Annotated in this window: 52 protein-coding genes (2 of these 52 only partly in view); 34 read left to right on the top strand and 18 right to left on the bottom strand. The window is 70.9% G+C overall.

Annotated elements, in window-relative coordinates; translation table 11 throughout:
• The 3 genes in view from RIC31_RS03865 to RIC31_RS03855 are tightly spaced (each overlapping or abutting the next) and all read left to right on the top strand, a layout consistent with a single transcriptional unit that may run on beyond the window.
• On the top strand, positions 1–443 hold the 3' portion of the coding sequence (locus tag RIC31_RS03865) for a dTDP-4-dehydrorhamnose 3,5-epimerase family protein (protein ID WP_350103259.1). It extends 88 nt beyond the left edge of the window; 443 of the gene's 531 nt are visible here — the last part of the coding sequence; its start codon lies beyond the left edge, outside the window; its stop codon occupies positions 441–443.
• A complete protein-coding gene (locus RIC31_RS03860) occupies positions 440–1,384 on the top strand; it encodes an NAD-dependent epimerase/dehydratase family protein (protein ID WP_350103258.1) in 945 nt (314 codons plus the stop codon). The genes RIC31_RS03865 and RIC31_RS03860 overlap by 4 nt, the downstream gene beginning before the upstream one ends.
• Positions 1,381–2,391: an FkbM family methyltransferase gene (locus tag RIC31_RS03855; protein WP_350103257.1), complete on the top strand. Its 1,011-nt coding sequence runs from the start codon at positions 1,381–1,383 to the stop codon at positions 2,389–2,391. Before RIC31_RS03860 ends, RIC31_RS03855 begins: the two co-directional genes overlap by 4 nt.
• On the opposite strand, the gene RIC31_RS03850 is transcribed toward RIC31_RS03855, so the two are convergent.
• Complete coding sequence (locus RIC31_RS03850; protein ID WP_350103256.1) at positions 2,385–3,119, bottom strand: hypothetical protein; 735 nt, start codon at positions 3,117–3,119, stop codon at positions 2,385–2,387. The two genes, RIC31_RS03855 and RIC31_RS03850, sit on opposite strands and share 7 nt — an antisense overlap.
• A 256-nt stretch (positions 3,120–3,375) precedes the next feature.
• On the opposite strand from RIC31_RS03850, the gene RIC31_RS03845 reads away from it, so the two are divergent.
• Genes RIC31_RS03845 through RIC31_RS03835 form a run of 3 tightly spaced genes read left to right on the top strand, consistent with a single transcriptional unit; the run spans position 3,376 to position 7,815 of the window.
• The gene (locus RIC31_RS03845) at positions 3,376–5,058 is read left to right on the top strand and encodes a type I secretion system permease/ATPase (protein WP_350103255.1); all 1,683 of its coding nucleotides are present in this window, start codon (positions 3,376–3,378) and stop codon (positions 5,056–5,058) included.
• Entirely contained in the window at positions 5,048–6,397 is a 1,350-nt protein-coding gene (locus tag RIC31_RS03840; RefSeq protein ID WP_350103254.1) for an HlyD family type I secretion periplasmic adaptor subunit, read from the top strand. The genes RIC31_RS03845 and RIC31_RS03840 overlap by 11 nt, the downstream gene beginning before the upstream one ends.
• A 35-nt stretch (positions 6,398–6,432) precedes the next feature.
• Positions 6,433–7,815: a glycosyltransferase family 4 protein gene (locus RIC31_RS03835; RefSeq protein WP_350103253.1), complete on the top strand. Its 1,383-nt coding sequence runs from the start codon at positions 6,433–6,435 to the stop codon at positions 7,813–7,815.
• A 37-nt stretch (positions 7,816–7,852) separates the two neighbouring features.
• Here RIC31_RS03835 and RIC31_RS03830 read toward each other — a convergent pair whose 3' ends face one another.
• Entirely contained in the window at positions 7,853–8,869 is a 1,017-nt protein-coding gene (locus tag RIC31_RS03830) for a hypothetical protein (RefSeq protein ID WP_350103252.1), read from the bottom strand.
• On the bottom strand, positions 8,866–10,581 hold the full coding sequence (locus RIC31_RS03825) for a capsule biosynthesis protein (RefSeq protein WP_350103251.1): 1,716 nt from the start codon (positions 10,579–10,581) through the stop codon (positions 8,866–8,868). Before RIC31_RS03825 ends, RIC31_RS03830 begins: the two co-directional genes overlap by 4 nt.
• A gap of 129 nt (positions 10,582–10,710) precedes the next feature.
• Between RIC31_RS03825 and RIC31_RS03820 the strand changes: the two genes are divergently transcribed.
• The 5 genes from RIC31_RS03820 (at position 10,711) to RIC31_RS03800 (ending at position 17,315) form a co-directional block, all read left to right on the top strand.
• Positions 10,711–11,799 (top strand): N-acetylneuraminate synthase family protein, encoded by a 1,089-nt coding sequence (locus tag RIC31_RS03820; protein WP_350103250.1) that lies wholly within the window; start codon positions 10,711–10,713, stop codon positions 11,797–11,799.
• Positions 11,796–12,656, top strand: coding sequence for an SDR family oxidoreductase (locus tag RIC31_RS03815; RefSeq protein WP_350103249.1), 861 nt, complete (start codon positions 11,796–11,798; stop codon positions 12,654–12,656). Before RIC31_RS03820 ends, RIC31_RS03815 begins: the two co-directional genes overlap by 4 nt.
• A 75-nt stretch (positions 12,657–12,731) precedes the next feature.
• Positions 12,732–13,502: an acylneuraminate cytidylyltransferase family protein gene (locus RIC31_RS03810; protein ID WP_350103248.1), complete on the top strand. Its 771-nt coding sequence runs from the start codon at positions 12,732–12,734 to the stop codon at positions 13,500–13,502.
• Positions 13,503–13,527: 25 nt separating this feature from the next.
• The gene (locus RIC31_RS03805) at positions 13,528–15,465 is read left to right on the top strand and encodes a thiamine pyrophosphate-binding protein (protein WP_350103247.1); all 1,938 of its coding nucleotides are present in this window, start codon (positions 13,528–13,530) and stop codon (positions 15,463–15,465) included.
• Positions 15,466–15,482: 17 nt separating this feature from the next.
• Positions 15,483–17,315, top strand: coding sequence for a hypothetical protein (locus RIC31_RS03800; protein ID WP_350103246.1), 1,833 nt, complete (start codon positions 15,483–15,485; stop codon positions 17,313–17,315).
• Here the strand turns inward: RIC31_RS03800 and RIC31_RS03795 are convergent.
• From RIC31_RS03795 to RIC31_RS03780, 4 genes are all read right to left on the bottom strand, one after another.
• Positions 17,264–19,264 carry a glycosyltransferase gene (locus RIC31_RS03795; protein WP_350103245.1) on the bottom strand — a complete coding sequence of 667 codons (2,001 nt, stop codon included), beginning with the start codon at positions 19,262–19,264 and terminating at the stop codon, positions 17,264–17,266. The two genes, RIC31_RS03800 and RIC31_RS03795, sit on opposite strands and share 52 nt — an antisense overlap.
• On the bottom strand, positions 19,261–21,453 hold the full coding sequence (locus RIC31_RS03790; RefSeq protein ID WP_350103244.1) for a glycosyltransferase family 2 protein: 2,193 nt from the start codon (positions 21,451–21,453) through the stop codon (positions 19,261–19,263). The genes RIC31_RS03795 and RIC31_RS03790 overlap by 4 nt, the downstream gene beginning before the upstream one ends.
• Before the next feature lie 137 nt (positions 21,454–21,590).
• Positions 21,591–22,352, bottom strand: a complete 762-nt coding sequence (locus RIC31_RS03785) for a calcium-binding protein (RefSeq protein WP_350103243.1) — start codon at positions 22,350–22,352, stop codon at positions 21,591–21,593.
• Between the two features lie 598 nt (positions 22,353–22,950).
• The gene (locus tag RIC31_RS03780) at positions 22,951–24,399 is read right to left on the bottom strand and encodes an amidohydrolase family protein (protein WP_350103242.1); all 1,449 of its coding nucleotides are present in this window, start codon (positions 24,397–24,399) and stop codon (positions 22,951–22,953) included.
• Positions 24,400–24,547: 148 nt separating this feature from the next.
• Between RIC31_RS03780 and RIC31_RS03775 the strand changes: the two genes are divergently transcribed.
• Positions 24,548–25,873 (top strand): NAD(P)/FAD-dependent oxidoreductase, encoded by a 1,326-nt coding sequence (locus RIC31_RS03775; protein ID WP_350103241.1) that lies wholly within the window; start codon positions 24,548–24,550, stop codon positions 25,871–25,873.
• Between the two features lie 12 nt (positions 25,874–25,885).
• Here RIC31_RS03775 and RIC31_RS03770 read toward each other — a convergent pair whose 3' ends face one another.
• Entirely contained in the window at positions 25,886–26,386 is a 501-nt protein-coding gene (locus RIC31_RS03770) for a CreA family protein (protein ID WP_502989920.1), read from the bottom strand.
• A gap of 155 nt (positions 26,387–26,541) precedes the next feature.
• Here RIC31_RS03770 and RIC31_RS03765 point away from each other — a divergent pair, with 155 nt between their 5' ends.
• The 11 genes from RIC31_RS03765 (at position 26,542) to RIC31_RS03715 (ending at position 37,537) form a co-directional block, all read left to right on the top strand.
• Positions 26,542–27,708, top strand: a complete 1,167-nt coding sequence (locus RIC31_RS03765; RefSeq protein ID WP_350103240.1) for an NAD(P)/FAD-dependent oxidoreductase — start codon at positions 26,542–26,544, stop codon at positions 27,706–27,708.
• Between the two features lie 10 nt (positions 27,709–27,718).
• Entirely contained in the window at positions 27,719–28,021 is a 303-nt protein-coding gene (locus RIC31_RS03760; protein ID WP_350103239.1) for a (2Fe-2S)-binding protein, read from the top strand.
• Positions 28,011–29,420, top strand: a complete 1,410-nt coding sequence (locus tag RIC31_RS03755; RefSeq protein WP_350103238.1) for an FAD/NAD(P)-dependent oxidoreductase — start codon at positions 28,011–28,013, stop codon at positions 29,418–29,420. The genes RIC31_RS03760 and RIC31_RS03755 overlap by 11 nt, the downstream gene beginning before the upstream one ends.
• A complete protein-coding gene (locus RIC31_RS03750; RefSeq protein WP_350103237.1) occupies positions 29,420–30,544 on the top strand; it encodes an NAD(P)/FAD-dependent oxidoreductase in 1,125 nt (374 codons plus the stop codon). Before RIC31_RS03755 ends, RIC31_RS03750 begins: the two co-directional genes overlap by 1 nt.
• 175 nt (positions 30,545–30,719) lie before the next feature.
• Positions 30,720–31,022, top strand: a complete 303-nt coding sequence (locus RIC31_RS03745) for a GIY-YIG nuclease family protein (protein WP_350103236.1) — start codon at positions 30,720–30,722, stop codon at positions 31,020–31,022.
• A 210-nt stretch (positions 31,023–31,232) separates the two neighbouring features.
• Positions 31,233–32,771, top strand: coding sequence for an ABC transporter substrate-binding protein (locus RIC31_RS03740; RefSeq protein ID WP_350103235.1), 1,539 nt, complete (start codon positions 31,233–31,235; stop codon positions 32,769–32,771).
• A gap of 219 nt (positions 32,772–32,990) precedes the next feature.
• The gene (locus RIC31_RS03735) at positions 32,991–33,932 is read left to right on the top strand and encodes an ABC transporter permease (protein WP_350103234.1); all 942 of its coding nucleotides are present in this window, start codon (positions 32,991–32,993) and stop codon (positions 33,930–33,932) included.
• Complete coding sequence (locus tag RIC31_RS03730) at positions 33,929–34,852, top strand: ABC transporter permease (RefSeq protein ID WP_350103233.1); 924 nt, start codon at positions 33,929–33,931, stop codon at positions 34,850–34,852. Before RIC31_RS03735 ends, RIC31_RS03730 begins: the two co-directional genes overlap by 4 nt.
• On the top strand, positions 34,849–36,696 hold the full coding sequence (locus RIC31_RS03725; RefSeq protein ID WP_350103232.1) for an ABC transporter ATP-binding protein: 1,848 nt from the start codon (positions 34,849–34,851) through the stop codon (positions 36,694–36,696). The genes RIC31_RS03730 and RIC31_RS03725 overlap by 4 nt, the downstream gene beginning before the upstream one ends.
• A 167-nt stretch (positions 36,697–36,863) precedes the next feature.
• On the top strand, positions 36,864–37,118 hold the full coding sequence (locus tag RIC31_RS03720) for a FitA-like ribbon-helix-helix domain-containing protein (RefSeq protein WP_350103231.1): 255 nt from the start codon (positions 36,864–36,866) through the stop codon (positions 37,116–37,118).
• Complete coding sequence (locus RIC31_RS03715) at positions 37,115–37,537, top strand: type II toxin-antitoxin system VapC family toxin (RefSeq protein ID WP_350103230.1); 423 nt, start codon at positions 37,115–37,117, stop codon at positions 37,535–37,537. The genes RIC31_RS03720 and RIC31_RS03715 overlap by 4 nt, the downstream gene beginning before the upstream one ends.
• Positions 37,538–37,673: 136 nt before the next feature.
• Here the strand turns inward: RIC31_RS03715 and RIC31_RS03710 are convergent, their stop codons facing one another.
• Together RIC31_RS03710 and RIC31_RS03705 are read right to left on the bottom strand one after the other, a co-directional pair.
• On the bottom strand, positions 37,674–37,859 hold the full coding sequence (locus tag RIC31_RS03710; RefSeq protein WP_350103229.1) for a HepT-like ribonuclease domain-containing protein: 186 nt from the start codon (positions 37,857–37,859) through the stop codon (positions 37,674–37,676).
• A gap of 36 nt (positions 37,860–37,895) precedes the next feature.
• Positions 37,896–38,117, bottom strand: a complete 222-nt coding sequence (locus tag RIC31_RS03705) for a copper chaperone (RefSeq protein WP_350103326.1) — start codon at positions 38,115–38,117, stop codon at positions 37,896–37,898.
• A 182-nt stretch (positions 38,118–38,299) separates the two neighbouring features.
• Here RIC31_RS03705 and relB point away from each other — a divergent pair, with 182 nt between their 5' ends.
• The 3 genes from relB to RIC31_RS03690 all read left to right on the top strand — a co-directional run bounded on the left by relB (position 38,300) and on the right by RIC31_RS03690 (position 39,253).
• Complete coding sequence (relB, locus tag RIC31_RS03700) at positions 38,300–38,524, top strand: type II toxin-antitoxin system RelB family antitoxin (protein ID WP_350103228.1); 225 nt, start codon at positions 38,300–38,302, stop codon at positions 38,522–38,524.
• On the top strand, positions 38,508–38,777 hold the full coding sequence (locus RIC31_RS03695; RefSeq protein ID WP_350103227.1) for a type II toxin-antitoxin system RelE family toxin: 270 nt from the start codon (positions 38,508–38,510) through the stop codon (positions 38,775–38,777). Before relB ends, RIC31_RS03695 begins: the two co-directional genes overlap by 17 nt.
• An 86-nt stretch (positions 38,778–38,863) precedes the next feature.
• The gene (locus RIC31_RS03690; RefSeq protein ID WP_350103226.1) at positions 38,864–39,253 is read left to right on the top strand and encodes a DoxX family protein; all 390 of its coding nucleotides are present in this window, start codon (positions 38,864–38,866) and stop codon (positions 39,251–39,253) included.
• Between the two features lie 68 nt (positions 39,254–39,321).
• Here the strand turns inward: RIC31_RS03690 and RIC31_RS03685 are convergent, their stop codons facing one another.
• Entirely contained in the window at positions 39,322–40,116 is a 795-nt protein-coding gene (locus RIC31_RS03685) for a DUF2182 domain-containing protein (protein ID WP_350103225.1), read from the bottom strand.
• Complete coding sequence (locus RIC31_RS03680) at positions 40,117–40,740, bottom strand: DUF1326 domain-containing protein (RefSeq protein ID WP_350103224.1); 624 nt, start codon at positions 40,738–40,740, stop codon at positions 40,117–40,119.
• Positions 40,741–40,925: 185 nt separating this feature from the next.
• Between RIC31_RS03680 and RIC31_RS03675 the strand changes: the two genes are divergently transcribed.
• The 3 genes from RIC31_RS03675 to RIC31_RS03665 all read left to right on the top strand — a co-directional run bounded on the left by RIC31_RS03675 (position 40,926) and on the right by RIC31_RS03665 (position 43,696).
• The gene (locus tag RIC31_RS03675; RefSeq protein WP_350103223.1) at positions 40,926–41,132 is read left to right on the top strand and encodes a hypothetical protein; all 207 of its coding nucleotides are present in this window, start codon (positions 40,926–40,928) and stop codon (positions 41,130–41,132) included.
• Between the two features lie 130 nt (positions 41,133–41,262).
• The gene (locus RIC31_RS03670; protein WP_350103222.1) at positions 41,263–42,081 is read left to right on the top strand and encodes an aldo/keto reductase; all 819 of its coding nucleotides are present in this window, start codon (positions 41,263–41,265) and stop codon (positions 42,079–42,081) included.
• 88 nt (positions 42,082–42,169) lie between these two features.
• Entirely contained in the window at positions 42,170–43,696 is a 1,527-nt protein-coding gene (locus RIC31_RS03665) for an NAD(P)H-dependent oxidoreductase (protein WP_350103221.1), read from the top strand.
• Positions 43,697–43,704: 8 nt separating this feature from the next.
• Here the strand turns inward: RIC31_RS03665 and RIC31_RS03660 are convergent, their stop codons facing one another.
• Together RIC31_RS03660 and RIC31_RS03655 are read right to left on the bottom strand one after the other, a co-directional pair.
• Positions 43,705–44,451 carry a class I SAM-dependent methyltransferase gene (locus RIC31_RS03660; protein ID WP_350103220.1) on the bottom strand — a complete coding sequence of 249 codons (747 nt, stop codon included), beginning with the start codon at positions 44,449–44,451 and terminating at the stop codon, positions 43,705–43,707.
• 134 nt (positions 44,452–44,585) lie between these two features.
• Positions 44,586–46,043, bottom strand: a complete 1,458-nt coding sequence (locus RIC31_RS03655; RefSeq protein ID WP_350103219.1) for a M81 family metallopeptidase — start codon at positions 46,041–46,043, stop codon at positions 44,586–44,588.
• 98 nt (positions 46,044–46,141) lie between these two features.
• Here RIC31_RS03655 and RIC31_RS03650 point away from each other — a divergent pair, with 98 nt between their 5' ends.
• From RIC31_RS03650 to RIC31_RS03640, 3 genes are all read left to right on the top strand, one after another.
• Positions 46,142–47,110, top strand: a complete 969-nt coding sequence (locus RIC31_RS03650) for a DMT family transporter (RefSeq protein WP_350103218.1) — start codon at positions 46,142–46,144, stop codon at positions 47,108–47,110.
• Between the two features lie 96 nt (positions 47,111–47,206).
• Positions 47,207–47,800, top strand: a complete 594-nt coding sequence (locus RIC31_RS03645) for an SRPBCC family protein (protein ID WP_350103217.1) — start codon at positions 47,207–47,209, stop codon at positions 47,798–47,800.
• Complete coding sequence (locus RIC31_RS03640; protein WP_350103216.1) at positions 47,797–49,467, top strand: thiamine pyrophosphate-binding protein; 1,671 nt, start codon at positions 47,797–47,799, stop codon at positions 49,465–49,467. The genes RIC31_RS03645 and RIC31_RS03640 overlap by 4 nt, the downstream gene beginning before the upstream one ends.
• A gap of 90 nt (positions 49,468–49,557) precedes the next feature.
• Here RIC31_RS03640 and RIC31_RS03635 read toward each other — a convergent pair whose 3' ends face one another.
• The 3 genes from RIC31_RS03635 to RIC31_RS03625 all read right to left on the bottom strand — a co-directional run bounded on the left by RIC31_RS03635 (position 49,558) and on the right by RIC31_RS03625 (position 52,146).
• Positions 49,558–50,967, bottom strand: coding sequence for an amidase (locus RIC31_RS03635; RefSeq protein WP_350103215.1), 1,410 nt, complete (start codon positions 50,965–50,967; stop codon positions 49,558–49,560).
• Positions 50,968–51,061: 94 nt separating this feature from the next.
• A complete protein-coding gene (locus RIC31_RS03630; protein WP_350103214.1) occupies positions 51,062–51,466 on the bottom strand; it encodes a response regulator in 405 nt (134 codons plus the stop codon).
• A gap of 62 nt (positions 51,467–51,528) precedes the next feature.
• Complete coding sequence (locus RIC31_RS03625) at positions 51,529–52,146, bottom strand: helix-turn-helix domain-containing protein (RefSeq protein WP_350103213.1); 618 nt, start codon at positions 52,144–52,146, stop codon at positions 51,529–51,531.
• A gap of 256 nt (positions 52,147–52,402) precedes the next feature.
• Between RIC31_RS03625 and RIC31_RS03620 the strand changes: the two genes are divergently transcribed.
• Positions 52,403–53,140: a response regulator gene (locus tag RIC31_RS03620; protein ID WP_350103212.1), complete on the top strand. Its 738-nt coding sequence runs from the start codon at positions 52,403–52,405 to the stop codon at positions 53,138–53,140.
• A gap of 18 nt (positions 53,141–53,158) precedes the next feature.
• Here the strand turns inward: RIC31_RS03620 and RIC31_RS03615 are convergent, their stop codons facing one another.
• Positions 53,159–55,066, bottom strand: a complete 1,908-nt coding sequence (locus RIC31_RS03615; RefSeq protein WP_350103211.1) for a hybrid sensor histidine kinase/response regulator — start codon at positions 55,064–55,066, stop codon at positions 53,159–53,161.
• Positions 55,067–55,299: 233 nt separating this feature from the next.
• Here RIC31_RS03615 and RIC31_RS03610 point away from each other — a divergent pair, with 233 nt between their 5' ends.
• On the top strand, positions 55,300–56,200 hold the 5' portion of the coding sequence (locus RIC31_RS03610; protein WP_350103210.1) for a thiamine pyrophosphate-dependent enzyme. 749 nt of this gene lie beyond the right edge of the window; the window shows 901 of its 1,650 coding nt (coding positions 1–901); the start codon lies at positions 55,300–55,302; the stop codon falls past the right edge of the window.

The raw sequence follows: 56,200 nt of genomic DNA, 5'->3' as shown, positions 1-56,200 counted from the left end.
TCTGCCGGTCCAGCTTCGCCGCCGCCGGCATCGATTTCGCGATCCGGCAGGCCAGCCTCTCGACCAATCTGAAGGCAGGGACACTGCGCGGCCTGCACTATCAGCTGGAGACCCATCCGGAGGCCAAGCTGGTCCGCTGCGTGGCCGGCCGTGTGTTCGACGTGGTCGTCGACCTGCGACCCCGGTCGCCCAGTTTCCGGAGCTGGTACGGCGTCGAGCTGTCGCCGGCGGCCGGGCGGACCTTGTATATCCCGCCCGGCGTGGCGCACGGCTTCCTCAGTCTCGCGGACGACAGCGTGCTGCACTACATGATGGATGCCGACCACGAGCCCGCAGCCGCCGCCGGCGTGCGGTGGGACGATCCCGCGTTCGCCATCGACTGGCCGGCCGCCCCTGGCGTCATAGCGCCGCGCGATGCCGGATATCCGGATTTCGCGACGTGAGCACGGTGCTCGTCACCGGCGCCAGCGGCTTCGTCGGCCGCGCAACTGCCGCCGCCCTGCTGGCGGCCGGCCACTCGGTGACCGGTACCGCCCGGCGCGCCGACCGCGTTCCGCCGGGTGTTGCGTCGCTGGCGGTCGATCTGCTCGCCGATCCGACCGCCTTGCCGGCGGCGATCCGGACGCTGCGCCCGGAGATCCTGGTTCACGGTGCCTGGACCACCGAGCATGGACGATACTGGAACGACCCGGCCAACCTCGACTGGGCGGCCCGGACGCTCGAGATCGTGCGCGCTTTCGCGGATGCCGGCGGCCGGCGGATCGTCACCGTCGGAACCTGTGCCGAATACGACTGGGCCGCGCTCGACGGCACGCCGTGCCGGGAGGCCTCGACCCCGCTGCGGCCGCATACGCTCTACGGCGCCGCAAAGCACGCCACCGCCGACCTGGTCGGCGCGTTCTGCCGGTCGACCGGCCTCGCCCACGCGCATGCCCGGTTGTTCATGCTGTATGGCGACGGCGAGCAGCCCGCGCGGCTGGTCCCGGGACTGATCCACGCGCTGCTGGCGGGCCGGCCGGCCCGGGTGACCTCCGGGCGTCTGGTACGGGACCTGATGGACGTCCGCGACGCCGGCGCCGCGCTGGCCGCGCTGGCCGGCAGCGACTGGAACGGCGCCGTGAACGTGGCGACCGGAGAGCCCGTGACGCTTGCCGAGGTGGCGACGACCGTCGGCCAGCTTGTCGGGCACCCGGAGCTGGTGGAGCTTGGCGCCCTGCCCGACAGGCCGGACGATCCCGCGTTCCTGGTGGCCGATGTGGACATCCTGGTGCGGAACGTCGGCTTCCGGCCGACGATCGCGCTGAGGCAGGGGCTCGACGAGGCCGTCAGCACCTGGCGCGCGGAGCGCGGCGCCACCGATCACGATCGTCGAGGGAGCCGATGACCGACCTTCAGAAACTGGTGGCGCGCCTGGAGAAGGCGGCACGCCGGCTGCGCGAGATGGCAGCGGATCCGCAGCTCGCCTTCGATGCCACCCGGTCGCTGCCGACGCAACTTGGCGTGCTTTGGAGCAGCTCTCCCCTCGCCAGGGCGAAGTCGTTCCGGGCCACTCTGATCGACCAGTGGACGCAGGCCCTGAAGGCGGTTCTGGACACGTTGGGCTGGGAGGGCCAGATCATCGTCTCCCGCAAAGGCGTCCAGGTCGAGCTCGACGGCGTACGCCTCCACGCCGATCAGGAGTACCGGTTCTTCCGGAAGTCCGGGAGGTCCGCCGGCACCGCCCTGTTCGAGCGGCTCCGCCAGATCCGCCCGCAGCCCGAGACAGTGATCGACATCGGCGCCAACATCGGTGAGATCGCCCTGCTGTTCGCCCACAAGCTGCCCGAGGCACGGATCGTCGCCGTCGAGGCGTCAAGCGAGAACGTCATCGAGTTCGAACGGAACCGGAGCCTGCAGCCCTTCGCGACCGACCACCTGCAGTTGATCCACGCGGCGGTTACCGATCGCGAGGGCAGCATCGACATCACCGTCGGCGCCGGCGACATGAACACCGTGCTGGTCGAGGGCGGACTGGGGCGCCTGCGCGACCGCGGCACCACAGGCGTCGAACAGGTCCGCGCAATAACCCTGGACTCGGTCATCGAAGCCGCCGGAGGAGGCCCGATCGACTTCCTGAAGATCGACATCGAGGGCGCGGAGCCGTTGCTGGCCGACGCCCTGGTGCGACATGCCGACGCGATCATGACGATCTTCGTCGAGTTCTCGGTATTCAACACCCTGGAAGCCTATGTCGACCTGAACGACCGGCTCTTGGACGCCGGCTACAGCGTATTCGATTCGAAAATGCGCCCGATCGCGGAGCCGTCGGCCTGGCTCGCCGAATCGCTCGCCGCCAGCCCCGGCATCAATCTCTGGTACGTTCACCGGGACGCCGGCACCGACGCTCAGTAGGAGCCGCCGAACACCACGGCGAAGCCGATGACGACCCCGACAAGCAGGATCAGAAACACCGCATCCATGCTTCGGAAGCGGCTGCTCTTCACCGGCCCTACGGTTTGCCCGGCCCGCACCGCCTCGGCAATCTCGCGCAGGCTCTGGCCGAAGGTCCCCATATAGGTCTCGATGATCTGCAGCGTGCGTGACTGCTGCTCGACCGTCTCCCGCAGCGACTCGTCGATGACCGGGCGGTCGAAGGTCGTCTCCCCCGGTACCGGCAGGTTCTTGAAGCGCTCGACCATGCCGCGCAGCAGGTTGCCCATGTCGTTGATCACCCGCTCCTGCATCGCGATCCGCTCCTGCAGCGCGGCGATCAGGTCGGCCTCTTGCCTGGGCGGCCCGTCCGGCACGACGCGTCGCTGCGGGCGGACCTGCATGCGCGGCAGCGGCAGCTCGCTGCCCGCGAACCGCACTTCGATCTCGGCGCTGTCGAGCTGACCGACCAGTTCGTCGGGAAGTGCGTACTCGAAGGCGTGCCGGCCGTCCCCGATCTCGAGCTCGACGAGATCGGCCCGGTAGCTATCCGCGGCAACGACCGCAAGGACCCGTTGCCCGAGCAGGATCTCGACCTCGACGACCTCTTCCGAGCGCTGCGGGTTCCAGGCCCAGCCGTAGACGATTCCGCGTTCGACAGCGTCGACGAAACCCTGAAGACTGACCGCCGCAAGTCCGATCGATCGCACGCTGCCTCCGATGCAACTGGGTGCCGGCCGGTCCCTCACGATAGTATGTGAGGTCCGCCCTCAACTTTGCAGGATGCCGACTATCCGGTTGAATCGGTAGATTTTCAAAGGAAAAGGGCTTAGAAATTCGGGATGTTTGAGCCGTCGGATCCCACACCGGTCGGGTGTACGGACGCCGAGCCGGGTAGACGAGGGGCTCATAGTGGCGACTGAGGCAAGATCTTCCGATCCCCTTAACGGCGTGATCCGCCGTTGCGTGCCCGCTCTGATAGTCGTCGGCGTGGTGACCACGCTGAGCACGGTCTCGTTCCTGGTCGTCCCGCTCTACATGATGCAGGTCTACGACCGGGTCCTGGCGAGCGAGAACCTGAACACGCTGTTCGCTCTCGGCGCGATCACGGTATTCGCGCTGCTGGTCGCGACCGCGCTCGACTATGTGCGCTCGCGGGTGCTTCGCCGCATAGCGATCTGGTTCTCGCGCCGCGTCGGAATCGACGCGATCGAGGCCGGGATCCGCCAGGCGGTGAACTCCCGCGGCCAGACCGCGCAGTCGCTCCGCGACATCGGCGAGATCCGCAATTTCATCCAGGGCGACAGCATCGTCGCCGGCTTCGAACTGCTCCTGACCCCGATCTTCTTCTTCGTCCTGTTCCTCATCCATTTCTATCTCGGCCTCATCGGCACGTTCGCAGCCCTCGGCATGCTGCTGCTCAGCTGCCTGACCGAAATCGTGAGCAGGCGCCCGCTGTTCGAGGCCGAAAAGAAGAACCTGATCGCGACCGCGACGATCGGCAACTCGCTGCGCAATGCCGAGGCCGTCGAGGCGATGGGCATGGCAGACCGACTCATCGCCCGCTGGCAGGTCGAGAACGACGCCTCGCTGGACCTTGCCGAGCGTGCCAACAGCCGAATGGCCGTCATCAGCGCGTTCTCGCGGACCTTCCTGCTCTACGTGAAGGTTGCGGTCGTCACCACCGCCGTCCTGCTCGTGATGAGCAACGAGATTACCTCTGGGATGATCTTCGGTGCGTTCATCCTCACGGCTCTGATGCTGCAGCCGTTCTCCAAGCTGATCAGCACCTACCGCCAGGTGGTGAGCGCCCGCGTCGCCTGGGCGCGCCTGCGTGCGGACCTGTCGGTCGACGGCCGCGAGGCCCGGCTGCCATCCCCGATGCCGCGCCCGAGCGGCGCCGTGACCGTCGATGGGCTGATATACGCGCCACCGGGACATTCGCATGCCGTGATCCGCGGTATCTCGTTCGCCATGTCACCCGGAGAGATCGTCGGGATTGCCGGGCCCTCGGCGGCCGGAAAGTCGACCCTGGCGCGGCTGCTGATGGGAATCGTGCGGCCGACCTCCGGATCGGTGCGGATCGACGGCACCAGCGTGTTCCAGTGGGAGCGGTCCAGCTTCGGCAGCTTCACCGGCTACATCCCGCAGACGGTATCGCTGTTCGACGGGACGGTCCGGGACAATATCGCCCGCTTCACGGACGCGCCGGTCGAGGATGTCATCGCGGCGGCCAAGCGGGCCGGCGCGCACGAGATGATCGGGCATCTGCCGTTCGGCTACGACACCATGATCGGCGACATCGGCTACGTCCTGACCGGCGGCCAGCGCCAGCGCATCGCCCTGGCGCGCGCGCTTTTCGGAATGCCCCGCTATCTGGTCCTGGACGAGCCCGACGCCAGCCTCGACCGCGACGGCGAACGGGCGCTGCTTACCGCCATCCGTGCCGCCGCGGAAGCCGGCGCCACGGTGGTCGTCATTTCGCATCGGGCCTCGGTACTGCAGGTGACCGACAAGATCCTGATCCTCAAGGAGGGTCGGATTCAGTTCTACGGCTGGCGCGACAAGGCACTCGAGGAGTTGGGGCTGGTGCCGGCGCCCACGCCGGAGCGGCGGCTGGTGAAAGCGGTGGATCGCGATGCCGGCTGACGGAACCAGCGCACTGGAGACGCCCCGGCTCGTCACCTACCGGAAGGTTGCCCGCAACCCCGATATGCTGGACATCCGGACCTTCGTCACCCTGGTGGTGGTGACCGCGGTGATCGGCATCGCAATCTGGGGGTCGCTGGCGAAGCTGGACAGCGCCACGAGCGGAGAGGGCGAACTGCGGGTCGAGTCCCACCGCAAGACGCTGAAGGTACTCGAATCCGGGATGGTCCACCGCCTGATGGTCGCCGAGGGCGACCATGTCGTCGAGGGGCAACCGCTGATCGAACTGGACCGGACGAACGCGGACGCGGACGCCGCGATCTACCGGCAGCGCTACTATTCGACCCAGGCCCAGCTGGCACGCTACCAGGCCGAAGCGTCGGGCCGTACGGCGGTGCGGTTTCCGGACGAGCTCCTGGCCCGAGCCGACGATCCGGACGTGCGTACCGCGATGATCACCGAAGCCGACCTGTTCGACTCCCGGATGTCCAGCCTGAATGCTCGCCTGGAGTTGCTGGAAAGCCGACGGCACCAGCTCCAGTCGCAGGTCGAGGCAACCGACAACCAGATCGCCTCGACCCGCGAACAGATCGTCCTCAGCACCGACGAACTGGAGTCCGTCGAGTTCCTGTTCAAGAAGAACCTGATCCAGAAGAGCCGCTATCTGGGCGTCAAGCGGGGCCACGTCGAACTCAAGGCCCGGCTCAGCGAATTCCAGAGCCGCCGGGCCCAGCTGGAGACCGAGATCGGAACCATCGACCTGGATCTGCTGGACGCCCAGGAACAGGCGCGCAAGGAGGCCCTGACGCAGGTCAGCACCCTCCAGACCATGCTGCTCGAGTTGGAGCAGCAGGTCGGCCGGGCCACCAGCAAGGTCGGCCTGTTCACGCTGCGGGCCCCGCTGTCGGGAACCATCGTCAAGCTCGACGTGTACAGCGAGGGTATCGTGGTGCTCGCGGGCGAGCCGCTGATGGACATCGTCCCGGACAACGACGAACTGATCATCGAGACCAAGATCGACCCGGACGACATAGACAACGTCTCGGTCGGCATGGATGCGAAGGTCAGGATCTCGGCATTCAGCACCCGGACCACCCCGTTGCTGACCGGCAAGGTGACGCTGGTGACCGCGGACATCGCCTCGCCGCCGGAGGCGGAGAAGAAATACTACCTGGCGATGGTCAGGCTCGGCGAGGACCAGTTGCGGCGGCTCAACGGCCTTGAGATCGCCGCCGGCATGAAGGCGACGGTCCTGATCGTGAAGGGCGAGCGCACGGTCCTCGACTATCTGCTCGCGCCGCTTACCATCATGGCCGAGACCGCGATGCGCGAACCGTGAACGCGCCGTCCTCGCCGACGCGGCGGCTTCCCAGAATGCTGGTGGTTGCGCACAACCACCCCGACTTCCATCCGGGCGGTACCGAGTTCGTCGCCCACGGCCTGTTCCGCCACTGGCGCGATGCGGCCGGGCGCGACGCCCATTTCGTCGCGTCGGCGTCGCCCGAGCAGCGCCTGTCCAACCCCGGGACCGTGCTGCAGGCCCTGCCCGGCCGACGCGCGGAGTATCTGGTAAGGGTCGGGCAGTACGACTGGTTCCACCACCTGCAGCGCGACAAGATCGCGGTGTACAGCGAACTCGGCGAACTGCTGCGGACGATCCGGCCCGACGTCGTGCATCTCCATCACTTCCTGGGCTTCGGCAGCGAGATCCTGCCCTTCGTGCGGCGCTGCCTGCCGGACGCCGTGGTCGTGCTGACGGTCCACGACTTCTACTTCGCCTGCCATCACGACGGCATCATGGTGAAGTTCGACAGCACCCGCCTGTGCCACCGCTCCGGCGCCGACGCCTGCCATGGCTGCTTCCCGCAGATCCCGGCCGGGTCGTTCAAGCTGCGGGAGCTCAACATCAAGCACCACCTCGCAGCGCTCGACCATCTGGTCGCCCCGAGCACGCTGATGCGCGACCGCCTGATCGACTGGGGAATCGCGCCCGACCGGGTATCGGTGATCCGAAACGGCCGCGATCTCGACCCGCGGGTGCCGGCGCGCAGGCTGCGGAACGGCGAACGCCGGACCCGGTTCGCCATCCTCGGCAACGTCAGCCCGGCCAAGGGACAGAAGGTCGCCCTGCAGGCGGTGCGCCTGCTGCTGGCCGATGGATTCCGGGACGTCGAGCTGGCGATCCATGGCGCGCCGCACTTCCAGACCGACGACTTCAAGGCCGACATCAACGGCCTGATCGCGTCATGCGACGGCCATGCCCGCCTGCTCGGCGGCTACGACCAGGGCGATCTGCCGGACCGGCTCGCCGGCGCCGACTGGACGGTTATGCCGTCCATGTGGTGGGAGAACGCACCGCTCGTGCTCGACGAGGCTTTCCATCACGGGCGTCCGCCGATCTGCAGCGCCGTCGGCGGCATGGCAGAGCGCGTGCGCGACGGAGTCGACGGCCTGCATTTCACCGTCGGCGATCCGCGTGCCCTGGCCGATCGCATGAGAGAGGCTGTCGAGGACGCGTCGCTCTGGGAGAACCTCCGCGGCCAGGCGCCCGACACCCGCGACGCCGCCGCCTGCGCCGCCGAGTACGAGAGCCTCTTCGACTCGCTTGCGAGCGCGCGCCGACCGGTCATGGCGATGGCCTCCGCTCCTTCCGCTCCTTCCTCCGGTCCGTCCGCCGGCGGCGCCAGTTCCGCCAGCGCTCGCGGATCTCGCCGAGCAGGCCGAACACGTCGAGCGTCGACTCCACCAGTCCCATGATCATGTCGATAAGGGCTCCCACGCGCCCTCCCTGCAGCTAGGCGTCTCCGTCGGCAATCAGTCGATCGATCAGCGGGTCCTGGCCGCCGGTCCGGTCACCGTCGGGCCCGGGCCTGATCGACGCGGGCTCCGTCAGCGCTGTCGCCAGGCCGTGTCCATCGTCGTCGAACCATCGTCCCCCGTCCACCCAGGCGGCATGGCCCGGATGCCGGCGCACCGCCGCCGGCCGATGCAGGCCGGCCGCCTGGCGCAGCCGGACGGCGTGCGCCGGGTGACGGTCGAGCGCGACGACCGCCCGGGCCCGCCCGATCGCCGCGACCTCGCTCAGCGGGTCCAGGTCCCGCAGCAGCAGCACGCGGCCGTGCATCCCGGCCCGGGCGATCGCGCCGGACAGCGCCGGCAACCATGCTTGGTCGTCGACCCCCAGGACGACCAGCACCGGCGCGGCCGGCCCCAGGGAGCGAAAGGCCCGTACCAGCCCGGCGTGATCCCCGGCGGGGCCCACCGGCGTGAGACAGAGCAGATATTCTGGTGGCAGTCCTGCCGGCAGCCGGAGCGATCGCAGCCGGTCCGCCGGCGGCAGCGCCACCCGGGACGGCAGGGGCAGTATCCGGGCCGGCGCAACCCCGAGACTCGACCGCAACACATCGGCCTGCCATTCCACGGCCACGCGCCAGATCACCCGCTCGGCCTCGGCCAGTGCGTGCAGCCGGTCGGCCAGCACCGCATCCCGGTCGGACGGCCCCTCGTCGGCATCAACCAGTCGACCGAGGTCGCCGGCCTCGACCAGGATCGGCCCGGCGGCCATCGGCGCCGGGTTGGCCTCGCCGAACGCCCGGTACGTGATCGCCGCAGGGTTGGTCGGCGCTTCGGGACCGACATGGGTCCCCGGCCCCACGGCCAAACGGGCGGCGAAGGCCGCTTCGCCATCCGCGACGACCCGCAAGCCGGTTGGCCCAGCCGCAGCCGCCAGCGACGCCAGTTCGGTCAGGGCGCGGGTCCGGCGGGACCGCCCCGCGGCCCGGAAGCCGCGAAGGTCGACGCAGATCGTCACGGAGCCTCCAGCCGACCGTCACCGGCGCCGTAGCGTTGCGCGTCGTACTCGAACGGGGCCCCGGTCAGAATCCCGTCGCAGATCGCGTCGAGGCCCGGGTCGCAGCCGGGCCGCAGCGCGTCGAGACCGTCGATCGTCAGCCGCAACGGCGGATCCTCACCAGTCGGCTCGAAGGCCGCCAGCGGGATCATCCGGCGCAGGAACACATGGTAGGCGTAGCGTCGTGCCCGCTCGATCCGGGCCGCCGGAGGAGCGTCGGCCGGCAGCCGGTCCAGCAGCTTCAGGTAGCCGGCGCGGCTCTCCGGGTCGCGCGACACTCCCTTGCCCCTGGTCCAGGCGTCGCCCGCGGTCACCACATCCAGCCCGGCCGCGGCGAACTCGATCGCCGCCTTGGTTCCGAACACCAGGACGGTCCGGCAGACCGCCGCCAGCGCATAGCTGCTGACCGGATCGTCGGGCGGGACCAGGATGACGTTCTGCGGCATGCGCCCGACCCGGTCGCGCAGCGCGTCGATCAGGCGCTGGCGCGACCGGACGGATCCGCGGATCTCGGCGGGATGGACCCGGATCGCGAGCTGGATGTCCGGACGCCCGGAGGCCCATTCGACGGTATCCGCCAGCCACTCGACCTGATCGGCGTAGGCATTGCCTCGGAAATGCAGCCGCGCGTCCCACAACACGTTGGAGAAGGCGCCGATCAGCGGTCGCGACGGATCCAGGCCGCTGCGCACGGCGAAGGCGTCGATGTCGTCGTCGGGTGCGTCGTGGAACCAGATCCAGTCGCGGGAACCGTCCATCCGGCTGCGCAGATAGCTCGCGAGCGCCGCACGGTCGTCGTCGGCCAGGATGAGCGTATTCCAGGCGTCCGGTGGCTCGTCCAGCATGGTGTGGTGGTAAGTGTCGCCGTGGCTGAAGAAGAAGCAGCCGCGCCGGTACCCCGGATTCCAGGTGGCGAGCGGCGTGCCGGCCCGGGCCAGCACCGCCCGCACCACGCCCTGCGGCACGTAGATCCCGTGGTGAAACACCGCACGCTCGACCCGGCGCCCGGCCAGCAACCGGGTGGTCGCCCGCTCCGCCAGCCGGCTGGCCGCCAGGTAGCGCCGCAGCACCGCCTCGCCGAGCGGCTCGACCGACAGGTCGCCGACCGCGAAGAACCGCAGCGCACCGGCCATCGCATGCTCGCCGAGCGGCAGCCCGCCGGGAGCGTAAGCGGCAATGTCGCCCAGCGGCACGCCGGCGGCCTCCGCCGCGGCCGCCGCCCTGTCGTCCAGCGAGAGCAGGTCGGACAGCCGATGAACCGGCAGCTCCAGGCCGTCGAGGATGCGCGTACCGACCGCATGGCAGGCACCGCACAGCGCCCGGTCGAGTTCGCCGGCCGCCAGTCGCCCGGCCGGCACCGTGGAACCGTGCACCGCCAGCTGACAGGCTCCGAGCGCGCCGTCGCACAGCACGAACTCAACCGCCGCCCCGCGGAGCGTCAACGCCACCGCCAGCAGGCTCTCGACCATGCCGGCGTGGGCGAGACCGCCGACCATGGTCGGGATCAGCACCCGCGGCCCGCCCGCCGAGGCGGCGCGGGCAGCGCTCCAGCCAGCGTGATCGACGGCCAGAAGCCGTTTCCAGTCGGTCAGAAGTTCGCGCCGCTCGGGCGCAAACGGCCCGGACTCCCCGAGACCGAGCGCCCCAGTCCGGTCCGGAATGTCGTCGCGCATGCGGCAGCCGTGTCGTTTCTCCCGCGCCCAGACGGCGCGGAGACTGTTCACGGTACCGATTCACCATCAGACTTGGTAGACGTATGGCGGATCAGGGCGCGACATTCACCTGAGCATGGGGAGACGGGGATGCTACGAGCCTTAGAGATCGGTGGACGCCGGGTCGATGACGACAGCGACTGCTTCGTCATAGCCGAGATCGGACACAATCATCAGGGCCGCCTGGATCAGGCTCTCGAACTGGTCGACGCGGCCGCGGCCTGCGGCGCTTCAGCGGTCAAGCTGCAGAAGCGCGACAACCGCGCGCTGTTCACGGCGGAAATGTACGACTCGATCTACAACAGCGAAAACGCGTTCGCCGACACCTACGGCGCCCATCGCGACTTGCTCGAATTCGGGCGCGATGAGTACGTCGCAATGCGCGAACGCGCCGAGAAGCACGGCCTGCTGTTCTTCTCGACGGCCTTCGACAAGCCCAGCGCCGACTTCCTGCACGACCTGGACATGCCGGCCTACAAGATCGCGTCCGGCGACCTCACCAACATTCCGCTGATCACCTACATCGCCGGCTTCGGCAAGCCGATGATCATGTCGACCGGCGGCGGGACCATGGACGATGTCCGCCGCGCCTACCACGCGGTCCGACCGATCAACCCGAACTTCGCGATCCTGCAGTGCACGTCCGGTTATCCGCCGAACTTCGAGGAGCTCAACCTCAACGTCATCAAGACGTTCCGCGAGGAGTTCCCGGATGTCCAGATCGGCCTGTCGTCGCATGACAGCGGCATCGCCATGGCCCTGGTCGGCTACGTGCTCGGCGCGCGGATCATCGAGAAGCACTTCACGCTCAACCGCGCCATGAAGGGCACCGACCACGCCTTCTCGCTGGAGCGCCAGGGGCTGTCGAAGCTGGTTCGCGACCTGAAGCGGGCCCGGATCTCCATGGGCGACGGGGTCAAGCGCACCTACGACAGCGAGAAGGCTCCGCTCAAGAAGATGGCGAAGAGCCTGGTGGCGTCCCGCGACCTGCCGGCCGGGCATGTCCTGACGACCGAGGACGTCATCGCGAAGAGCCCCGGCGGGCACCTGCCTCCCTACCGTCTCGAGGATCTGCTCGGGGTACGCCTGCCCGCCGCCATGCGACGGGACGAGCCGTTCCGCGAGGAGCAGATTCCCGCCAACGACATCGCCGCGGCGGCCGGCGGCAGCGCAGAATGACCGAATCCGGGGGGCACGGCGGCGGCGGGCTGCACGCGCCCTTCGACATGTTCGGTCTGAGCGGCCGTGTCGCGGTCGTCACCGGGGGGCTCGGCCAGCTCGGGCGGCAGTACTGCCGGACCCTGGCCGGCGCCGGGGCGCGGGTCGCCGCCCTCGACCTCGCCGCCGACGAGGATGCCGTCTCCCGCGCCTTTCCCGACCTCGCCGGGACGCCGGCCTGTCCGCTCGGAATCACGGCAGACGTGACCGACAAGGCCTCGCTGGAAGCGGCGCTCGCGCGTGTCTGCGAGGTCGCCGGCACGCCGGACGTGCTGATCAACAACGCAGCCCTGGACTCGCCGCCGAACGCGCCGCTCGAGGAGAACGGCCCGTTCGAGACCTATCCGGTGGAGTCCTGGCAGCGGGTGTTCGAGGTCAACGCCCAGGGGGTCTTCCTGTGCTGCCAGGTGTTCGGCGGCGCCATGGCCGCGGCCGGACGCGGATCGATCGTCAATGTCGCGTCGATCTACGGGCTGGTCGCGCCCGACCAGTCGCTCTACCAGTACCGGCGCGACCGCGGCGAGGAATTCTACAAGCCGGTCGCCTACTCCGCCTCCAAGTCGGCGCTCTACAACCTCACCCGCTACCTCGCCGGCTACTGGGGGCGGAAGGGCGTGCGGGTCAACACCGTCACGCTCGCCGGGGTCTTCAACAACCAGGATCCGGCGTTCCTGGCCAGCTACGAGCCCCGCGTGCCGCTCGGCCGGATGGCCGATGAGTCCGACTACAACGGCGTGATCCTGTTCCTGGCTTCCGACGCCTCACGTTATGTCACCGGGTCGAACCTGACCGCCGACGGCGGCTGGACCGCCTGGTGACGTGCAGGCGGTAATTTACCCAGTGTTCCGCCGCCACTATCGTTGCGGTCCGGCAATTCATCCACGGCCCAGGCGATGACAGACGCCCCTACCTGCGTGGCCTTCATCCCGGCCCGCTCCGGCTCCAAGCGGGTAACGGACAAGAACATCCGGCAACTCGGCGGACATCCGTTGCTGGCCTACTCGATCCGCTCGGCGGTCGACAGCGGCGTGTTCGACGCGGTGGTGGTCGCCACCGACTCCGGGCTGTACGCGGAGATCGCCCGGCACTACGGGGCCGAGGTGCCGTTCCTGCGGCCGGCCGGCATCTCCGGCGACACCTCGCCCGACATCGCCTGGGTGGTCTACGCCCTCGATACGCTGCGGGCCGACGGCCGCGTGTTCGACGCCTTCAGCATCCTGCGGCCGACCAGCCCGTTCCGGAAGGCCGGCACGATCCGCCGGGCCTGGGCCGAGTTCCGGGCCGAGCCGGGCGTCGACTCCCTGAGGGCGGTCGAGAAGTGCGGCCAGCATCCGGCCAAGATGTGGATCGTGCGTGGCCGTCGCATGCACCCGCTGCTGCCGATGGCACCGGCCGAGATGCCCTGGCACTCCAGCCAGTACGCAGCCCTGCCGGTGGTGCATGTCCAGAATGCCAGCCTGGAGATCGCCTGGAGCCGGGTCGCGACCGAGGGTGGAACCATCGCCGGTGAGGTTCTGATGCCGTTCCTGACCGAAGGCGACGAAGGTCTCGACGTGAACACCGAGGAAGACTGGTGGTACGTCAACCATCTGCTGGAGCGGGGCCAGGCCACCCTGCCGCCGATCGACCTGCCGCCGTTCCAGGCCGCGCCGCGGCCGGACTGACCGCCATCTCGAAGGGGACCGTGACGTGGGCGACTTGATCACACAGACCGTCGAGGGACGGCTCTTCCGGGCCGATACCGCCCTGTTCGACCGCGTCGGGCGCAGCAACGGCAGCCCCGAGGCCAAGGCCGCGGCCATCGCCGACCTGGCCCGGTTCAATGCGCTGTACATGATCGCCCGGGCCGGCTCCGGGCATATCGGCTCGACCTTCTCGAGCCTCGATATCGTGGCCTGGCTGCATCTCGAGGCGATGGCCGGCGACGGACTGCCGGACGGCGACCTGTACTTCTCCTCCAAGGGTCACGACTCGCCGGGGCTGTATGCGGTGATGATCGGCCTCGGGCGGCTGCCGGAAGCCAGCCTCGATCTGCTGCGGCGGCTGGACGGGCTGCCCGGGCACCCGGACATCGACACGCCGGGCATCGTCACCAACACCGGGTCGCTCGGCATGGGCATCTCGAAGGCCAAGGGGATCGCCCTGGCCGACCGGATCCTCGGCCGCGACCGCCGGGTCTACGTGCTGACCGGGGACGGCGAGCTGCAGGAGGGCCAGATCTGGGAGTCGCTGCCGTCGGCGGTGAACCAGGGACTGGACCGGGTCACGGTGATCGTCGACCACAACAAGCTGCAGTCCGACAGCCTCGTCGCCCGCACCAGCGACCTCGGCGACCTGCCGGCGAAGTTCGCCGCGTTCGGCTGGCACGTCCAACGCGTCGACGGGCACGACATGGCGGCGATCGGCGCCGCGCTGGCGAACGCCCGGGCCGAGACCGCCCGGCCGTCGGTGATCGTGGCCGACACCGTGAAGGGCAAGGGCGTGTCCTTCATGGAGCACACCGCCATGGCCGACGACCAGCTGTACTACCCCTACCACAGCGGCGCGCCGTCGGCCGACGACTACCGGCGGGCCGCCGACGAGATCTGGGACCGGGTGCTGTCGCGGCTCGGCGAGCTCGGGATCACCGACGCCAGCCCGGTATCGATCGACACCGGCGCATCCGCGCCCGCCGCGGCGGCGGCCGGCCCCCGCGAACGCATGATCGACAGCTACTCGTCCACGCTGCTGGCCTGCGCCGAACGTGACCGCCGGGTCGTGGCACTGGACGCCGACCTGATCCTCGACACCGGGCTGATCCCGTTCCGCGACCGCTTCCCCGAGCGCTTCGTCGAGTGCGGGATCGCCGAGCAGGACATGGTCTCGCAGGCCTGCGGGCTGGCGATCGCCGGCATGCTGCCGGTTGCCAACTCCTTCGCCTGCTTCCTGACGCCGCGCGCCAACGAGCAGATCTACAACGCCGCCACCGAGCGCCGGAAGATCGTCTACATGGGCTCGCTCGCCGGGCTGATCCCGGCCGGTCCCGGACACAGCCACCAGGGCACCCGGGACATCGCGGTGATGGGCTCGATGCCGCATATGACGGTGGTCGAGCCGGGCTTCGCCGCCGAGTGCGAGGCCCTGACCCGATGGTGCCTCGAGGACAATCCGGCCGGGGCCTATATCCGGCTGTGCCCGCTGCCGGTCGAGCGCGGGTTCGACATTCCCGCCGGCTATTCGCTGCGGCCGGGCCAGGGAACCACCCTGCGCGAGGGTAGCGACACCGTGCTGTTCGCCTACGGTCCGATCTTCCTGGCCGAGGCCCTGAAGGCCGCCGCCCTGTGCGCCGAGGCCGGCGGCCCCTCGGTCCGGGTCGTCGACCTGCCCTGGCTGAACAGCGTAGACCCGGACTGGCTCGCCGAGGCCGTCGCCGGGCACGACGACGTCTTCGTGCTCGACAACCATTTCCCGCTCGGCGGCCTCGGCGGCCATCTCGGGCTGCTGCTCGGCGCCCTGCCCGCGCCGCCCCGCCTGCACCACTTCGCCGTCGAAGGGGTGCCGGCCTGCGGGCGCAACGACGAGGTCCTGGCCCGTCACCGGCTCGATGCCGGCAGCCTCGCCGCGCGGATCCGGGCCGGGCTCGGCTGACTGCCCGAGGCCTCGTCATGACCGGGCGGCCCGCCCTCGATTTCCGCCTGGATGCCGACCGGTTCGACGCCCACTGGTACCGCAGCGCCTATCCGGACCTGGCGCCGGGGGACGCCGCCGCGGCGCTGGCTCATTTCGTCGACATCGGCAGCCGGGAGGGCCGGCAGCCGAACGCCGACTTCGCCGCCGAATGGTATCTGGCGACCCACCCGAAGGCGGCGGCCGCGGTCTCGGAAGGCCGGCTGGACGGCGCCTACCACGACTACCTGCGGCGCCTGCGGGACCGGCTGCCGCGCCGGCCGTTCCCGGCCAAGGTGACGCTCGGTGTCGACCTGACCGGTGCCGATCCGCATCTCGAAGACCTGGCGCTGCAGTTGGCGGCGAACGCACCGGGCTGGCAGTTCTGGCTGCTGGCGCCACCCGGCAGGCTGCCGATCGGGGCGGCCGGCGCCAATGTCTCGATCGAGGCCGACGCCGACCGGCTGCCGCCGATCGACCTTTGGCTCGACCTTGGACAGCCGGTCGACACGCCGGCGGCAGGGGTCCGGAAATCCCTGCCGGCGCTGATGGGTCAGATCGGCCTGGCCCCGACCGACCGTTCGCCGGCAGCGCTCATGCAGACCCTTGAGGCGCTGCGTCGGATGCTGCTCGAGGATTGCCCGCTGGTGCCCGCGGACCGTCGAAGCAGCGGCCCCATCCACCTGGATTCCGAACGGGTCCCGGGCCTCCGCCTCGTCGTCCGCCGGCTCGCCCCGTCGCCGCGTGGCGGCGGTGTCGTCCTGCGGGGCGAGCACGGCATCGTCGCGGAGCTGCCGCCTCCGACCGTCGGCTCCCTGACGTCTCGACTCGCGATCGACGCCCCGGGTGACCTCTGGCTCACGGTGTCGGAGGGACTTGCCGTCGAACTGGCGCCGGCCGATCCGCCGGCATCGGGACTCGACCTGATCGTCGCCGGCGGGGCCGGCCGGACGCCGACTGCCTGGCAGCGCACCGTCGAGGCGGTGGCAGCCTTGGCCGGCACCGGCCGCATGATCGCCGTCGCCCCGCCGCGCGGCCTCGCCCTGCCGGCCGGAGCCGAGAGCGCCGGCAGCCTGGCCGAAGCGCTCGGCCGCGGCCCGGCGCCGACGATGCTGGTGCCCGCGGGGGTCCGCCCGTTCCCGCAGGCCGTGGCCCAGGCGCTCGCCTGCCTCGACGAGCGCCGGGTCTCCTATGCGGCGGCGTCGGCGATTCGGCATCCGGATGGCCACCTCGCGCCCTGGCCCGACGATCCTGCGGCCGATCCGGGCCTGTACGCCCGCTGGCGCCGGGCCCGGGTCGCGGTGCTGACCGCCGACGAGCGCCGGCATGCGGCCGGGCTGCTGTCGGAAGGCGGTCGATGGAAGCTCCCGGCGGCCGGCGAAGCGGCGGCCCTGGCGGCGATCGACGTCGGCGTCTGGCCGCTTCGCGCGTCCCGGCAGCCAGCCCTGGCCCCCGGCTGGATGCGGCACGACGCTCGCCCCGACGGCGGTGTCCTCGGTGGCCTGCGGTTGCACGGCGAGCCGCTGTCGGCGGGCGGCCTGCTGCTGCTGACCGGCCGGGCCGACGGGATGCTCGCCGCCGCCTGCCCGCTGGTCGCGCGATCGGCGGGCGACGCCCGGACGATCGATCGCTTCGAGCTGCCGGCGACCGGGGAGTTCGTCTGGCCGATCGAGCTGCCGTCTGGCACCGGAAGCATCGAGATCGCGCCCGACGGTCCCTGGCGGACGGCCCAGGACGGCCCGGACGCCCGGCCTCTGCTGTTCCGCCTGTCGAGTATCCGCTATCGGCCGTCCGGATCGAGCAGGCCGAGGGAGGCCAGCCGCTCGCGGTAGCGCGCACCGGCGGCCAGGGGCGAGAACGCCTGCTCGGCATGCCGGCGGCCGGCCTCGGCGATCAGGCGGGTGTTGTCGGCGTCCTCGTAGACCTGGCGCAACCGGGCCGCTGCATGGTCGATGTCCGGGTCGGCCCAGTGCTGCTTCTCGCCACCCGGATACTGGCCCGGGCGGACCGCGACCAGCCGGTAGTCGACCGGGAAGCCGGTGGCCTCGGTCACGAAGTCGGCAGTGCCCGAATACCCGGTGGCGATCACCGGCCGCCCCGCCAGCATGGCCTCCGCCAGGCCGCGCCCGAAGCCCTCGGCGCGGTGCAGCGACAGATAGGCGTCGGTGCTGGCCATCAGCCCGATGGTCTCGGACCGCGACAGGGTACGGTCGAGCAGCACGATGCGCGGGTCCTCGGCGGCCGCCCGGCGCAACCGTCGCCAGGCGACGCTGCCATGCTCGGCCCGCATGGTCTTGACCACCAGACCGACCGGCTCGCGCGGCGACGGAAACGCGCGACGGAAGGCCTCGACGCACGCCCAGGGGTTCTTGCGGTGCGGATAGGACAGGAAATCGAAGCTGAAATGGAACAGGAAGGCATTCTCCGGCAGTCCGAAGTCGCTGCGGTGCCAACGGCCGTGATCGGCCGGCAGCTCGACTGCCGGCGGCATGATCACGACCGGCACCGGCGCCCTCCCGGCGAAGGCGTCATGGGTGAATCGACTGATCGTCCATATCTCGTCGACCAGATCGTAGGCGCCGTCCCAGCGTCCCGGCCAGACCGGCAGTTCCCACGGCCAGTGCCCGATGACGTAGCGCCCGCGCAGTTCGGCGAAGCCGCGGGTCGCGACGACCCGGACGGTCTCCACGCCGGTCATTGCGAACACCACGGCCCGGTGGCACGGCCGTTCCGCCAGGATGCCGTCGAGCCGCCGGTCGTCCTGGCGGACCGACGGGTCCGGCCGGACGTCGATGGCGGCGTGCGGCACCCCGGTGGTCGCGAGCGCGCGGGCCAGCATCCGCACGTCCTCGCCGATGCCGAGTTCACCGCGGGTGTAGCCGAACAGGTCGACGCCGGTCGCGAAGTCGTCGTTCCCCTGCCGGACGCCCGCCTGCTCGACCGAATCGCCGGAACCGGGCGGCGGAATGCGGTGCGTTCGCCACCACTCGATCAGTCCCGCCGCCCCCGACGGCTCGGCCAGGTCGAAACGCTCCCGCAGCGCGGGGTCGGTGCTCCAGCTCTCGCCCATCAGGTTCGACACCCCGGAGCCCGGCGCGCCCGGCCAAGCGCCGTGCAGCCAGTCCCTCTGCTCCGGTGTCAGCAGCCAGGTCAGGTCGTGCTCGCGAACGCCGACCGTGAGGTACCAGCGGACGTATCGGCAGCGCATGTCCGCCAGCTGCAGGCCGAACGCCGCCTGCAGATCCGGACGCACCCGCCACAGGTACCCCATCACCCGGGTGATCGGCGGGGTGTCCGGGTCGTCGGACGGCAGCATCGGCCGGTTGAGATCGTCCCGGGTCGCAGGACCGACGAGATCGTCGAAGCCGAGCTCGCGGGCGCCGTGCAGGACGAACCACCACACGAAGGCCTCGGTCGCCTCCGGCAAGGGGAAGGCGGCACGCGCATCATCGCGGGCGCGCCAGGCAAGCCGCATCAGGCCCGTGACCGGCGTCGGGTCGACGGTCGCGCACGACGGGTCGGGCTCGTTCAGTCCCGGGAACACCCCGACCCGCGCCAGGTCGACGATTCCGCGATAGTCGTTCCTGCCTTCGGTCAGGCACCACGTCACGTAGCCCGCGCGCCCCTCGGGATCGTCGAGATCGAAGCGCTCGGCGAGGTCGGGGCGCTGCTCGTGGATGGCGACCAGCAGACGGGGAATCGCGATCGGGAAATCGGCGGACGCCGGCCGCGCCGCAACGCCGGCAAGCCGGAGCTTGTCCGTGACCCGCGCCCGCGTCATGCCAGCCGTTCGATCTCGGGCATCATGCTGGCGGGAACACCCCAGCGGACCTCCGCATCCGCCATCAGCTCCGCGATCACAGTCCCCCACTGGCGGTGCTGCCGCCAGCGGTTGACCATGGTGGCGACGCTCTTGCCGTGGGCCTCGTGCCGGTCGATGGACTGCCGCTCAACGTGGTAGAGCACGGCCGCCGGCTCGTACCAGCATGTCAGGCCGGCGGCCCTCACGCGCAGCGAGAAATCGGAATCCTCAAAGTCGCCGATCACGAAGTTCTCGTCGAATCCGCCCAGACGGTCGTACAGCGTGCGCCGCACCGCCAGGCACGCCCCGGTCAGGGCCGGGACCTCGCGCGCCAGGTTGGCTGCCGGATAGCTGCGGGGAAAGCCCTTGGCGATGTGCCGGTTGAACCAGCAGCCGTCGGGCGAACGGTCGAAATACAGCCCGGCGAACTGCAGGGAGTCGTCGAAGTACAGCAGCTGCCCGCCGGCCGCGCCGACCCCCGGGCGATCCAGGGCGGCCAGCAGCGGTCCGAGCCAGCCCGGCTCGTCGGGGATCACGTCGGAGTTCAGGAGCACCAGGTCGCGGCCGCGCGCGATCCGGGCGCCGGTGTTGACCGCCGCGGCGAAACCCAGGTTGGCGGCATGGACGACCATGGTGGCAGGGCGGCCGTAGATCAGGTGCTCGCCACGCAGACGTCCTTCCAGGAACTCCACCTGCTCCGGCGAGTCGAGGACATAGATGACTTCGACGTCGTCCATTTCAGGATCGCGGGCGAAGGCAGCCTCCTGGAACCCGATGAAGTTCAGGCTCCGGTACAGCGGCACGATCAGCGAGGCCCGGGGTTCGGCGATCGCCCTGCCGATCCGGACCTGCGCCCGGACCCGGGCGGCTGCGGGATAGCGGGCCATATGGGCGGCGTGCAGCCGCTCCACCGCCGGCGCGACGGCATGGATGATCGCGCCGTCGATCTCGGCCGACGCAGCCAGGCTGATCAGGATCGCGTCGCGGGCCCGCCGGGGATCGGGGTCGCAGGACGGCACCGTGACCTCGAAGCGCGCACCGCTGTGCAGCACCACCTCGATGCCCCACGGACCGCTCACCCCGCCCTGGGCGTAGGCGACGTAGCCGGCCCGCTCGGGCACCGGCAGGCCGGCGTTGCGCCAGCGATCCGACGCCTCGGCGCTGACGACCGGCCACAGCTCCGGCAGGGCGATCCTGGTTCCCATGGCATCGACGGCGTCCAGCCGATCCACCCGGCCGGTCGGATCGAACAGCCAGCCACGCACGAACACGCCGCCGTCCGGTAACGGCACCACCGCATCGATGCCGTAGCCGAACAGCTTCACCGGCTGGCCGTCGGCCCCGCGGGCAGTACCGCCGAAGAATACGCGGCAGTCCTCGATCAGCGCGCACGCCCTCGGCGCCTGCGCTGAAGACGCCCATCGCTCGAGGGCTTGGACGAATCGCATCGCGCCCTCGGGCTTCATGCCTTCGAGATAGCGGAACAGGGCATCGGCCGGGCGCGGACGGACAGAGTCGAGCCGGAGCTGCCAGATCGCCGAGCCGGAGAATCCGACGAGACGGTCGGCGACCGGGGCGGCACCGCCGATCGCCGCCAGGATCCAGTGCCGGCCGGCATTCGGGCCGTCGATCGGACCGGCCTCGCGTCTCACGCCGTCCGCCGCAATCCGGAAGGCCCCGCCCAGCGCCCCCACGTCACGCGCCGCGCAACGCACCAGGATCCGGTCGTCGCCGAGCGCGATTGCCGCGGCCGCGGTCGCCGGCACGACCCCGGCCGCATCCAGCAGGCCGGCGCAGGCCCTGGCCAGCGCGGGTCCGTTGCGCCGCAGATGCGCCGGGACGGTCTCCAGCATATTCCGGAGCAACACCGCCCGCGACTCCGGCAGCAGTCTCGGTACCAGGTCCGGAAGCGCCGCCTCGGCCGTCAGCGCCACCCGGTGCACCCTGCCGTCCGGCTGCGTCGCCGTCAGGGCACCGGAACCGCCGGGGTGTCGCAACAGCACGGCGACGCCGTTTCCGGGTGCCTCGACCCGCCCGGCGCCGAACAGCACGTAGGGCGGGGCAAGCGGCCGGTCATCGACGGTGAGCGTGAGTTGCGACGTCCTGGTCGCCACCGGGAGATCGGCGAACCAGGCAAGGACCACGTCGTCCGCGACCGCGAATAGCATTCTCGCCCCCCGTCGGAACGCCTTCCTAGCCGGGACCGTCGGTCCAGCGTCCGCGCGGCGAGGATATCAAAGGTCCCGCAACGCAAGAACCCCAGCCGACGCCGGCTGGGGTTCGGGATTCCGGTCTGCTCAGGGGATCAGATGATCTGCACCCAGGAACTGATGTTGGCCTTCAGGTTCGCCTCGGTGATACCGGTCAGCGTGATGGTCTGGCTGCCCAGCGTGATCACCGCGTTGCCGCTGCTGTCGCTGGAGATCAGGGTCAGCAGATCACTGGAGGATGCGATGCTCAGGCCGTTGATGTTCGACGCGATCTGGATCGAGTCGGTGCCGCCCACGAAGTCGGCCACCACGTCGTTGCCGCCGTTGCTGGTGAACACGAAGGCGTCGCCGCCGAGGTTCCCGTGCAGCGTGTCGTCGCCGAGGTTGCCGTACAGAACGTCCTCGTCCTGGCCGCCGTACAGCACGTCGTTGCCCTGGCCGCCGTAGAGGGTGTCGTTCTGCTGGTTGCCGTAGACGACGTCATTGCCGGTGTTGCCGTAGGCCACGTCGGAGTCGCGGTTTCCGTATTCGACGTCGTTGTCCGCGCCGCCGGTGATGGTGTCGTTGCCCATCCCGCCGTAGAACGTGTCGGCGCCGGCATCCGACCCGATGGCGTCGTTCCCGACGTTGCCATACAGGATGTCGGTGCCCTCGCCGCCGAACAGAACATCGTTGCCGTCGCCGCCGCGGACCTGGTCGTCGCCGCCGCCGCCGGTGATGCTGTCGCCACCGGCACCGCCGAGCACGCTGTCACCGCCCGCGCTGCCCTGGATCGAGGCATTGCCGCTACCCGTCACGATCACCGTCTTGCCCGTCGATCCCGACAGCACGACGTTGGCGGTCGTTCCGCTCGACACGGAGAAGGTCGCCGACGGGACGGTGTCCGCGATCGTGTTCGTCCCTGTCGTCGATACGGTGACCTGAGTAAGGCTCGTCTCGGAAATCCCGAGAGAATCCAGGAAGCTGGAAATCGACGCGCCCTGACTGGCGTCGACGTTCGTGTTGGTAGAAGTATCGAAAATTCCGCCTGCGACTGTCGCCACGACCCCGCCCTCCTGATCATCCAGCGCCACGAACTCTCGTGACGCCATCCCGGCCCAGCGGACCGAGCACTCATCCCCGTGCGTACAAATTCCGAGCTTCTATGGAGTATCAGTAGCCAAGTACCTCGGTACGCTCTTCCATACTATACGCACCAGACGGGCTTTGAGAACAATCGAAAATATTTTAGTTAACAGCCAGAGTTCGGAAGACGTTTCCGCCTCGGCGTCAGGGGCCATCACCAGAGTTCGCAGGCGCTCCCCGGTTCCATGCGGTTGCGGACCGGAATGCCGGCCGGGCACACAGCCTTCACGTTCTCGTGATACCGACGCTGTCGTGACAACGCGAGGCAAGCCGACAGCGCGCGCCGCGTTCCCCGGCCGCCCGCCCCACGCGGGGCCATACGCCCAATCGTCAGTCCCGGAACTCCGCCCCCGCCCGGACCGCCCGCCAGAACCCGTCCGGGGTATCCAGCATCGACCGGAAGCCGGTGCGATCGAGCATCAGCTCGGTCTCGCGCTGGGCCGCGTCCAGCACGGCGTCTGCGTCCACCCGAGTCGGCCGGCGATCCGCCAGCATCACCTCGCCATCGACGATCACGGTGTGCACGTCGTTGCCGTTGGCGAAATAGACGACCCGGAACACCGGCATGTTCGCCGGGTACAGGTGCGGCCGACGCAGGTCGACCAGGATCAGGTCGGCCTTCTTGCCGGGTTCCAGCGACCCGATCTCCGACTCCATGCCCAGCGCCCGGGCGGCGTCGATGGTGACCATCTCCAGCGCCTTGCCCGGCGGCAGCCAGCTCGGGTCGCGATGGAAGGTCCGGTGGTAGTGCATGCCCTGCTGCATGTGCCGGAACAGGTCGGCCGACCGGTCCGGCGCGGTGGCGTCGGAGCCGAAGCAGACCGTGACGCCCTTCTCCAGCAGTTCGGTCACCGGGCAGCGCGCCATGATCGCCGCGACCGCGCTCGGGTTGCTCACGATCCGGGTATCGGTCGCGGCACAGAGCTCGATCTCCTCCTCGGTCAGGCCGGTGGCGTGCGACAGCAGCGCGTCCGGGCCGAGCAGGCCGAGATCGTGGGCGATCCGAACGCTGCCGGTGCTGTGGCCGTCCTGGGTGAACAACAGGCCGCGCTCGCGCGACAGCGCCCGCACCGACCGGGCCTGGTCGCGGGCCGCCGCCAGGTCGCCCGGTTCCAGTCCGCTCACATGCTCGTCGCGCAGGGTCGGGGTGATCAGCGCGATCCGCAACCGGTCGCCATGGCTGCCGTGCCAGCGGTCGATCAGCGCCCGGCAGGTCGCCATCTGGTCGTCGAAGCCGACCAGCCGCTCGGTCCCGCGTTCGGGATCGGCATAGCGCCGCGGATGCGGCGGCCGGGTCGGGCCGACCGCGACCACCGAGCGGGTCCCGACCGCCGCCACCCCGGCGCAGTGAGCGTCGCCATAGGCCGGGTCGTCGGTGCGCAGGATGGTGTCGCCGCCGCCCAGCAGCGAGACCCCGGTGGTGACCCCGAAGGTCAGCCGCTCCAGCGCCGCCAGCTCGGCCTCGGCCCGCCAGAACGCCTCGGTCGACGCCACCGTGTAGACGGTCTCGCAGGCCTCGTACCACAGCGCGCCCCGGCCGCCGCCCATGGTCTTGATCAGCCCGTGCCCGGCATGGGCGTGGCCGTCGACCAGCCCGGGCAGCACCGCCTTGCCGCGGGCGTCGATCACCCGAGGTGCGGGATGCGCCGCCGTCACCTCGGCGGCCGGTCCGACCGCGACGATGCGGTCGCCGGCGATCGCCACCGCGCCGTCCTCGATCACCCTGCGTTCGGGGTCGACGGTGACGACGACTCCGTTGACGACGAGGATGTCGGCCATTGGTGCTTCTCCGGTCTGCCAGGCTGTTCCGCGGTGCAACATCGGCCTTTCCAGGCCGCGTAGGCTCGCACATTATTCCATCGTCGCCCCGGATTCTCCTGGGTCCGCAAGATTTCGCCCTCCCGCCCCGCCAGCCCCCGAGGATCCCGTGCCGTCATCGACCGCCGCCAACGCCCCGGGCCGCGCCCTTCCCGCCTCCGCCGACGTGGTGGTGATCGGCGGCGGCGTCGCCGGCGTCAGCACCGCCTACTACCTGGCCCGCGCCGGGGTCTCGGTGGTGCTGTGCGAGAAGGGCCGGATCGCCGGCGAGCAGTCGTCGCGGAACTGGGGCTGGGTCCGCAAGCAGGGCCGCGACGTCCGCGAGCTGCCGCTGATGATCGAGAGCATGCGGTGCTGGCACCAGATCGTCGCCGACCTCGACGAGGACATCGGCTTCGCGGTCGGCGGCGTCACCTACCTCGCCGAGACCGCCAAGGACCTGGCCCGCCACGAGGCCTGGCTGGAGAGCGCGCGGCCGTTCCAGCTCGACAGCCGGATGCTGAGCCCGGCCGAGGTCGACGCCATGCTGGGCCGCACCGACCGGCGGTTCCTGGGGGCCCTGCACACACCGAGCGACGCCCGCGCCGAACCGGCCAAGGCGGTCCCGGCGATCGCCCGCGCCGCCGAGAAGCTCGGCGCCGTCGTGCTGGAGCGGACCGCCGTGCGCACCGTCGACCGCGAGGGCGGCCGGATTGCCGGCGTGGTGACCGAGCACGGCCGGATCGCCTGCCGGTCGGTGGTGCTGGCCGGCGGCGTCTGGTCCCGGCCGTTCCTGGAGAATATCGGGCTGTCGCTGCCGCAGCTGGCGGTGAAGTCGTCGGTGCAGCGCACCACGCCGGCGCCGCGGCTCTCGGAGAGCACCTTCGGCGGGGTCTCGGCCTCGATCCGGCCGCGCCAGGACGGCGGCTACACGATCGCGCGCAGCGGCGCCTCGCGATTCGACGTCATCCCGGCGGCGTTCACGCATTTCCGCGCCTTCACCCCGGTGCTGCGCCGGGAATGGCGAAACATCAAGCTGCGGTTCGGCCGGCCGTTCTTCGACGCGCTCGGCCAGCGCAGCTGGCGCGAGGACCAGATGAGCCCGTTCGAGGCGACCCGGACCTGGGACCCGGAGCCCGACCATGCGCTGCTCGACGACGTCATGCGGGCGGCCCGGTCGCTGTACCCGCAGCTCGCCGACGCCAGGCCGGTCGAGCGCTGGGCCGGCATGATCGACGTGACGCCCGACGAGGTGCCGGCCTTCGGCCCTGTCGACGCGATCCCCGGGCTGTTCATCGCCACCGGGCTGTCCGGCCACGGCTTCGGGATCGGGCCCGGCCTCGGCAAGGCGATGGCCGGCATGATCCGGGGCGAGCCGGCGATGATGGACCTGTCGTCGCTGCGGTTCTCCCGGTTCGGGGAACCGGGCGGTGTCGTGGCCGGTGAGGAGGCCTGAGGGCCGCCCCGCTCAACCGCCGTCCGGCCAGGGCCGGACGACCACGGCGGAGATCGCGTTCTTCGGCGACCCGTCGATCAGCTTGTCGGAATAGATCAGGTAGACCAGCGTGTTGCGCGTTTCGTCGAAGAACCGCACGACCTGCATGGTCTTGAACAGGATCGAGGTCCGCTCGCGGAACACCCGCTCACCCTCCTCCAAGTCGGTCCCGAGGGTGACCGGGCCGGTCTGGCGGCAGGCGATCGAGGCGTCCGAGGTATCCTCGGCGAGTCCGAGCGACCCCTTGATGCCGCCGGTCTTGGCGCGCGATACGAAGCAGGAGACGCCCTTCACCTTCGGGTCGTCGAAGGCCTCCACGACGATCTTGTGGTTGGCGCCGAGCAGCTTGAAGGCAGTGCTCACCTCGCCGATCTCGTCGGCCGCCGCCGGGGCGGACAAGGCAGCGGCAGCCATCGTCAACCCGGCCAGCAATGCGCGGCCCGACCGCCAGGCACCGGAAATCCTCGCGTCCATTTTCCATCCTCGCGTGAAGCGTTGCGCCGCCCGTCGGACCGCAGGCGGTGTTCTCTCTTGAACACGCCGGGCGCAGGTGCGGTAGTGTTCCGACCCCCGCTTTCCGGCCACCGTGCCGGCGCCATCCGATCCTGCCCAGCAAGGTGTACGCCGCCATGACCGCACCGGATATTGTGATCGTCGGCGGCGGCATCAACGGCTGCGCGACCGCCTGGCAGCTCGCCCGCGAGGGTCACCGGGTGGTGGTGGTCGAGCGCTACGCACCGGCCGCCATGGCGTCCGGCTGGACCCTGGCCGGGGTGCGGCAGTCCGGACGGCACCCGGCCGAGCTGCCGCTGGCGCGCGCCGCGGTCGCGATGTGGCCGGCGCTGGCGGAAGAGCTGGGCGCAGACACCGGCTACACCCGCGGCGGCAACCTGCGGCTGGCCCGCACCGAGGACGAGACCGGGGTGATCCGGCGGCTGGTCGACGACCAGTGCGCGGCCGGGCTCGACCTGACCTATCTGGACGGCAACGACGCGGTGCGGTCGGTCGCCCCGGCGGTCGCGCCGACCGTGCTGTCCGCCTCGTTCTGCCCGACCGACGGTCATGCCGACCCGCTGGCCACGGTCGCCGCCTACCGGACCGCCGCCGAGCGTCACGGCGCGACCTTCCGGCTCGGCGAGGCGGTGCGCTCGATCGAGGTCCGGGGCGACCGGGTCACCGGCGTGGTCACCGACGCGGTGCGGATCGGCTGCGGCGCCTGCGTGGTCGCCGGCGGCGTGCATGCCAACGACCTGCTGACGCCGCTGGCCCTGACCGTGCCGCTGCGGGTGCCGATGGTGACGGTGCTGCAGACCGCCCCTGTGCCGCCGCTGCTGAAGCCGGTGCTGGGGGCGGCCAACGCCGACTTCGCGGCGCGCCAGCAGCTCGACGGCCGGCTGCGGGTTACCAGCGGTGCCACGCACTGGCACGGCGCCATGGACGACGATCCGGTGCCGGTGGTCAATCCCTCGGTCGACGGCGTGGCGCGCACCATCGAGACCGTCGCGGCCGCGCTGCCGGTGTTCCGCGAGGCCCGGATCGCCCGGGTATGGGCCGGCCTGCTCGACCTGACCCCGGACGCGCTGCCGGTGATCGAGCGGGCGCCGGAGATCGCCGGCCTGGTGATCGCCGCCGGGTTCTCGGGCCACGGCTTCGGGATCGCGCCGATGACCGCGCTGCTGCTGCGCGACCTGGCGGTCGGCGACCCGCCGCGCCTGGCGCTCGACGCGTTCCGGCGGGCGCGCTTCGCCGAGGGCGGCGGTGCCGGGCTCGACGCCGGCCTGACGCTGCACGGATGAGGGCGCTCGGATGAACAGCTTCCTGCGCAGGGCCCCGGCCGGCGCCCGGGTGACCATCGAGGTCGACGGCGAGCCGGTCGCGGCGGTCGCCGGCGACAGCGTCGCGACCGCGCTGCTGGCGGTCGGCTGCGCCGCCTTCGCCGCGAGCGGCAAGACCGGCAACACGGTCGCGCCCTACTGCCTGATCGGGACGTGCTTCGGCTGCCTGTGCGAGATCGACGGCCGCCGCCAAGCCCAGGCCTGCCTGGAACCGGTCCGCGAGGGACTGGTCGTGCGTACCGCCCGCGCCGCGGAGGCCCGGCATGACCGTTGAGAGCGTCGACCTGGCGATCGTCGGCGCCGGGCCGGCCGGGCTGTCGGCGGCGGCCGCGGCGTCCGGCGGCGGCCTGCGCACCGTGCTGATCGACGAGCAGCCGGCGCCCGGCGGGCAGGTCTGGCGCAGTCTGGAAGCGCGCGGCGGCGACCGGGCCGGCCTCGACCTGATCCGGCAGGTCCGGTCAGGCGGCACCGTCCTGCGGACCGGCACCACCCTGGTGGAGGTCGCCTTCGACGACGACGGCCCGACGCTGACCTGGATGAGCCGGGGCGAGCTCGGCCGGACCCGGGCGCGGGCGCTGGTGCTGGCGACCGGGGCGATGGAGCGGCCGGTGCCGATCCCGGGCTGGACCCTGCCCGGGGTGCTCGGCGTCGGCGCCCTGCAGACCGCCCTGAAGACCGGCGGGCTGCTGCCCGGCCGGGACGGCGGCGGCCTGGTGGTCGCCGGGCACGGGCCGCTGCCGCTGCTCTATCTGGCGCAGGTCGCCGCGGCCGGCGGAACCGTGTCGGCGGTGCTGGACACCGGGCCGCCCATCCGCTCCGTGCCCCCCCTTGCCGGGATGCTTCCGACGGCCCTGCTGGGCGATCCGGTCACCCTGGGTCGCGGGCTCCTGCTGCTGGCACGGCACGCGCTGTCGGGGGTCAGGGTGTATCGCGGCGTGCGCGACTTGGCGGCGATCGGCGACGGCCGGGTCGAGGCTGTCCGGTTCGCCGACGACCGCGGCGAGCACACCCTGCCCTGCCGCCTGCTCGGCCTGCATGACGGGGTGGTGCCGAACACCCAGGTCACCCGGCTGCTGCGGCTCGACCACGTGTGGCGCGACGACCGGCGCTGCTTCGAGCCGGTGGCGGACGACTTCGGCCGGAGCTCGCGGACCGGCGTCTGGATCGCCGGCGACGGCGCCGGGATCGCGGGCGCCGACGTCGCCCTGGTGTCCGGCCGGCTGGCCGCGCTCGACGTGCTGCGGACCCTCGGGTCGGTGCCGGAGCAGGCGTTCCGCAGTCGGGCGGCCTCCCTGCTGCGGCAGCGCGCCCGGCTCGGCGCCGCCCGCCGGCTGATCGACGCGCTGTACCCGCCGCGCGACCCGTCGGACGGGCTCGCCGACACGACCGTGGTCTGCCGCTGCGAGGAGGTGACCGCCGGCGGGATCCGGCAGGCCGTCGCCGCCGGGGCGCATGGCCCGAACCGCACCAAGACCGCGACCCGCTGCGGCATGGGCGCCTGCCAGGGCCGGATGTGCGGGCAGTTGCTGTCGCAGGTCGTCGCCCGCGAGACCGGCCGGACGGTCGCCGAGGTCGGCGCCCTGCGAATCCGGCCGCCGCTGAAGCCGGTGCCGATGGCGGCCTTCGCGACGCTCGCCGCCGCTGCCGACGCCCGCGACCCGGAGGAATGGTGATGACCGCCGCAGGACCGGACCGCGTCGACCTGGCCGTGATCGGCGGCGGCCTGATCGGGCTGTCGGCCGCGGTCGCCGCCGCCCGCGCCGGGCTGTCGGTGACCCTGGTCGAGGCCAGGACCTGCGGCCGCCACGCCTCCAGCGCCAGCGCCGGCGGGGTGCGCTCGCTGAACCGCCACCCGGCGGAGATCGCGCTGGCCCGCAGGGCCCTGGAACTGTGGCGCCGCGCGCCGGAGCTGTTCGGCGACCATTGCGGCTACGCCGAGTCCAGCCAGGTCCGGGTGGCCGAGGACGAGGAGGCGATGGCCGGCCTGGAGGCGCGGCTGGCCCGCACCCGCGACCTGGGGTGGGACCACGAGAAACTGATCGGCCGCGACGCGCTGTATGCCCGGGTGCCGTCCCTGGCCGACCACTGCCGGGGCGCGCTGGTGGTCGAGGACGACGGCTTCGCCGACCCGCTGCGCTCGGTCCATGCCTTCCGCCGGACCGCCCGGTCGCTCGGCGTGACGATCCGCGAGAACACGTCGGCCGAGGCGGTGACCGCCGAGCCGGGCGGTGTGGTCGTCGCCCTGGCCGGCGGCGCCGAGCTGCGGGCCCGGGTCGCCGTCAACGCCGCCGGCGCCTGGGGCGCCGGGCTGGCCGCCGCGGTCGGCGAGGCCGTGAAGGTCCGCCCTGTGGCCCTGCAGATGACCGTGACCGAGCCGGTGCCGGCCTTCGTGAAACCGGTGATCGGCACCCATGGCCGCAAGCTGTCGCTCAAGCAGTCCGAGCACGGCACCGTGGTGATCGGCGGCGGCTTCGAGGGCCGCGCCGACCTGGCGACCGGCGACAGCGACCTGGACTTCGCCGGGGTGACCCAGAACCTGGCCAACGCCGTGCGGCTGTTCCCGATTTTGGCCGACGCCCGGGTGGTCCGCACCTGGTGCGGCATCGAGGGCATCGCCGCCGACGACCTGCCGGTGCTGGGGCCGAGCCGCACCGTGCCCGGCCTGATCCACGCCTTCGCGTTCTCCGGCCACGGCTTCGCGCTGTGCCCGCTGATCGGCGAGGTGGTCGCCGACCTCGCCCGCGGTCGCAACCACGGCTTCGACCTCGCGCCGTTCGCGGTGGAGCGGTTCGCCTGAGCGCCGAGGCGGCCGGTGGATCCCGGAGCCGCCCGCTCGCGCGGACTCTTCGGGATGACGAAGGGAGAGGGGACGACCACATCCTCGTCATCCCGGAGGATTCGCGACAGCGAGTGGCTCCGGGACCCACGGGGCGACGGGCCGAAACGGCTACGATCCGTCCATATCGGCCGGCATGTCGAGGCTGCTCCGACCTTGCGTCTACATCCTGGCGTCGAAGCGCGGCGGCACGCTCTACGTCGGCGTCACGGCAGATCTGATCCGACGGGTCTGGGTCCACCGCGAGCGTCCCTCGGGGTTCTGCGCCCGCTACCGGGTCGACCGGCTGGTCTGGTACGAACCCCTGCCAGACATGGCCGCAGCGATCCGGCGCGAGAAGCGGCTGAAGGACTGGCCGAGGCGCTACAAGATCGCACTGATCGAGGGCACCAACCCGGAGTGGCGGGACCTGTATCCGGCGCTGACCGGGACTGAGTGACGGAGCAGCGGGTGGGTCCCGGAGCCACTCGCTGACGCGAGTTCTCCGGAATGACGAAGGGGAAGGTCGTCGACACTCTCTCATTCGTCATCCCGGAGCGAAGGGCGATCGACCCACGAGCCGACGGGCGTTGCCCCGCGCTCCCTCCCCGGTGTCTAATGCCCTTAACCAATAATTCTCAAACTCTCATCCATGACAGGGGGCAAGACGATGCTTCGACAGGTACTGACGGCCGCCGTGATGGTGGCCGGGATCAGCACGGCGCATGCCGCCGGCACCACGCTGAACGTCGGCAGCGCGACCGCCGACGCCGGCAAGCTGGACCCGCACCTCGCGACCACCACGCCCGACAAGGGGCTGCTGCACTGGATGTTCAACGGCCTGGTGCGGATCAAGCCGGGGCGCGCCAGCCCGGGCGACATCGAGCCGGACCTGGCCGAGAGCTGGACCGCCTCGGAGGACGGGCTGACCTGGACCTTCAAGCTGCGCCAGGGCGTGCAGTGCCACGGCAAGTACGGCGAGTTCGACGCCGAGGACGCGGTGTTCTCGATCAACCGGGCGTCCAACAAGGACAGTTCCAGCTTCTCGAAGGACTACGCGGCCCTGAAGTCGGTCGAGGCGACCGGCAAATACGAGGTCAGGATCACCCTCGCCAACCCGGTGCCGAGCCTGCTCGGCCTGCTGGTGCCGTATCACGGCGGCAACATGGTCTGTAAGGACGCGGTCGAGGACCTGGGCGCGCAGTACGAGCGCACGCCGATCGGCACCGGCCCGTTCATGTTCGCCGAGTACCAGCCGCAGCAATACGTGAAGCTGGTGGCCAACGACGCCTATTTCCGCGGCGCGCCGAAGCTGAAGGAGATCTACTACCGCTACATCCCGTCGGACGCGAGCCGCGACCTGGCCTTCCAGTCCGGCGAGATCGACATGATCTACGGCAAGCAGGACCAGACCTGGGTCGAGCGGATCAGCAAGATCCCGAACACCACGGTGGCGGTGATGGAGCCCGGCGAGATGTCGGTGCTCAGCCTCAACATGACCATGCCGCCGCTCGACAACCTGAAGGTCCGGCAGGCGGTCGCCCATGCGATCGACCGCGACACCATGGTCAAGTTCAAGGGCGAGGCGGTTACCCGGCCGTCGGTCTCGGTCGTTCCCGAGGGCTATCTCGGCTACACCGACGACGTCCCGCAGTACCCGTTCGACGTCGCCAAGGCCAAGGCGCTGCTGGCCGAGGCCGGCTTCCCGGACGGAGTCACCATCAAGGCGATCCACACCACCCTGCCGGGCATGCTGTCGACCATCGAGGCGGTGCAGGCGCTCCTCAAGGAGGCCAACATCAACCTGGAGATCACCACGGTCGAGCACGCCACCTTCCACGCCCAGATCCGCAAGGACCTGAGCCAGGTGGTGCACTACTCGGCGGCGCGGTTCCCGATCGCCGACGTGTACCTGACCCAGTTCTTCGACTCCGCCTCGACCGTCGGCACGCCGACCGCGGTGACCAACTTCTCGCACTGCGACGTGGCGGATAAGGAGATCCGGGCCGCCCGGGTCGAGCCGGACCCGAAGAAGCAGCTCGAACTGTGGAAGACCGCCCAGCAGAAGATCATGGCGGCGGTCTGCGCGGTTCCGGTCTACCAGAACCTGCAGCTGTGGGCCTGGAAGTCGAACCTCGACCTGGGCGTCGACGTGAAGGGCTCGCTGAACCTCAGCCCGCCGGTCACCGAGATGGCGCAGTTCAAGTAGGGCTGCGGACCGATCGGAAGCGCGGAGCGGCCGGTGGGTTCCGGCTCCGCTCCGCCTCCGGCGGCTCGGTCCGGAATGACGAATGGGAAGAGGGCTGCGGACAGCGACGGTCCGTTCCCTGCCCCACGTCATTCCGGACGGGCGCGCCGCCCCGGCACGGTCGAGCCGGGACCCACGAAACGACGGGCGCAATCATGAGGACACACCCGGGATGAGCGGATGAGCGGTTTCGTCCTCAGGCGGCTCGGCTTCGCGGTGGTCACGCTGTTCGCGGTGCTGACCATCGTGTTCTTCATCGTCCGGATCCTGCCGGGCGACCCGGCCATGGTGATCCTGGGCGACCAGGCCAGCATGCAGGCGATCGAGGCGTTGCGCGCCCGGCTCGGCCTCGATCGGCCGCTGCCTGTGCAGTACGTCGAGTTCATGGCCGGAGTGCTGACCGGCGACTGGGGCACCTCGATGGTGTCCGGCCGGCCGGTGATCGCCGAGATCCTGAAGGTGCTGCCGGCCACCCTGGAGCTGACCTTCGTGTCGCTGGTGCTGGGCGCGATCATCGGCGTGCCGCTGGGCGTCTGGTCGGCGGTCCGGCGCAACCAGCTGCCGGACTACGTCACCCGCCTGGCCTCGCTGCTCGGCCTGTCGTTCCCGGCCTTCGTGTCGGCGGTGCTGCTGCTGCTGGTGTTCGCGATCCAGCTGAACTGGTTCCCGGTGATCAGCTCCGGCCAGGGCACGACCTTCGCCGACCGCATGCGCGACCTGGCGCTGCCGGCGATCAATCTCGGCCTGATCATGGCCGCCTACATCACCCGGGTGTCGCGCTCGTCGATGCTGGAGGTGCTGGGCCAGGACTACGTGCGCACCGCCCAGGCCAAGGGCATCGCCTTCGCCACCATCATCTGGCGGCACTGCCTGCGCAACTCGATGATCCCGGTGGTCACCGTGGTCGGCCTCTATCTCGGCATCCTGATCGGCAACTCGGTGCTGACCGAGATCGTGTTCAACCGCCCGGGCCTGGGCAAGCTGATCGTCGGCGCCCTGAACCAGCGCGACTACACCATGCTGCAGGGCATGATGGTGATCTACACGCTGATCGTGGTGGTGGTGAACCTGCTCACCGACCTGACCTACGGCCTGATCGACCCGCGGGTGAAGTACAAATGAGCACCGCTTCCCCCCTGCCCGACCGCGACCTGCCCGACCAGGACCTGCGGCACGCCTACTGGCGGACCACCACGGTCGCCGCCTGGAAGGGCCTGATCGCCGCGTTCAACACCAACAAGACCTCCTGGGTCGGCCTCGGGCTGTTCGCCGCGGTCTGCGTAATCGCCATCCTGGCGCCGTGGATCGCCCCGCACGACCCGCTCGACCAGAGCATCCTGTACCGCCTGAAGCCGCCGACCGCCGAGCACTGGATGGGCACCGACTACTACGGCCGCGACATCCTCTCGCGGCTGATCTGGGGGGCCCGGATCTCGCTGGTGATCGGCCTGCTGGCGATCGCCATCGCCATGGTGATCGGCTCGGCGATCGGGCTGATCGCCGGCTACTACGGCGGCCGCGCCGACATCCTGATCATGCAGACCATGGACGTGCTGCTGGCGTTCCCGTCGCTGATCCTGGGGCTGATCGTGGTCGCCATGCTGGGCCCCAGCGTCGCCAACCTGGTGATCGCCATCGCGCTGACCGCGATCCCGCCCTTCGCCCGCATCGCCCGGGCCCCGACCATGACCGTGAAGGAGCGCGAGTTCGTCGAGGCCGGCCGCTCGCTCGGCTATTCCGACCTGCGCCTGATGCTGGGCCATATCCTGCCGAACATCCTGCCGGAGATCCTGGTGATGGGCTCGCTGTGGATGGCGACCGCGATCCGGGTCGAGGCCTCGCTGGCCTTCATCGGCCTCGGGGTGTCGCCGCCGACCGCCACCTGGGGCGGCATGATCCGCGAGGGCTTCGAGAACATCCTGGACAGCTTCTGGCTGGCGCTGTTCCCCAGCCTGGCGATCCTGATCGTGGTGTTCGCCCTGAACCTGCTGGGCGACGGCCTGCGCGACGCGATCGACCCGAAGCTCAGGGGCGAGTCATGAGTGCCGAGGCCGAGCCGATGGCCGCCCCGGTCCTGCGGGTCGCCGGCCTGTCGACCGCGTTCCGGGTCGGCGGCGAGTGGAAGACCGTGGTCGACGACGTGTCCTTCGACATCGGCGAGCGCGAGACCGTGGCGGTGGTCGGCGAGTCCGGCTCCGGCAAGAGCGTGACCGCGCTGTCGATCATGCGGCTGGTGCCGACCGCCAACGGCCGCATCCTCGGGCGCATCGAGCTCGAGGGCCGCAACCTGCCGGACCTCTCCGAGGAGCGCATGCGCGACGTGCGCGGCGGCGAGATCGGCATGATCTTCCAGGAGCCGATGACCAGCCTGAACCCGGTGCTGACCGTCGGCTTCCAGGTCTCCGAGGCGCTGCGCCGGCACCGCGGCATGACGGTGGCCGACGCCGACCGCGAGGCGCTCCGGCTGTTCGACCTGGTGCGCATCCCCGACGCCGCCCGCCGCTTCACGGAATTCCCGCACACCTTCTCCGGCGGCATGCGCCAGCGCGTCATGATCGCCATCGCGCTGGCCTGCCGGCCGAAGCTGCTGATCGCCGACGAGCCGACCACCGCGCTCGACGTCACCATCCAGGCGCAGATCCTCGGCCTGATCCGCGAACTGCAGGCCGAGATCGGCATGTCGGTGATGTTCATCACCCACGACATGGGCGTGGTCGCCGAGATCGCCGACCGCGTGGTGGTGATGTGGCGCGGCGAGAAGGTCGAGGAGGCCACCGCCGAGCGGCTGTTCGCCGCCCCCGGGCACCCCTATACGAAGCAGCTGCTGACCGCGGTGCCGAAGCTCGGGTCCCTGCGCGGCCACGCCATGCCGCGGCGCTTCCCGAACGTCGACCTGCGCCGCAGCGAGGGCGAGATCGGCGTGATCGACACCGCCGCCCCCGAGCCCGAGGACGAGCCCGACCGCCGCGGCGCGCCGATCCTGGAGGTCGCCGGCCTGACCACCCGCTTCGCGGTGCGCGGCGGCCTGCTCGGCCGGCCGGTCGGCGCGGTGCACGCGGTCGAGGACGTGTCGTTCAGCCTGCGCGCCGGCGAGACCCTGGCGCTGGTCGGCGAGAGCGGCTGCGGCAAGTCGACCACCGGCCGCTCGATCCTGCGGCTGGTCGAGCCGGCCGCCGGCACCATCCGCTTCGAGGGCCAGGACCTGATGGAGCTCGGCAAGGCCGACCTGCGGGCCGTGCGCCGCCGGCTGCAGATGATCTTCCAGGACCCCTATGGCAGCCTGAACCCGCGCAAGACCGTCGGCGCCGCCCTGCGCGAGCCGATCGTGGTGCACGGCATCGCCGAGGGAGCCGCGGCCGACCGCCGGGTCGCCGAGCTGCTGCTCAGGGTCGGGCTCGAGCCGGACCACGCCATCCGCTTCCCACACGAGTTCTCCGGCGGCCAGCGCCAGCGCATCTGCATCGCCCGCTCGCTCGCCCTGCAGCCGAAGGTGCTGGTGGCCGACGAGTCGGTCTCGGCCCTCGACGTCTCGATCAAGGCCCAGGTCATCAACCTGATGATGGAGCTGCAGGCCGAGATGGGCCTCGCCTACCTGTTCATCAGCCACGACATCGCGGTGGTCGAGCGCATCAGCCACCGGGTCGCGGTGATGTATCTCGGCGAGATCGTCGAGATCGGGCCGCGCGCCGCCGTGCTCGACAACCCGCAGCACGAGTACACGAAGCGGCTGATCGCCGCGGTGCCGGTGCCGGACCCGAGCCTGCGCCGCGCGCGCGGCGGCCTGATGACCGAGGAGATCAAGAGCCCGGTGCGGCCGCTCGGCTGGGAACCGCAGCCGGCGCCGATGGTGCAGGTGGGGGCGGAGCATTTCGTGCGGGAGGGGTGAGATCGACTGCACCCGGCATCCGGGATAGCCTTCGCCGACAAGGCGCAGAGGCTAGGCATCCCCGGTCCGGGGGCTCGGCGGCGCGGGAGCGCCGATATCGCTCTTGAAGTATGATATCAATCGCCCAATTCTGATAGCGTCGCAGTCACCCTGTCGAGGACGCCATCATGGCCGCTGTCACCATCCGCAACCTCTCAGAGGAGGCACATCGCGCCCTGAAAGTCCGCGCGGCCCGACACAATCGCAGCACCGAAGCGGAGATGCGCGCCATTCTGGAGGCCGCCGTGCGTCCCGAGGGCCGGCTGCTGCTCGGCACCGCCCTGTCGAAAGCGAGCCGCAAGTTGGGTCTCACCAATGCCGATATCGAGGCCCTCGAACAGATCCGCGACGCGCGTCCCGCCGAGCCGATGCGCTTCGAATGATCCTGCTCGACACCAACCTCGTCTCCGAGGCGATCAAGCCCGAACCCAACCCATCGGTTCTCGCCTGGCTCGACGCGCAGGCGGCCGAGACTCTGTTCCTGTCCAGCATCACCGTCGCCGAGCTTCTCTTCGGCATCGGCGCGCTGCCCGACGGCAGGCGAAGGGACATGCTGGCAGCGCGGATCGATGGCTTGCTGGACCAGTTCGTCGGACGCGTCTTGCATTTCGATACCGCCGCGGCGCGGCGCTATGCCGACCTCGCCGTCAGGGCGCGGGCGACTGGAAAGGGCTTCCCCACGCCCGACGGCTACATCGCCGCGATCGCCGCCGCGCACGGATTCGCCGTTGCATCACGCGACACGAGTGCGTTCCATGCTGCAGGCCTGACGGTGATCGATCCCTGGACCGTTACGCGCTGAACAGCAGAACCGCCGCGGCACTCGGGCCCCGGGGAGACACCGATAGATTTCCCCCGCCCCATGGTCCCCCCAGGATCGGCAGCGGAACGGATGATGGCCTTATCCCTCGTCCGCCCGGAGCGTCGAAGCCGGCGATTCACGCAGGCCGGGCAGCTTCTCCTGGATGACGTTCCAACCGATGTCCCGGTTCACACCGAAGTTCCGCGTCCTGCGTCTTGGTGTCTTCGAGAAAGGCCTCGTAGCTTTGGCCCTTGGTGTAGTCGGAGATCTGGTTGATCGCCTTGAGGATGTCCTCGACCAGTTCCGCATCCTGGCGGTTCAATTGAGTCTTCGCCGACACCCCACCAGGGGACGACCCTCACCCCGCGACCATCATCCAGACCCCGTACCCCGCCATCGCCGCCCCGCTCACCCGCGCCACCCATTCCCCGCGCGGCAGCAGCTTCTCGGCCAGCACCAGCAGCGCCAGCCCGGCCACCCACAGCAGGTTCATCACCCCGACCGCGAACAGCGCCGTCAGCAGCCATCGGTCGGCGGCCGCCGGCTCGCGGCGGTGCAGGGAATTACGGTGACAGTGCACTCGGCTCAACGAGCATCGTGATGCCGGAGCGGGCGTCGAGTGCACGACCTGAGGCGACATAGCACGAGGGCCGGCGACGCAACTCCGCAATACCGAGACCGTAGCTCAGAGCCGTTCCGGGATGACAATACTATACTCGTATCGTATCGCTACACTTGTATAGCAACCGACGGAGCCGCCCCATGCTCGCTCTCCGACTCCCGGCCGACCTCGAAGCCCGCCTCGACGCGCTCGCCAAGCGCACAGGGCGCAGCAAGAGCTACTATGCCCGCGAGGCGATCACCGCGCATCTCGATGACCTCGAGGACATCTACCTCGCCGAGCAGCGGATGAGCGACCTCGCCGCCGGCCGCAGTGACACGGTCCCGTTGACGGAACTGATCGAGCGCCATGGCGTGGAGGATTGAGTTCGAGCGCGCGGCCTCACGGGAACTCGACAAGCTCGGGCCCGAGGCCGCGCGCCGTATCCTGCGCTTCCTGCGCGACCGCATCGCCCCGCTCGACGACCCGCGCAGCGTCGGCCAGGCGCTACGCGGCGACCGGTTCGGCGACTTCTGGAAGTACCGCGTCGGCGACTGGCGCCTGATCGCGCATATCGACGACAGCACGGTGCGGATCATCGTGGTACGGGTCGGGCATCGGCGCGAGGTGTACCGGTAACGTCGCCGGACGCACAGATCGCCGCGAACCGCCGCCGTCCCGGTGCATTGTCCCTTCCAGAAACCCACACCCCACCGGAGCCTCCCATGACCTTCCTCTCGCGCTGGCAGCCGCAGCTTCTCTCGGCGCTTCGGATCATGGCCGGGCTGCTGTTGCTGCAGCACGGCACCGCCAAGCATCTGGGCTTCCCGGTCGGGCCGATGAACGACGTCGCGACCTTCAGCCTGGGCGGCATCGCCGGGCTGCTCGAGCTGGTCGGCGGGGCGCTGCTCGTGCTCGGCCTCGCGACCCGCCCGACCGCCTTCGTGCTGTCGGGCCTGATGGCGGCCGCCTACTTCATCGCCCATGCCCAGCGCGGGTTCTTCCCGATCCTGAACGGCGGCGAGCTGGCGGCGCTGTACTGCTTCGTGTTCCTGTACATCGCCGCCGCCGGCCCGGGCCCGTGGAGCGTCGACCGCCTGCAGCGGCGGGATTGAGCCGCGACGGCGCGTCATCCCCCGAATGAGCGGCAGGGGCGCGTGCCCCTGCTTCTCGGCGTGACCGGTCAGCCTCCGGTGGCCACCACCAGCCAGACCCCGTATCCCATCATCGCCGCCCCGCCGGCCCGCGCCACCCACTCCCCGCCCGGCAGCAGCTTCTCGGCCAGCACCAGCAGCGCCAGCCCGGCCACCCACAGCAGGTTCATCACCCCGACCGCGAACAGCAGCGCCATCAGCAGCCAGCAGCATCCCAGGCACCACGCACCGTGCTCGACCCCCATGGCGAAGGCGCCGCCGGGGCCGGGGCGCCAGCGGTTCAGCAGGAAGGCGAAGGGCGAGCGGCAGTTGCGCAGGCAGGCCTGCTTCAGCGGGGTGACCTGGTAGATCCCGGCGGCCACGAACAGCGCGCCGCCGAGCAGCGCGCTCGACGCGGCCATCGCCGGCGACAGCAGGGCCAGCCGGTCGAGCCCCCATTGCAGCGCCGTGGCGGCGGCCGAGAACCCGGTCCACACCGCCAGGTAGCCGCACGCGAACAGCGCCGTCGGCAGCCAGCGGTCCCGGGCCGCCGGCTCGCGGCGGTGCAGGGCGGCGAAGGTGAGCATCATCGGCGCCGCGCCAGGCAGCATCATGCCGGCCATCATCACCGACCACATGGCGAAGGTCACCGCGGCCAGCGCCGGCGTCCAGGCCATCGGCATCGCCATGCCCGGCATCGCACTCATGCCCGCCATCTCCGGCATGCCGCCGTCGAACGCCACCAGGTACAGCCAGGCCAGCGCGGTCACCCCGGCGACCGCCGCCAGGACGATCGTGCGCTCGCGCAGCGGCAGCCGCGGCAGGGTCGCGCCGCCGCCGGCCATCTACGCCGCCCAGGCGAACGGCGCGAAATGGCCGTTGTTGCGCTGGCCGATCATCTCCAGGTCCAGGCCGAAGCCCTCGACCCGGTAGCTCTTGGCGCGCGCCAGCGCCAGCCGGCGGCCGGCCGGGTGCGAGGTGTTGTCGATGAACATCGGCTGGTCGCCGCCGTGGCGCGGGATCACGCCGGCGATCTCGAAGGACAGCACGCCGGGGATCTCGACCGAGCGCCGGGTGCCGTCCATGCGGAAGTCGATCGGCCGGAACTCGACGCCGCGGAAGTCGCCGACCAGCTTGCTGCGGATCATGCCGGGGGTGCCGCCGGCCTCGCCGCCGACGATCGCCGAGAGCGCCGCGCGCTGGGCCGCGTCGGCGCGGGCGTCGACCACGCAGCCGAGCACCCAGTCGCCGTCGGCCATCACCTTGCCGCTGCGGATCAATAGCGCGAAGCTCAGGCCGTCCAGCTTCACGCCGCCGCTGCTGCCCTCGTCGATGCGGAACACCAGCGACGCGGTGCAGTTGTCCAGGGTCGCCCCCTCCTGGGGGCTGGTATAGATGCACGGGCACAGGTAGTCGCAGTTGCAGCTTTCCATGTACTCGCCGCTGATCCGCCAGTCCGGCTCGGCCATGCTCGCCTCCCGCTCTCCGCCGTCGCGCGCCCCCCCGGTTCCCCCGGGACCGCCGGACCATACTAGGGCGCCGGCGGGGGCGCGGCCAAGGTCGCCGGACAATCCCCTGGCGCCGGGTCGGGCAACCGGGCGAAGATGAGCGGGGCGCAGGTGGGGTCTTCGATAACCGAGCGGAGACTCGACGGATGCGACTCTTCCTGATGCTTCTGGGCGCCGCCCTGTCGATCGGCGCGCTGGCGTGGTGGGTGTTCCTGAACGGCATGGCCGCCAGCTGGAACACCAGCAACGCCAGGCCCTCGATCCAGTGGCTGACCGGGGAGGCGGTGTACATGTTCTGGCTGCCCTTCGCGGTCGGCCTGGTCGTCGCCTACTTCGGATGGAAGCGGGCATAGCGCCATGGCGGCGGCCGGCCGCCAGGTCTGCCGGTCACGGGGCGACGGTCGGCCGGCGGCTGTGCTAACCATGGCCCGCAGGCCCGTCCCTGCCCCGCCATCTTCGCGCCCACCGTCCAGGAGCCCTCCCATGCAGACCGTCACCACCCAGGGCATCGCCATGCCCAAGCTCGGCCTCGGGACCTTCAAGCTGACCGGCGACGCCGGCCAGGCCGCCGTCGAGAGCGGGCTGGCGGTCGGCTACCGCCACCTCGACACCGCCGAGATGTACGGCAACGAGGAGCAGGTCGGCGCGGCGATCGCCGCATCGGGCGTTGCGCGCGATGACCTCCACGTCACCACCAAGGTCTGGCACGACCACCTGGCGCCCGACGCCATCCGCCGCGCCCTGGACGACAGCCTGCGGAAGCTCCGGCTCGACCATGTCGACCTGTACCTGGTGCACTGGCCGGCGCCGGGCATGGACCTGGGGGCGATCTTCGAGACCCTGGGCCGGCTGAAGGAGCAGGGCCGGATCCGGGCGCTCGGCGTCGCCAACTTCACCCTGCCGCTGCTGCGCAAGTCGATCGACGAGATCGGCGCGCCGGTCGCCTGCAACCAGGTCGAGTACCACGTCTATCTCGACCAGTCGGCGGTGCTCGGCTACCTGCGGTCGAAGGGCGTGCCGCTGGTGGCCTACTGCCCGATGGCCCAGGGCCGGGCGGCGGACGACCCGGTGCTGGCGAAGATCGCGGCCAGGCACGGCGTCTCGGCCGGCCAGGTCGCCCTGAAGTGGCTGCTCGACCAGGACGGCGTCTGCGCCATCCCGAAGTCGTCGCGGGCCGCCGGCCAGTGCGCCAACCTGGACGCCTGGTCGGTCACGCTCGACGACGCCGACCGCGAGGCGATCGCCGGCCTGCCGAAGGACCGGCGCTTCGTGAACCCGGCCTTCGCCCCGGCCTGGGACTGACCGTTCCGGCGAACCGACGGCGAGCGCCGGCATTGACGATACCGAAGCCGGCCGCCCGCCGGGCGCCGCGCCACCAACCGGAGGATCCATGACCGAAGCCGGACCGGCGGTGCTCGTTCTGCTCGGCCATCCGCGCGGTCGCGACAGCCTGTGCGGGGCGCTGGCCGAGGCCTATGCCGAGGGCGCGAGCGCGTCCGGCTGCCGGGTCGAGACCGTCGACCTGTCGGCCCTGCGGTTCGACCCGAACGTGGTCGAGCCGAGCCCGCGCGGGCAGGCGCTGGAACCCGATCTGCAGGCACTCAAGGAATCGGTCGAGCGGGCCGACCACCTGGTGCTGGTGTACCCGAACTGGTGGGGCACCATGCCGGCGCTGCTGAAGGGGGCGCTCGACCGGCTGCTGGTCCCGGGCTGGGCGTTCGAGGAGACCACCGGCGGCCTCGGCTTCGAGGGCCGGCTCGGCCCCCGCACCGCCGAGCTGCTGACCACCATGGACACCCCGGCACTGGCCTACCGGCTGTTCTACGGGTCGCCCGGCCGCAGGGCGATGGCCGACGCCACCCTCGGCTTCTGCGGCATCGAGACCACCTGCTTCACCCCGTTCGCGGTGGTCAAGGACTCGACACCGGCGCAGCGCCGGGACTGGATCGAGAAGGCCCGGCGGCGCGGCGAGAGCCTGGCGCGCGGGCCGCGGCCGCCGCTGCACGCCGCCCTGCGGACCGCCGGCTCGTGGCTGCGGGCGCTGCGGCTGCAGTTCTACCCGATGACCCTGGCGGCCTACGCGGTCGGCGCGCTGATCGCGGTCCGGGAGTCGGCCCTCGAGCAGGCGGCGTTCTGGCTCGGCTACCTCATGCTGTTCCTGCTGGAGGCGGCGACGGTGTTCGCCAACGACCTGTTCGACCGCGACAGCGACCGCCGCAACCGGCACTACGGGCCGTTCTCCGGCGGCTCGCGGGTGCTGGTCGACGGCCGGCTGACCGAACGCGAGCTGGGCCGCGGCGCCGTCCTGGCCGGGGCCGGGGCGGCCGCGGTCCTGGGGCTGCTGGCCCTGCACGGGCTGCCGCCGGCTGCGGTGGCGGTCGTCCCGGTCCTGGCGGTGCTGGCGATCGGCTACACGGTGCCGCCGCTGAAGCTCTGCCACCGCGGCCTCGGCGAGCTCGACGTGGCGCTGACCCACGGCTTCGGCGTGCTCTATGCCGGCTACGCCCTGCAGGGCGGCGCGCTGGCCGACCCGCTGCCCGCGCTGGTGGCGCTGCCGCTGTGCCTGGCGGTGCTGCCGGCGATCCTGCTCGCCGGCATCCCGGACCACGCCGCCGACCGGGCCGCCGGCAAGCGCACCCTGGTGGTGATCCTCGGCATCGACGGCGCGTTCATCGCCGCCGCCGGCCTGGCGCTGGCGGCCGCCGGCACGGCGGTCGTGCTGCTGGGCGCCGCCGGGGTCGGTCTGCTGGCCGGGGTCGCCCTGGTCGCCCCGCTGCACGCCGCCTGGCTGCTGCACGCCATCCTGCGGACCCGCCGCAAGGTCCGCGCCGCCGCCCGGATCGACGGCCTACTGGTCAACGCCCTGCTCTACATCGCCTGGTTCGTCGTCCTGCCGCTGCTGGCCCTGCTGGCGTGAGGCGGCCGCTACCGCGGCGGCCCGACCTTCCGGCAGTAGACGACGTTGCACTGGTAGAGCGTGTCGTCGGTGGGCAGGACCACGCCAAGCGCGATCCCGACGATGTGCAACGGCGCCAATGTGAGGGGAGCGAGCAGGAACTTCAGGGTCGGGCTTGTCGGCAGCACCGTGTGCCAGACATAGGCCGCCAGGATCTGGAAGATCGTCTCGACGTTGTTGCCCGCCTTGGCGTGGCCCGCGACCTCGAAGCCGTTCTTGGTCAGCAGCTTCACGATCCCGTAGGACGTATAGCGGGCGTAGTCGTAGGGCCGTTCATGCTCCGGCCACACGAACGGCAGCGTGACCAGCAGGGCGCCGCCCGGCCGGATCACCCGGTTGATATCCCCGATCAGCTCGTCGAGATGAGAGACGTGCTCGAACACCTCGGTGGCCAGGACCGCGTCGAAATGGCCATCCGCGAACGGGATCGATCTGCCGTCGTAGAACAGGTCGATGCGTGAGGTCGTGTGGTCATGCCCGCTCACTTCGACGTCGAGGCCGATGTATTCCGGGACGTCGAACAGGTGACGGTATGGCTGGCTGCCGCAGCCGAGGTCGAGCATACGCTCGCCCGTGATGTCGCCGGCGTAGCGCCTCAGGCATTGCAGCAGGCGGCGGCGGATCGTGTAGTAGGGGTTGAAGAGCAGTCCGATCAGGCCCGGCTCGAAGCCTTCCTTCTGAAACACCGACCAGAGCCAGGACCTGATCCTCTCCATCCACCGCGCCCCCCGCTTCATGTAATTTCCGCTGTGCCTACGGTACCAACTGTCCGATCGAAAGGCTCCGGGTCACCTGACGATTGCCGGGCCGCCGGGTGCCGCCCACGGACTCCCGCCAAGCCCTGCTTCGGTCACCGCAGCGGCCAGCATCGCCGCGCCGCCGCCCGAGTATAGGGCAGCCGTTCCACCAGCGACGCGCACACCCCGCCGGTGTCGACCGCGACGGCGCGCCGGGCGATCGCCTGGAACGCGATCTTCCAGGCGCTGCCGGACTTGGCGACCAGCGCCGGCTCGGCCGCCGGATCGATGCCGACGCGGCGCAGATGGGTGTCGTCGAACGGCATCACCCGCTCGGAGGTGAGCACGACGGTCAGGCCGAAGCCGGTCCGTACCACCGCGACGTCGCCCATCGGCACCTGCTGGCCGGTCATGTAGGCGCCGTCGCGGACGTAGCGCACCGCCGACTCGTCGAACACCACCGCACCCTCCAGGACGACCGGCGGGCCGTGCAGGGCCGGCAGGGTGCGGCCGCCGACCGGGCCGGCGAACCCTGCCCGGCCGCGCGCCGCCGCCACCGCATCCGGGTCCCAGATCACAACCGTGCCGGCGACCCGGCGACGGACCATCTCGGCCAGGATCGCGGTACCGTCGCCGGGCGCGCCGCCGCCGACATTGTCGGCCGGCTCGACCAGCACGACAGGACCGGCGCCCGGCTCGGCGGCGATCGCCACCGCCTCGGTCACCGGCACCAGCGCCGGGCGGAACTCCTCGCGCGCGGCTTCCAGCATCGCCGCCACCGCGTCGACCTCGCGGGCCAGCGCCTCGGGATCGCTGCCGTAGCCGGTGACCGCGATCCCCAGGTGGTCGACGTCGGCATAGGCGAAGCCCTGGGCGACCGACACCACGTCCACCCCCGGCACAGCCTCGGCCGCCGCGACCCGGGCCATGACCGCGGCCATCGGCGGCTCGGCGGTCGCCTGCATCTGCGGCACGGTGATCATCGCCAGCTTGCGGAACGCCTTGGCCGGGCGGGTGCCGTCGGCCAGCATCGCCGCCAGCCGGGCCGCCGCCTCCACGCCGCGCGCGCCCATGTCGGTATGCGGGAAGGTATCGTAGCCGACCAGCAGGTCGCAGGCGTCGACCAGAGCCCGGGAGACGTTGGCGTGCAGGTCGTAGGTCGCGACCAGCGGCGCGCCGGCCGGCAGCGCCGCGCGCACCCTGCGGGCCAGCTCGGCGTCGGCCTCCGGGAAGCCGTCGGCGACCATCGCGCCGTGCAGGGCCAGCAGCGCGGCGTCGGGTCGCTCACGGCGCGCCGTGGCGACGATCCGCTTCGCCAGAGCCTCGAACGCGTCGCCGGTCACCGTGCCGGACGGGATGGCGCCGGCGAACAGCCCCGGCACGACCGTCAGCCCGGCCGCGGCCAGCCCCGCCAACATGCCGCCGATCTCGGTGTTGGTCCCGCCGTAGCACGCCGCCAAGCCCGAGCCCTCGGCCCACTGGTAGGCCCGGAACGCCGCCAGGCCGGTCGCGATCGGCGAGAAGGTGTTGGTCTCGTGCCACAGCCCGGCGACCAGGATCCGCGCCGTCATTCCCGCCCTCCGCAACCGGTCGACCCGGTCGAGGCTAGCACGACCGACCCACTGCGATATCGGTTGAGCCGCCGGCGTTCGGCCTGTCATATGCAACCATGATCAAATCGCTTGCGAACAACCCGCCGCTGCTCGGCACGGTCTCGGCAGTGATCGCCGTCTTCTGCTTCTCGATCAACGACGTGGCGATCAAGTTCATGTCCGGGAGCTATGCGCTGCACCAGGTCGTGCTGTTCCGCGCGATCATCGGCATGGCCGTGCTGCTGGCGGTACTGCTGCCGCTGTCGGGCGGGTTCGCGGCGCTGCGGACCCGACGCCTCGGTCTGCACCTGCTGCGCGGCGGCTGCGTGGTGTTCGCCAACATGTCGTTCTTCCTCGGCCTCGCCACCCTGCCGCTGGCCGAGGGAGTGGCGATCTTCTTCGTCTCGCCGCTGGTGATCGCGGTGTTCTCGGTGGTGTTCCTGGGCGAGCATGTCGGTCCGCGCCGCTGGGCGGCGATCGCGGTCGGCCTGCTGGGGGTGCTGATCGTGCTCAGGCCCGGCACCGAGGTCTTCCAGTTCGCCGCGCTGTGCCCGATCGCCGCCGCCTTCGGCTACGCCTCGCTGCACATGCTGACCCGCTACATCGGTCGGACCGAGAGCGCGCTGGCCATGTCGTTCTACATCCAGGTCACCTTCATCGCGGTGTCGGCGGCCATGGGCCTCGCGGTCGGCGGCGGGCAGTTCGGCGGGACCGGCAACGCCTCCCTCGACTTCCTGCTGCGGGAATGGGTGATGCCGGCCCCCGGGGACTGGGCAGTGCTGGTGGTCATCGGCGTCGCCTCGGCGTTCGGCGGGTTCTGCATCAGCCAGGCCTACCGGGTCGCGGCGGCGTCGGTGATCGCGCCGCTCGAGTATGTGGCGATCCCGCTGTCCGTGCTGTGGGGCGTGGCGGTGTTCGACGAATGGCCGGACGGCGTGGCACTGCTGGGGATCGCGCTGATCGCCGGCTCGGGGCTGTTCATGGTCTGGCGGGAATCCCGGATTCGGGCCGCACGGGTCTCCGACACCCCGCGCTACCGGCGCTGACGGCCGGCCCCGCGGTTCCGGCCGCCCACCCCGGTTCCCAGGCGCGCACCCAGGGTCTATCGTGTCCGTCCCACCTTCCGCCGACCGGCGAACGCCATGCCCTCGATCACCGAACAGACGACGATCCCGTCGCCCCCCGAGACCGTCTGGCCGCTGCTGAGCGACCCGGCGCTGATCGCGTCCTGCATCCCGGGCGCCGAGCTGGCGCCGGACCAGGGCGATGGGCTGTGGCGCGGCTCGATCCGGGTCAAGTTCGGGCCGACCGTCGCCACCTTCCGCGGCGAGGCCGAGCTGACCTACGACCATGCCGCCCGGACCTGCTCGATCGAGGGTCGCGGCATCGACCAGCGCGGCGCCTCGCACGCGCTCGCCTCCGGCACGGTCACGGCATCCGGCGAAGCCGAGACGGTGCTGAACGTCGAGGGCAGCTTCACGGTCACCGGGCCGCTCGAGGGCTTCGCCAACGCCGGCGGCGTGCATGTGGCGCGCGCCCTGCTCGCCGAGTTCTCCGGGAACCTCGCCAGGCTGGCCGCCGAGCGCGGCGGCGCGACGGCCGAGACCGGCGCCGGTTCGCCGGTACCGGACGCGCCGGCCGCCGCCCCGGCGCCCGCTCGCGAGCTCAGCGCCGCCGGCCTGCTGTGGCGCGCCTTCAAGTCGTGGCTCGGCTCACTGTTCGGGGGGAAGACATGAACGCCCGCAAGCTCACCGTCACCGACATGCTGGTGAAGGCCTTCGTCGCCGAGGGCGTCGAGACGCTGTTCACCCTGATGGGCGACGCCAACATGTACTGGTCGGCGGCGATGGCCGAGCAGGCCGGGGTCAAGGTGCTGCATGCCCGCCACGAGCACGCCGCGGTGGCGATGGCCGACGGCTACGCCCGCGCCACCGGCCGGGTCGGCGTGGCGTCGACCACCTGCGGGCCGGGCTTCACCCAGATCATGACCGCGCTCGCCATGGCGGCGCGCGCCAACACCCCGATGGTGGTGTTCGCCGGCGACTCGCCGATCGGCGCGAACTGGTACCTGCAGCAGATCGACCAGGCGCCGCTGGCGCTGGCGACCGGTGCGCATTTCATCGCGGTGAAGAGCATCGACCGAGTGCTGGACAACGTCCGCGAGGCCTTCGTGATCGCCAAGGTCGAGCGCCGGCCGGTGGTGCTCAGCATCCCGATGGACCTGCAGAAGAAGGACTACCCGTTCCTCGCCGAGTACCTGCCGTCCGCCGGCTTCGTGCCGGCCCCGCAGCGCCCGATCCCGGACCCCGACATGGTCGAGCGGGTGGTCGACATGATCGCCGAGGCCGAGCGGCCGGTCGTGATCGCCGGCCGCGGCGCCACGCGCAGCGGCGCACGCGCCGCCCTCGAGGCGCTCGGCGACCGGGCCGGCGCGCTGATGGCCAACTCGCTGCTCGGCAAGGCGGCGTTCGAGGGCAACCCCTGGGCGATCGGCATCGCCGGGGCCTTCGCCAGCGACTTCGCGCGCGAGCGCTTCGCCGAGGCCGACCTGGTGATCGGCGTCGGCGCCGGACTCGGCCACTACACCACCGAGGGCGGCTACCTGTACCCGATGGCCCAGGTGGTGCAGATCGACACCAACCCGCGCGGCCTGTGGCAGGGCCTGCGCACCGCCGACCTGCACGTCCGGGCCGACGCCCGCGCCGCCGCCGAGGCGATCGTCGAGGCGCTGGACCGGCGCGGCATCGCGAAGGCCGGCTTCCGCTCGCCGGAGATGGCGGCAGCGGTCGCCGCCGACGTGCCGGACGGCAAGGTCTACACCCCGCAACCGAACCTGCTGGACCCGCGCAAGGCGATCCTGGAGCTCGACGCCGCGGTGCCGAAGGACTGGGACGTGGTGGTCGGGGTCGGCCACTACTTCTCGATCGCCATGACCCACATGTCCGGCCGGGCGACCGACAAGTACCACGTGATCGGCGACTTCGGCGGCATCGGCTCCGGCCTGCCGGCCGCCATCGGCGTCGCCGCCGACCGCGGCGACGGCAAGGTGCTGCTGATCGAGGGCGACGGCAGCCTGTACCTGCACGTGCAGGAGCTGGAGACCATCCGCCGGCACGGCATCCGGATGCTGGTCGCGGTCATGAACGACGGCGGCTACGGCGCCGAGTTCCACAAGTTCCGGGCCGGCGGCCACGAGCCGCGCGAGGCGATCCACGGCCGCGGCGACCTGGCCGGGGTCGCCACCGGCTTCGGCCTGCGCGGCAGCACGGTCAGCCAGCCGGGCCGCTGCGCCGCGCTGTTCGACGAGCACCAGGCGGCCAACTCGGCCGGGCTCTGGGACTTCCAGATCGACGACCTGATCCCCTCGCGGGCCTACCGGCGGATCCACTACGGCGAGGCCTGACCCTTCGAGGCCCCGCTTCGCGAGGCGCCTCAGGATGAGGCGTACCCATCCCGGCGCACGATAGGCCGCCTCATCCTGAGGCGCTCCGCGTCAGCGGAGCCGCGAAGGAGGCTCCGGCCAGGCTTTCTGTGCCGGACGGATCTGCTCGACCAGCCGAGCCAGGCGCATCACCCCGAGATCGTCGAAGCGCTGACCGATCAGCTGCACGCCGATCGGCAGGCCGTCGGCGCTGAACTCCCAGTTGACCGAGGCCGCGGGCTGTTCCGAGAAATTGTAGGCGACCGTGTAGGCGATGTGCGCCAGCGCGTTGTGCGGATCCTCGCTCGGCGAATGCGCCTCGGCCGGGTAGGACACGATCGGGGCGACCGGCGAGATCACGAAGTCGAAGCCGGCGACCGCCTGCACCGCCGCCTCGCGCATCGCCACCACCTGCATGTAGGCGGCCATGACGTCGGCGCCGCTGAATGTCCCGGCCCGCCACGTGCACCACTCCGCCACGAAGGGCAGGATCCGGCCGCGCTGCTCCTCGGTCAGCGCCATGACGTCGTTGTAGGACCGCGCCTCGAAGAACCGGCAGATGCCCTCCAGCATGTCCGGCGTCAGGAAGGACGGGATCTCGGTGACCTCGGCGCCGGCGGCCTGCAGAGCCCCGGCCGCCGCGACCGCGGCGTCGACCACCGCCGGCTCCGGCTCCAGGCCCGCGCCCATCGCCCGGATCAGGCCGATCCGCAGCCCCCTGGCCGACAGCCCCTCCAGGCCGGCGGCGTAGTCCACCGGATCGTAGGGCAGGTTCATGTGGTCGCGCCCGTCCGGCCGGGTGATCGCGTTCATCAGCATCGCGGCGTCGCGCACCGTGCGGGTCATCGGCCCGGCGGCCCGGCCCATGAACGGCGGGTGGATCGGCACCCGGCCGAGCGACGGCTTCAGCCCGAACAGGCCGCAGTGATGGGCCGGCAGCCGGACCGAGCCGCCGATGTCGGTGCCGACATGCAGCGGCCCGTAGCCGGCGGCCGCGGCCGCCCCGGCGCCCGAGGACGAGCCCGCGGTGTTGCGCTCCAGGTTCCAGGGATTGCGCGTAGTGCCGTGGATCGACGACCGGCCGGACGACAGCATGCCGTAGTCCGGCATGGTGGTCTTGCCGATCAGCACGCAGCCGGCCTCCCCGGCGCGGGCGGCGATCGGCGAGTCCTCGGTCTTCGGCGTCAGGTCTCCGATCGCCACCCCGATGGGGGCCGGATCGCCGGCGGTGTAGAGGTTCTCCTTGAGGGTGATCGGCACACCGTCCAGCGGCGAGAGCGGTCGGCCCTCGCGCCAGCGCGCGGCCGACGCGGCCGCCGCCGCCCGGGCCGCATCCCCGTGCACCCGGTACATCGCGTTGGCGTGCGGCTCCCAGGCCTCGACCCGGCTGAGCACGGCTTCGACGACCTCGGCAGGCGACAGGCTGCGGTCGGCATAGGCCTCGGCCAGCTCGGCGGCGGTCAGCGCGTAGAGGGGAGTCATGACGGCATCCTTGGAACGATCGGCGGCGGGACGACCCCAGCACTGTCACCGCTCCGGGAAGCGCAGGCAAGCGCCGACCGGCCACCCAGGCGGCCTAAGCCCGCCCGCCGTCCAGGCCCTTGGCGACGCGCTCCACGGCGCCGCGCGACACCGGCTTGCGCAGCAGCGCCGCGGGATGGATCGCGGCTATCTCGGCATCGTCCTCGGAGCCGCCGGCGATCAGCACGATCGGCACGGCGCCGAGCCCCGGGTTGGAGCGCAGCCACCCGATCGCCTCGCCGCCGGGCACGTCGCGCAGCTGCAGGTCCATGAAGATCACCGCGGGCACGCTCTGGCGGGCGGCGATCACCGCGGCCACCCCGCTGTCGACCACCTCGACGTCCCAGGCGGCCTCCAGGGCGGACCGGCACACCCCCTGCGCCACCAGATCCGAGGCGACCACCAGGGCGCGCCGACGAAGCCCGCCACCCGTCGCGCCGAAATCGTCGCGGAATTCCATCGGCGAAACCTCCTCGAGACCGGGGCCGCGCCCGCAAACCCTCGCGAAATTCCGAACGACCGTCACCAGCGCCCGCCCTTGCGGTTCCAGCCGTCGTCATCGCCGACCCCGGCCGCCAGATCAGCGAGCTGCTCGAGGTCGAGGATCTCGACGCTGGCCGGCGTCGGCAGAGCGATCAGCCCGTCGCTCTTCAGCCTGGTGAAGGTGCGCGACACGGTCTCGACGGTCAGGCCGAGATAGTCGGCGATGTCGCCGCGCCCCATCGGCAGGTCGACGTGATCGTCGTGCTCGCCGTCCTCATGCGCCGCCAGACTCAGCAGGAAGCTCGCGACCTTCTCCGACGCCGACTTGCGCCCGAGCAGCACCATCTGGTCCTGGGCCATGCGGAGTTCGTTCGAGACCGCCGTCAGCAGGCGCCGGGCAAGGCCCGGCTCCTCGTCGATCCGGCGCTCGAAGGCCGGACGCTGGTAGCGGCGCAGCGTCAGCGGCGTCACCGCCTCGGCCGTGCAGAGATACTGCCGCTGCGCCGCCAGGCCGAGCAACTGCCCGCCCGACACGAAGCCGATGATCTGCCGGCGGCCGTCGATCAGAACCTTGTAGAGCCGGAGGGTGCCGCTCACGACCTCGAACACGCCCTCGGCTTCGTCGCCTTCCGAGAACAGGATGCTGCCCGGCGCCATCCGCTGGAGCGCCGCCGGCCGCGTCCCGTCTTGGCAAACGGCGAGGCTTCGAAAACCATTCGTGGTGGAGAGATGCGAAGCGGTTTGCGTTTCCATGACCTGCCTCTCGACCCTGCGTTCCGTCGGTTCGCGACCGATCCGATGGGTTCAGGTTCTAAGGGCGCAACGTCACGCGGCTATGGCGACAAGGCCGGTGTCGTGTAGCTGATGCGAGACGAAGTGTGACAGTCTGTGACAACCAACCGGGATCAGTGCCTTGACCGATGCCCTCCATGTCCTGATCGTCGACGACGAGCCACGGATCCGCACCATGCTCCGGCGCTATCTGGCCGAGGAAGGCCTGAAGGTCTCCGAGGCCGGCGACGGAAGCGCGTTGCGCGCCGTCCTGCAGCAGGAGCAGATCGATATCGTCCTGCTCGACCTGGTGATGCCGGGCGAGGACGGCCTGTCGCTCGCCCGCGACATCCGCCGGCAGTCGGACGTACCGATCATCATGGTGACCGGCAAGGGCGACCTGATCGACCGGGTGGTGGGGCTGGAGGCCGGCGCCGACGACTACATCGCCAAGCCGTTCCATCTGCGCGAGGTGCTGGCCCGGATCAGGACGGTCAGCCGGCGCGCCCGTGTCCGGCCCGCCGAGACCCCCGTGGCGCCGGACGCACAGGCTCCGAAGGGGGAGACACTGGAATTCGAAGGCTGGATCCTGGACCTGCCGCGACGGGAACTGCGGGCCCCCGACGGTTCGACGGTTCCGCTCACCACGGCCGAGTTCGAGCTGCTGCGCGCCTTCCTGCAGCATCCGAACCGGGTGCTCAGCCGGGAGCAACTGATGGATCTCGCCAAGGGACGGGAGTGGGCGGCCTACGACCGGACCGTCGACACCCAGGTGATGCGGCTGCGCAAGAAGGTCGAGGCCGACCATGCCAACCCGACCCTGATCAAGACCGTCCGCGGCGCCGGCTACCTGTTCGCCGCTCAGGTGCGGCCGGTCTGACGGGAGTCCGCCGTCCGATCAGCAGACCGCCGGCCGCAGCGCCTCCTCGAGTTCGGCGAGGCTGTAGGGCTTGGCGAGCCACCGGGTGTCTCCCGGAATCTGACCGTTCCTGATCATCGCCGGGTCGGTGTAGCCCGAGGTCATCACCACCTGCAGGCCCGGCCGGCGCTCGCGCGCCAGCACCGCCAGCTCGAAGCCGGTCATGCCGCCCGACATCACCACGTCGGAGAACAGGATGTCGACCGGTTCGCCGCGGTCCAGCACCGCCAGCGCGGCCGGCCCGCTGTCGGCCTCCAGCGTCCGGTAGCCGAGCGCCTTCAAGCGCCGCAGCGCGACCCGCCGGACCCGCTCGTCGTCCTCGACCACCAGCACCACCTCGCCGACCGCCGCCACCGCCTCGCCAGCGGTTGCCGTCTCGCCGACCACCTCCAGGTCCTCCGCCCGCACCGGCAGATAGATGGTGATGGCCGTGCCGCGCCCCGGCTCGCTCTGCAACGCGATATGGCCGCCGGACTGCTTGACGAAGCCATACACCATGCTCAGGCCGAGCCCGCTGCCGGCGCCCGGGCCCTTGGTGGTGAAGAACGGCTCGAAGACCCGCTGGCGGACCTCGGGCGACATGCCGGTCCCGGTATCCGAGACGGTCAGGGTGACATAGGCGCCCGGCTCCAGCTCGGCCGGCTCGCCTTCCACCGCCACCAACCCGGTGTCGATGACGAGCTGGCCGCCGTCCGGCATGGCGTCGCGCGAGTTGATGGCCAGGTTCAGCAGGGCGTTCTCGACCTGCCCCGGATCGGCCATCACCACCGGGACGCCCGGTCCCAGCCGCGGCTCGATGCGGACCTGCTCGCCGAGGCTGCGGCGCAGCAGGTCGACCATGCCCTTGACCAGGGCGTTCAGGTCGACCGGCTTGGGGTTCAGCGGCTGCCGCCGCCCGAAGGCCAGCAGGCGGCTGGCGAGCTGGGCGCCGAGCGCCGTCGCCTCCTGGGCCTCCTGCAGAATCTCACGGTCGTCGGCGTCGGTCACACGCCGCTCCAGCAGTTCCAGGTTCCCGGAGATCACCGTCAGCAGGTTGTTGAAGTCGTGCGCGACGCCGCCGGTCAGCTGACCGACTGCCTCCATCTTCTGGGCCTGACGCAGCTCCTCCTCCATCCGCTCGCGCGCCGAGATGTCGCGGATGAAGCCGGTGAAGACCTGCTCGCCCGGAAGCACCACCTCGCCGACTGCGAGCTCGATCGGGAAGACCGTGCCGTTCTTGCGCTTCGCCTGTACCGTCCGGCCGATCCCGATAATCCGCTTCTCGCCGGTCCGCAGATAGCGTTCGAGGTAGCCGTCATGGGCCTCGGCATAGGGCGAGGGCATCAGCATGTTGATGTTCCGGCCGATGACCTCGCCTGCGGCATAGCCGAACAGGCGCTCGGCCGCGTGGCTGAACGACTGCACGATGCCCTTGGCGTCGATCGTGATAATGGCGTCGGGGGCGGTATCGAGGACCGAGCGAAGCCGTGCCTCCCGCTCCTCGATCATGGCCTGGGCACGCTTCGACTCGGTGACTTCGCGGATGAACCGCAGCACCGAAACCGGCTGCCCTTCGGGGTCGTGGTGCACCACCCAGTGGCTCTCGACGACCACCCGGTGGCCGTCACGGTGCCGGTGGACCAGTTCGCCCCGCCACTCGCCCCCGGCGTGGAGCTCCGCCTCGACGATTTCGCGCGGTCCGGGAAAGACGGTGTCGAGCAGTTCGTCCGAGCGGCGGCCGACGGCCTCCTCGGCGGACCATCCGAACACGCCGCCGATCGCCCTGGTCCAGGTCAGGATCGTCCCGTCCAGGCTACAGACCATGGCCGGCACGAGGTCCAGGGCGTGCGCAAACTGGCGCAATTCCTCCGACGCGATCTCGAGCCGGCTCTCGACGTCGTCCGCCATCCTGGCATCCAGGCAAGAACGAAGGGAAGGACCCCACACGGCTTGCGGGTTTGCGCGCCGTGCGGGCATTGAAACACAACGCTTGCGTCGGTCCAACCCGGACCGCCGGCGGCTCCCGCCCGATCCGGCCCGACGCCATTCGCCGCATGCTGTCGTGCCGGTTCGCGTTCGAACCCGGCTTGCCCTCCCCGGCCCGCGGCGCCAGCATGGCCGTCCGTCCAGCGGAGAGCGTCATGACATCAACAACCCCCATCAGCGGCGGCGAGGCCGTCGTGCGATCGCTGATCGTGAACGGCATCGACACCGTGTTCGGCCTGCCCGGCATCCAGCTCGATCACTTCTTCAACGCCCTGCACGATCACGGCAACGAGGTCCGGGTCGTCAATGCGCGGCACGAGCAGGGCACCGCCTACATGGCCTTCGGCTGGGCCCAGTCGACCGGCCGGATCGGCGCCTATGCGGTGGTGCCGGGTCCCGGCATCCTGAACACCACGGCGGCGCTGTCGACGGCCTACGGCTGCAGTGCCCCGGTGCTGGCGTTTACCGGCCAGATCCCGTCCGACGCCATCGGCCGCGGCCTCGGTATGCTGCACGAGATCCCCGATCAGCTCGGTATCCTGGAGCGCCTGACCAAGCACGCCGCCCGCATCGACCATCCCTCCGAGGCGCCGCGCGCGGTCGCCGAGGCGTTCCGGCAGCTCCGGAGCGGGCGGCCACGGCCGGTCGCTCTCGAGGTGCCGATGGACGTCCTGGCGATGAAGGCACCGGTCGGCGATCCGATCCTCGGCGCGCCCGATCCGGCGCCGACGCTCGATCCGGACCAGATCGAGGCGGCGGCGAAGCTCCTCGGGCAGGCCGCGCAGCCGATGATCTTCGTGGGCGGCGGCGCCTATGGCGCGACCCCGGAGATCCGCGAGCTGGCGGCGATGCTGCAGGCGCCGGTGGTGTCCTACCAGAACGGCCGCGGCATCGTCGACGAGCGCACCCCCTACGCGCTGAACCACTCCTCCGGCAACGAGTACTGGGGGGACTGCGACGCCGCCCTGGCGATCGGCTGCCGGATGCAGATCGAGCGGACCTTCTGGGGGCTCGACGACAGCGTGAAGGTGATCCACGTCGACCTCGACCCGACCG

This window comes from Thalassobaculum sp., assembly GCF_040219615.1.
Taxonomy (GTDB): domain Bacteria; phylum Pseudomonadota; class Alphaproteobacteria; order Thalassobaculales; family Thalassobaculaceae; genus Thalassobaculum_A.
Note: the sequence above shows the minus strand (reverse complement) of the source record. Positions and strands in the feature narration are given on the sequence as shown.

Coding starts and splice junctions, on each gene's coding strand:
- RIC31_RS03855 (WP_350103257.1), top strand. CDS start 1,381: ATGACCGACCTTCAGAAACTGGTGGCGCGCCTGGAGAAGGCGGCACGC.
- RIC31_RS03840 (WP_350103254.1), top strand. CDS start 5,048: ATGCCGGCTGACGGAACCAGCGCACTGGAGACGCCCCGGCTCGTCACC.
- RIC31_RS03835 (WP_350103253.1), top strand. CDS start 6,433: ATGCTGGTGGTTGCGCACAACCACCCCGACTTCCATCCGGGCGGTACC.
- RIC31_RS03825 (WP_350103251.1), bottom strand. CDS start 10,581: ATGCGCGACGACATTCCGGACCGGACTGGGGCGCTCGGTCTCGGGGAG.
- RIC31_RS03820 (WP_350103250.1), top strand. CDS start 10,711: ATGCTACGAGCCTTAGAGATCGGTGGACGCCGGGTCGATGACGACAGC.
- RIC31_RS03815 (WP_350103249.1), top strand. CDS start 11,796: ATGACCGAATCCGGGGGGCACGGCGGCGGCGGGCTGCACGCGCCCTTC.
- RIC31_RS03810 (WP_350103248.1), top strand. CDS start 12,732: ATGACAGACGCCCCTACCTGCGTGGCCTTCATCCCGGCCCGCTCCGGC.
- RIC31_RS03800 (WP_350103246.1), top strand. CDS start 15,483: ATGACCGGGCGGCCCGCCCTCGATTTCCGCCTGGATGCCGACCGGTTC.
- RIC31_RS03795 (WP_350103245.1), bottom strand. CDS start 19,264: ATGACGCGGGCGCGGGTCACGGACAAGCTCCGGCTTGCCGGCGTTGCG.
- RIC31_RS03790 (WP_350103244.1), bottom strand. CDS start 21,453: ATGCTATTCGCGGTCGCGGACGACGTGGTCCTTGCCTGGTTCGCCGAT.
- RIC31_RS03780 (WP_350103242.1), bottom strand. CDS start 24,399: ATGGCCGACATCCTCGTCGTCAACGGAGTCGTCGTCACCGTCGACCCC.
- RIC31_RS03770 (WP_502989920.1), bottom strand. CDS start 26,386: ATGGACGCGAGGATTTCCGGTGCCTGGCGGTCGGGCCGCGCATTGCTG.
- RIC31_RS03765 (WP_350103240.1), top strand. CDS start 26,542: ATGACCGCACCGGATATTGTGATCGTCGGCGGCGGCATCAACGGCTGC.
- RIC31_RS03760 (WP_350103239.1), top strand. CDS start 27,719: ATGAACAGCTTCCTGCGCAGGGCCCCGGCCGGCGCCCGGGTGACCATC.
- RIC31_RS03755 (WP_350103238.1), top strand. CDS start 28,011: ATGACCGTTGAGAGCGTCGACCTGGCGATCGTCGGCGCCGGGCCGGCC.
- RIC31_RS03750 (WP_350103237.1), top strand. CDS start 29,420: ATGACCGCCGCAGGACCGGACCGCGTCGACCTGGCCGTGATCGGCGGC.
- RIC31_RS03745 (WP_350103236.1), top strand. CDS start 30,720: ATGTCGAGGCTGCTCCGACCTTGCGTCTACATCCTGGCGTCGAAGCGC.
- RIC31_RS03740 (WP_350103235.1), top strand. CDS start 31,233: ATGCTTCGACAGGTACTGACGGCCGCCGTGATGGTGGCCGGGATCAGC.
- RIC31_RS03735 (WP_350103234.1), top strand. CDS start 32,991: ATGAGCGGTTTCGTCCTCAGGCGGCTCGGCTTCGCGGTGGTCACGCTG.
- RIC31_RS03730 (WP_350103233.1), top strand. CDS start 33,929: ATGAGCACCGCTTCCCCCCTGCCCGACCGCGACCTGCCCGACCAGGAC.
- RIC31_RS03725 (WP_350103232.1), top strand. CDS start 34,849: ATGAGTGCCGAGGCCGAGCCGATGGCCGCCCCGGTCCTGCGGGTCGCC.
- RIC31_RS03720 (WP_350103231.1), top strand. CDS start 36,864: ATGGCCGCTGTCACCATCCGCAACCTCTCAGAGGAGGCACATCGCGCC.
- RIC31_RS03715 (WP_350103230.1), top strand. CDS start 37,115: ATGATCCTGCTCGACACCAACCTCGTCTCCGAGGCGATCAAGCCCGAA.
- relB (WP_350103228.1), top strand. CDS start 38,300: ATGCTCGCTCTCCGACTCCCGGCCGACCTCGAAGCCCGCCTCGACGCG.
- RIC31_RS03695 (WP_350103227.1), top strand. CDS start 38,508: ATGGCGTGGAGGATTGAGTTCGAGCGCGCGGCCTCACGGGAACTCGAC.
- RIC31_RS03690 (WP_350103226.1), top strand. CDS start 38,864: ATGACCTTCCTCTCGCGCTGGCAGCCGCAGCTTCTCTCGGCGCTTCGG.
- RIC31_RS03685 (WP_350103225.1), bottom strand. CDS start 40,116: ATGGCCGGCGGCGGCGCGACCCTGCCGCGGCTGCCGCTGCGCGAGCGC.
- RIC31_RS03680 (WP_350103224.1), bottom strand. CDS start 40,740: ATGGCCGAGCCGGACTGGCGGATCAGCGGCGAGTACATGGAAAGCTGC.
- RIC31_RS03675 (WP_350103223.1), top strand. CDS start 40,926: ATGCGACTCTTCCTGATGCTTCTGGGCGCCGCCCTGTCGATCGGCGCG.
- RIC31_RS03670 (WP_350103222.1), top strand. CDS start 41,263: ATGCAGACCGTCACCACCCAGGGCATCGCCATGCCCAAGCTCGGCCTC.
- RIC31_RS03665 (WP_350103221.1), top strand. CDS start 42,170: ATGACCGAAGCCGGACCGGCGGTGCTCGTTCTGCTCGGCCATCCGCGC.
- RIC31_RS03660 (WP_350103220.1), bottom strand. CDS start 44,451: ATGGAGAGGATCAGGTCCTGGCTCTGGTCGGTGTTTCAGAAGGAAGGC.
- RIC31_RS03655 (WP_350103219.1), bottom strand. CDS start 46,043: ATGACGGCGCGGATCCTGGTCGCCGGGCTGTGGCACGAGACCAACACC.
- RIC31_RS03650 (WP_350103218.1), top strand. CDS start 46,142: ATGATCAAATCGCTTGCGAACAACCCGCCGCTGCTCGGCACGGTCTCG.
- RIC31_RS03645 (WP_350103217.1), top strand. CDS start 47,207: ATGCCCTCGATCACCGAACAGACGACGATCCCGTCGCCCCCCGAGACC.
- RIC31_RS03640 (WP_350103216.1), top strand. CDS start 47,797: ATGAACGCCCGCAAGCTCACCGTCACCGACATGCTGGTGAAGGCCTTC.
- RIC31_RS03635 (WP_350103215.1), bottom strand. CDS start 50,967: ATGACTCCCCTCTACGCGCTGACCGCCGCCGAGCTGGCCGAGGCCTAT.
- RIC31_RS03630 (WP_350103214.1), bottom strand. CDS start 51,466: ATGGAATTCCGCGACGATTTCGGCGCGACGGGTGGCGGGCTTCGTCGG.
- RIC31_RS03625 (WP_350103213.1), bottom strand. CDS start 52,146: ATGGCGCCGGGCAGCATCCTGTTCTCGGAAGGCGACGAAGCCGAGGGC.
- RIC31_RS03615 (WP_350103211.1), bottom strand. CDS start 55,066: ATGGCGGACGACGTCGAGAGCCGGCTCGAGATCGCGTCGGAGGAATTG.